The 54,487-nt window shown below is 65.9% G+C and carries 42 protein-coding genes, 3 tRNA genes and 1 riboswitch (1 of these 46 cut by a window edge); of the genes, 15 read left to right on the top strand and 30 right to left on the bottom strand.

The window, feature by feature from the left end; genetic code table 11:
• The 4 genes from RUGAMON1_RS30990 to RUGAMON1_RS30975 form a co-directional block, all read right to left on the bottom strand.
• Window positions 1–354: GTP-binding protein (locus RUGAMON1_RS30990; RefSeq protein WP_445233959.1), on the bottom strand; the 354-nt coding region annotated here is incomplete at its 3' end.
• Window positions 355–462: 108 nt separating this feature from the next.
• Window positions 463–537 (bottom strand) — tRNA-Thr (locus RUGAMON1_RS30985).
• Between the two features lie 30 nt (window positions 538–567).
• Window positions 568–641: transfer RNA gene (locus RUGAMON1_RS30980), tRNA-Gly, on the bottom strand.
• Between the two features lie 69 nt (window positions 642–710).
• Window positions 711–794: transfer RNA gene (locus RUGAMON1_RS30975), tRNA-Tyr, on the bottom strand.
• 206 nt (window positions 795–1,000) lie between these two features.
• Here RUGAMON1_RS30975 and RUGAMON1_RS30970 point away from each other — a divergent pair.
• Entirely contained in the window at window positions 1,001–4,273 is a 3,273-nt protein-coding gene (locus RUGAMON1_RS30970; protein ID WP_445234117.1) for an EAL domain-containing protein, read from the top strand.
• Here RUGAMON1_RS30970 and RUGAMON1_RS30965 read toward each other — a convergent pair.
• Both RUGAMON1_RS30965 and RUGAMON1_RS30960 read right to left on the bottom strand, forming a co-directional pair.
• Window positions 4,260–5,789 (bottom strand): HDOD domain-containing protein, encoded by a 1,530-nt coding sequence (locus tag RUGAMON1_RS30965; protein WP_445234116.1) that lies wholly within the window; start codon window positions 5,787–5,789, stop codon window positions 4,260–4,262. The two genes, RUGAMON1_RS30970 and RUGAMON1_RS30965, sit on opposite strands and share 14 nt — an antisense overlap.
• 53 nt (window positions 5,790–5,842) lie before the next feature.
• Window positions 5,843–7,426: a DUF3369 domain-containing protein gene (locus tag RUGAMON1_RS30960; protein WP_445234115.1), complete on the bottom strand. Its 1,584-nt coding sequence runs from the start codon at window positions 7,424–7,426 to the stop codon at window positions 5,843–5,845.
• Window positions 7,427–7,665: 239 nt separating this feature from the next.
• Here RUGAMON1_RS30960 and RUGAMON1_RS30955 point away from each other — a divergent pair, with 239 nt between their 5' ends.
• Window positions 7,666–8,145, top strand: a complete 480-nt coding sequence (locus tag RUGAMON1_RS30955) for a chemotaxis protein CheW (RefSeq protein WP_445234114.1) — start codon at window positions 7,666–7,668, stop codon at window positions 8,143–8,145.
• 22 nt (window positions 8,146–8,167) lie between these two features.
• A complete protein-coding gene (locus RUGAMON1_RS30950; RefSeq protein WP_445234113.1) occupies window positions 8,168–9,910 on the top strand; it encodes a methyl-accepting chemotaxis protein in 1,743 nt (580 codons plus the stop codon).
• 6 nt (window positions 9,911–9,916) lie between these two features.
• On the opposite strand, the gene RUGAMON1_RS30945 is transcribed toward RUGAMON1_RS30950, so the two are convergent.
• On the bottom strand, window positions 9,917–10,936 hold the full coding sequence (locus RUGAMON1_RS30945; RefSeq protein ID WP_445234112.1) for a J domain-containing protein: 1,020 nt from the start codon (window positions 10,934–10,936) through the stop codon (window positions 9,917–9,919).
• Window positions 10,937–11,059: 123 nt separating this feature from the next.
• Entirely contained in the window at window positions 11,060–12,211 is a 1,152-nt protein-coding gene (locus RUGAMON1_RS30940; protein WP_445234111.1) for a class I SAM-dependent methyltransferase, read from the bottom strand.
• 112 nt (window positions 12,212–12,323) lie between these two features.
• Between RUGAMON1_RS30940 and RUGAMON1_RS30935 the strand changes: the two genes are divergently transcribed.
• From RUGAMON1_RS30935 to RUGAMON1_RS30915, 5 genes are read left to right on the top strand one after another with little or no spacing between them, the layout of a single operon-like run.
• Window positions 12,324–13,130: an SDR family oxidoreductase gene (locus RUGAMON1_RS30935; protein ID WP_445234110.1), complete on the top strand. Its 807-nt coding sequence runs from the start codon at window positions 12,324–12,326 to the stop codon at window positions 13,128–13,130.
• 44 nt (window positions 13,131–13,174) lie between these two features.
• A complete protein-coding gene (locus RUGAMON1_RS30930; RefSeq protein WP_445234109.1) occupies window positions 13,175–13,573 on the top strand; it encodes a dihydroneopterin aldolase in 399 nt (132 codons plus the stop codon).
• Window positions 13,570–14,496 (top strand): tRNA 2-thiocytidine(32) synthetase TtcA, encoded by a 927-nt coding sequence (ttcA, locus tag RUGAMON1_RS30925; protein ID WP_445234108.1) that lies wholly within the window; start codon window positions 13,570–13,572, stop codon window positions 14,494–14,496. Before RUGAMON1_RS30930 ends, ttcA begins: the two co-directional genes overlap by 4 nt.
• A 10-nt stretch (window positions 14,497–14,506) precedes the next feature.
• Entirely contained in the window at window positions 14,507–15,586 is a 1,080-nt protein-coding gene (locus RUGAMON1_RS30920) for a sensor histidine kinase (RefSeq protein WP_445234107.1), read from the top strand.
• On the top strand, window positions 15,574–16,290 hold the full coding sequence (locus tag RUGAMON1_RS30915) for a LytR/AlgR family response regulator transcription factor (protein ID WP_445234106.1): 717 nt from the start codon (window positions 15,574–15,576) through the stop codon (window positions 16,288–16,290). Before RUGAMON1_RS30920 ends, RUGAMON1_RS30915 begins: the two co-directional genes overlap by 13 nt.
• Here RUGAMON1_RS30915 and RUGAMON1_RS30910 read toward each other — a convergent pair.
• The 4 genes from RUGAMON1_RS30910 to RUGAMON1_RS30895 form a co-directional block, all read right to left on the bottom strand.
• Window positions 16,277–19,906 (bottom strand): M1 family aminopeptidase, encoded by a 3,630-nt coding sequence (locus RUGAMON1_RS30910; RefSeq protein WP_445234105.1) that lies wholly within the window; start codon window positions 19,904–19,906, stop codon window positions 16,277–16,279. The genes RUGAMON1_RS30915 and RUGAMON1_RS30910 overlap by 14 nt on opposite strands.
• Before the next feature lie 10 nt (window positions 19,907–19,916).
• On the bottom strand, window positions 19,917–20,783 hold the full coding sequence (locus RUGAMON1_RS30905) for an ABC transporter ATP-binding protein (protein WP_445234104.1): 867 nt from the start codon (window positions 20,781–20,783) through the stop codon (window positions 19,917–19,919).
• Window positions 20,784–20,993: 210 nt separating this feature from the next.
• The gene (locus RUGAMON1_RS30900) at window positions 20,994–22,763 is read right to left on the bottom strand and encodes a M14 family metallopeptidase (RefSeq protein WP_445234103.1); all 1,770 of its coding nucleotides are present in this window, start codon (window positions 22,761–22,763) and stop codon (window positions 20,994–20,996) included.
• A 137-nt stretch (window positions 22,764–22,900) separates the two neighbouring features.
• Window positions 22,901–23,812 (bottom strand): LysR family transcriptional regulator, encoded by a 912-nt coding sequence (locus RUGAMON1_RS30895; RefSeq protein WP_445234102.1) that lies wholly within the window; start codon window positions 23,810–23,812, stop codon window positions 22,901–22,903.
• Between the two features lie 103 nt (window positions 23,813–23,915).
• On the opposite strand from RUGAMON1_RS30895, the gene RUGAMON1_RS30890 reads away from it, so the two are divergent.
• The gene (locus RUGAMON1_RS30890; protein WP_445234101.1) at window positions 23,916–25,142 is read left to right on the top strand and encodes an MFS transporter; all 1,227 of its coding nucleotides are present in this window, start codon (window positions 23,916–23,918) and stop codon (window positions 25,140–25,142) included.
• Between the two features lie 30 nt (window positions 25,143–25,172).
• Here RUGAMON1_RS30890 and RUGAMON1_RS30885 read toward each other — a convergent pair whose 3' ends face one another.
• On the bottom strand, window positions 25,173–27,875 hold the full coding sequence (locus RUGAMON1_RS30885; RefSeq protein ID WP_445234100.1) for a TonB-dependent receptor plug domain-containing protein: 2,703 nt from the start codon (window positions 27,873–27,875) through the stop codon (window positions 25,173–25,175).
• Window positions 27,876–28,029: 154 nt separating this feature from the next.
• On the opposite strand from RUGAMON1_RS30885, the gene RUGAMON1_RS30880 reads away from it, so the two are divergent.
• Both RUGAMON1_RS30880 and RUGAMON1_RS30875 read left to right on the top strand, forming a co-directional pair.
• On the top strand, window positions 28,030–28,740 hold the full coding sequence (locus RUGAMON1_RS30880) for a 4Fe-4S dicluster domain-containing protein (RefSeq protein ID WP_445234099.1): 711 nt from the start codon (window positions 28,030–28,032) through the stop codon (window positions 28,738–28,740).
• Window positions 28,741–28,742: 2 nt separating this feature from the next.
• The gene (locus tag RUGAMON1_RS30875; protein WP_445234098.1) at window positions 28,743–31,376 is read left to right on the top strand and encodes a molybdopterin-containing oxidoreductase family protein; all 2,634 of its coding nucleotides are present in this window, start codon (window positions 28,743–28,745) and stop codon (window positions 31,374–31,376) included.
• 48 nt (window positions 31,377–31,424) lie between these two features.
• On the opposite strand, the gene RUGAMON1_RS30870 is transcribed toward RUGAMON1_RS30875, so the two are convergent.
• Window positions 31,425–34,988, bottom strand: a complete 3,564-nt coding sequence (locus RUGAMON1_RS30870) for an indolepyruvate ferredoxin oxidoreductase family protein (RefSeq protein ID WP_445234097.1) — start codon at window positions 34,986–34,988, stop codon at window positions 31,425–31,427.
• A gap of 171 nt (window positions 34,989–35,159) precedes the next feature.
• Window positions 35,160–36,272 carry a 4-hydroxyphenylpyruvate dioxygenase gene (gene hppD, locus RUGAMON1_RS30865; protein ID WP_445234096.1) on the bottom strand — a complete coding sequence of 371 codons (1,113 nt, stop codon included), beginning with the start codon at window positions 36,270–36,272 and terminating at the stop codon, window positions 35,160–35,162.
• Window positions 36,273–36,398: 126 nt separating this feature from the next.
• On the opposite strand from hppD, the gene RUGAMON1_RS30860 reads away from it, so the two are divergent.
• The gene (locus tag RUGAMON1_RS30860; RefSeq protein WP_008444048.1) at window positions 36,399–36,920 is read left to right on the top strand and encodes an Lrp/AsnC family transcriptional regulator; all 522 of its coding nucleotides are present in this window, start codon (window positions 36,399–36,401) and stop codon (window positions 36,918–36,920) included.
• A gap of 11 nt (window positions 36,921–36,931) precedes the next feature.
• Here the strand turns inward: RUGAMON1_RS30860 and dsbD are convergent, their stop codons facing one another.
• The 11 genes from dsbD to RUGAMON1_RS30805 form a co-directional block, all read right to left on the bottom strand.
• Window positions 36,932–38,767 carry a protein-disulfide reductase DsbD gene (gene dsbD, locus RUGAMON1_RS30855; protein ID WP_445234095.1) on the bottom strand — a complete coding sequence of 612 codons (1,836 nt, stop codon included), beginning with the start codon at window positions 38,765–38,767 and terminating at the stop codon, window positions 36,932–36,934.
• A gap of 11 nt (window positions 38,768–38,778) precedes the next feature.
• Complete coding sequence (locus RUGAMON1_RS30850; protein WP_445234094.1) at window positions 38,779–39,675, bottom strand: FAD:protein FMN transferase; 897 nt, start codon at window positions 39,673–39,675, stop codon at window positions 38,779–38,781.
• A gap of 7 nt (window positions 39,676–39,682) precedes the next feature.
• The gene (locus RUGAMON1_RS30845) at window positions 39,683–40,825 is read right to left on the bottom strand and encodes a DUF3570 domain-containing protein (RefSeq protein WP_445234093.1); all 1,143 of its coding nucleotides are present in this window, start codon (window positions 40,823–40,825) and stop codon (window positions 39,683–39,685) included.
• An 8-nt stretch (window positions 40,826–40,833) separates the two neighbouring features.
• Window positions 40,834–41,058 carry a DUF4266 domain-containing protein gene (locus RUGAMON1_RS30840; protein WP_445234092.1) on the bottom strand — a complete coding sequence of 75 codons (225 nt, stop codon included), beginning with the start codon at window positions 41,056–41,058 and terminating at the stop codon, window positions 40,834–40,836.
• Window positions 41,055–41,546, bottom strand: coding sequence for a TlpA family protein disulfide reductase (locus tag RUGAMON1_RS30835; protein WP_445234091.1), 492 nt, complete (start codon window positions 41,544–41,546; stop codon window positions 41,055–41,057). Before RUGAMON1_RS30835 ends, RUGAMON1_RS30840 begins: the two co-directional genes overlap by 4 nt.
• Before the next feature lies 1 nt (window position 41,547).
• Complete coding sequence (locus RUGAMON1_RS30830; RefSeq protein WP_445234090.1) at window positions 41,548–43,689, bottom strand: choice-of-anchor D domain-containing protein; 2,142 nt, start codon at window positions 43,687–43,689, stop codon at window positions 41,548–41,550.
• Between the two features lie 21 nt (window positions 43,690–43,710).
• Window positions 43,711–44,055 (bottom strand): JDVT-CTERM system glutamic-type intramembrane protease MrtJ, encoded by a 345-nt coding sequence (gene mrtJ / locus RUGAMON1_RS30825; RefSeq protein ID WP_445234089.1) that lies wholly within the window; start codon window positions 44,053–44,055, stop codon window positions 43,711–43,713.
• 87 nt (window positions 44,056–44,142) lie between these two features.
• Window positions 44,143–44,820, bottom strand: a complete 678-nt coding sequence (locus RUGAMON1_RS30820; protein WP_445234088.1) for a GNAT family N-acetyltransferase — start codon at window positions 44,818–44,820, stop codon at window positions 44,143–44,145.
• Window positions 44,817–46,076, bottom strand: a complete 1,260-nt coding sequence (locus RUGAMON1_RS30815) for a multifunctional CCA addition/repair protein (protein WP_445234119.1) — start codon at window positions 46,074–46,076, stop codon at window positions 44,817–44,819. The genes RUGAMON1_RS30820 and RUGAMON1_RS30815 overlap by 4 nt, the downstream gene beginning before the upstream one ends.
• 5 nt (window positions 46,077–46,081) lie before the next feature.
• Window positions 46,082–46,798, bottom strand: a complete 717-nt coding sequence (locus RUGAMON1_RS30810) for a glutathione S-transferase family protein (RefSeq protein WP_445234087.1) — start codon at window positions 46,796–46,798, stop codon at window positions 46,082–46,084.
• A 38-nt stretch (window positions 46,799–46,836) separates the two neighbouring features.
• Window positions 46,837–48,762 carry a lytic transglycosylase domain-containing protein gene (locus RUGAMON1_RS30805; RefSeq protein WP_445234086.1) on the bottom strand — a complete coding sequence of 642 codons (1,926 nt, stop codon included), beginning with the start codon at window positions 48,760–48,762 and terminating at the stop codon, window positions 46,837–46,839.
• 89 nt (window positions 48,763–48,851) lie between these two features.
• Between RUGAMON1_RS30805 and RUGAMON1_RS30800 the strand changes: the two genes are divergently transcribed.
• Window positions 48,852–49,454: a 5-formyltetrahydrofolate cyclo-ligase gene (locus tag RUGAMON1_RS30800; protein WP_445234085.1), complete on the top strand. Its 603-nt coding sequence runs from the start codon at window positions 48,852–48,854 to the stop codon at window positions 49,452–49,454.
• A 66-nt stretch (window positions 49,455–49,520) separates the two neighbouring features.
• On the opposite strand, the gene metF is transcribed toward RUGAMON1_RS30800, so the two are convergent.
• The 3 genes from metF to ahcY all read right to left on the bottom strand — a co-directional run bounded on the left by metF (window position 49,521) and on the right by ahcY (window position 52,196).
• Window positions 49,521–50,348, bottom strand: coding sequence for a methylenetetrahydrofolate reductase [NAD(P)H] (gene metF / locus RUGAMON1_RS30795; RefSeq protein ID WP_445234084.1), 828 nt, complete (start codon window positions 50,346–50,348; stop codon window positions 49,521–49,523).
• Window positions 50,341–50,691 (bottom strand): phage holin family protein, encoded by a 351-nt coding sequence (locus tag RUGAMON1_RS30790; protein ID WP_026334838.1) that lies wholly within the window; start codon window positions 50,689–50,691, stop codon window positions 50,341–50,343. The genes metF and RUGAMON1_RS30790 overlap by 8 nt, the downstream gene beginning before the upstream one ends.
• A gap of 77 nt (window positions 50,692–50,768) precedes the next feature.
• The gene (gene ahcY / locus RUGAMON1_RS30785) at window positions 50,769–52,196 is read right to left on the bottom strand and encodes an adenosylhomocysteinase (RefSeq protein ID WP_445234083.1); all 1,428 of its coding nucleotides are present in this window, start codon (window positions 52,194–52,196) and stop codon (window positions 50,769–50,771) included.
• 28 nt (window positions 52,197–52,224) lie between these two features.
• Window positions 52,225–52,291, bottom strand: a riboswitch (S-adenosyl-L-homocysteine riboswitch).
• 122 nt (window positions 52,292–52,413) lie between these two features.
• Between ahcY and RUGAMON1_RS30780 the strand changes: the two genes are divergently transcribed.
• Window positions 52,414–52,929: a hypothetical protein gene (locus tag RUGAMON1_RS30780; protein ID WP_445234082.1), complete on the top strand. Its 516-nt coding sequence runs from the start codon at window positions 52,414–52,416 to the stop codon at window positions 52,927–52,929.
• Window positions 52,930–53,083: 154 nt separating this feature from the next.
• Here the strand turns inward: RUGAMON1_RS30780 and metK are convergent, their stop codons facing one another.
• Window positions 53,084–54,250, bottom strand: a complete 1,167-nt coding sequence (gene metK, locus RUGAMON1_RS30775) for a methionine adenosyltransferase (protein WP_116993739.1) — start codon at window positions 54,248–54,250, stop codon at window positions 53,084–53,086.
• Between the two features lie 195 nt (window positions 54,251–54,445).
• Here metK and RUGAMON1_RS30770 point away from each other — a divergent pair, with 195 nt between their 5' ends.
• Window positions 54,446–54,487, top strand: partial view of a lysophospholipid acyltransferase family protein gene (locus RUGAMON1_RS30770; protein ID WP_445234081.1) — the 5' end (the start) only. The gene runs 822 nt beyond the window's last position; 42 of the gene's 864 nt are visible here — the first part of the coding sequence; the start codon lies at window positions 54,446–54,448; its stop codon lies off the right edge, out of view.

Raw genomic sequence — 54,487 nt, 5'->3', positions numbered from 1 at the left:
CTCGCGGGTCTGTGGCATTGGGCCGTCGGCTGCGGAGCAAACCAGGATCGCGCCGTCCATCTGCGCAGCACCGGTAATCATGTTTTTGATGTAGTCGGCGTGGCCTGGGCAATCAACGTGAGCATAGTGGCGGGTAGCGGTTTCGTACTCGACGTGCGCGGTGTTGATGGTAATGCCGCGTGCTTTTTCTTCTGGAGCAGCATCGATCTGGTCGTATGCTTTAGCTTCGCCGCCGAATTTCTTCGACAGAACAGTAGCGATCGCAGCGGTCAGGGTGGTCTTGCCGTGGTCGACGTGGCCGATGGTACCGACGTTAACGTGCGGCTTGGTCCGCTCGAATTTCTCTTTTGCCATTTTAGACTCCTAACGATTTGGTGTGATTGCCTGGGCTCGTGCCCGACTGTCTTTGATAGTGCTGCGTATGTATTTATATGCTGCGGTGCTGCGGGATACTGCGAATTCTGGTGCCCTTTACGTGGATTGAACACGTGGCCTCTCCCTTACCAAGGGAGTGCTCTACCACTGAGCTAAAAGGGCTTATGGGGTACTACTGCATTGCAACAATACTGGAGCGGGTGAAGGGAATCGAACCCTCGTCGTAAGCTTGGAAGGCTTCTGCTCTACCATTGAGCTACACCCGCGAGGATTGTTCAATTCTTACTTCATCTACTTGCGCATCTACTTGCATAACCAGTCTTTTTGCAAAAACTTGGTGGAGGGGGCTGGATTCGAACCAGCGTACTCGAAAGAACAGATTTACAGTCTGTCGCCTTTAACCACTCGGCCACCCCTCCGCGAGGAACCGCAGAGTATGAAGCAACTTCTTTGACCTGTCAACCCCGCACCGCGTTTTTTACTTACTCATTCGCGCCGTGAAGATGAACCGTCTGCTTCGGGGCGAGATTTTAACTGCACCAACTGCAAATGTGCAAGTGTTGTTTTTACGTTCAACGAATTCCTATACAATCGGCCCACGATACTGAGACCTGGAGCCCCGCAGTTGAACAACCGTAGCGGTAGTTTGCGCAGCCTGGTGCTGGCCAATCTGGGCCTGATGGCCTGTTACTTCGTCGCCGGCCGTCTCGGCCTGCTGCTGGCGCTGCCGCCCGGCTACGCCTCGCCGATCTTCCTGCCGGCCGGCCTGGCGCTGGCCTGCTGCGTGCTCGGCGGCGCCCGCCTGCTGCCGGCCGTGGCGCTGGGCTCGCTGACGGTCAACCTGATCTATCCCTTCCTCAGCCCCGGCGGCATCGGCGCCACCGCGCTGGCCGGCGCCTGCTTCCCGGCGCTGGGCGCCTCGCTGCAAGCCTGGGCCGGCAGCACCCTGTTCCGCCGCTATATCGACCCCGCCATCGGCTCCGGCCGCGACGTGGTGCGCTTCATCCTGCTGGCGGCCGGCGTCACCGTCATCAGCAGCACCGTCTCGCTGACCGGCATGGCCCTGCTCGGCATCCTGCGCTGGGACACCCTCATCCTCGACTGGCTGGCCTGGTGGATGGGCGACACCATCGGCATCCTGCTGGCGGCGCCGCTGACCTGGATCGTCATCGGCCGCCCGCGCGCGCTGTGGTCGCGCCGGCGCCTGCTGGTCGGCCTGCCGCTGCTGCTGTCGGCGGCGGCCTTCATCGCCATCTACCTGCAGGCGGACCGCTGGGAGAACAACCAGCAGCTGCAGGCGTTCCGCCTCAAGGCGCAGCAGACCGGCGACCTGCTGCAGGCGCAGTTCAGCGAACACGAGCGCTTCATCTACGCCATGGCCAAGGCCCTCAACGACCCGCGCCGCACGCTCAGCGCCGAGGACTTCGGCAACCTGGCGCACGGCTACCTGGACCAGCGCCCCGAGCTGCTGTCGATGGCCTGGCTGACGCCGGTGGCCGGCGACGAGCGCGCCGCCTTCGAAACCTGGGGCCGCGCCCAGATCGCGCCGGGCTTCGAAATCCGCCAGCGCGACGCCGCCGGCGCCCTGGTCGCCGCCGCGCCGCGCCAGCGCTACTTCGTCGCCACCTACATCGAGCCGGCCGAAAGCCGCGTCTACCAGGGCCTGGACTTCCTGGCCGATGCGCAGCGCCGCACCGCGCTCGAGCGCGCCATCCAGTCCGGCCAGCCGACCGCCACCGCGCCGCTGCAACTGATACGCGAGCAGGCCAGCTCCGGCTTGCTATTGCTGCAAACTGTCTACCCCAACAACAACCGCCACCAGGCCATCGGCTCGCTGCTGATCTCGATGCAGTTCGACGCCTACCTGGACCAGGCGCTCAAGCGTTCCGAGTTCGGCCACTTCCTGATCCGCTTCGAGGACATGGACGACGACGGCCCGCGCCACCTGGTGCGCGACAGCCTGCAACGGGCGCCGGAGCCGGGCGACTTCCAGCGCCAGCTGCACTTCGGCGGCCGCATCTACGAGCTGACGCTGGCGCCGACCCCGGCCTACCTGCAGCAGCAGCGCGGCTGGCAAAGCTGGACCGTGCTGACCTGCGGCCTGCTGCTGACCGGCCTGTTGGGCACGCTGATGATGCTGATCAGCGGCGAACGCGCGCGCATCCAGGCCCAGGTCAAGGACAGCACCGCGCGCCTGCGCGAACGCGAAGCGCGTCTGCAGGCCATCCTCAACAAGGCGGCCGACGCCATCCTCACCATCGACGGCGACGGCCTGCTGATGTCGGCCAACGCCGCCGCCGGCCGCCTGTTCGGCTACGCGCCGGAAAACATGACCAAGCTGCCGCTGGACCGCCTGATCCCGGTCGGCGTCGGCGACGCCGCCGGACTGGACGCGGCCGGCCTGCTGCGCATGATCGCCTGCGGCGTCACCCACGAATACGAGCTGACCGGCTGGCGCAGCGACGGCAACGAATTCCCGCTGGCGATGTCGGTCAGCGAAGTGGAGCTGCCCGACGAGCACCTGTTCGTCGCCATCCTGCACGACCTGACCGCGCAGCAGCTGGCGCAGGAACGCATCCACCGCCTGGCCCACCACGACACCCTGACCGGCCTCGACAATCGCCTGTCGCTGAACCTGCGGCTGGACCAGCTGCTGGCCCAGACCCGCCGCGGCGGCGGCACGGCGGCGGTGCTGTTCATCGACCTCGACCACTTCAAGAAGATCAACGACACCCACGGCCACCAGACCGGCGACCTGCTGCTGGTCGCCGTGGCCCAGCGCCTGCAGGAGCTGCTGCGCGAGGTCGACACCATCGCCCGCCTCGGCGGCGACGAATTCATCGTCGTCACCTCCGGCAGCGTGACGCCGGACGAGGCGTCCAACATCGCGGTGCGCATCGTCGAATCGCTGGGCGCGCCCTACCACCTGCAGGGCAAGACGGTGCACAGCGGCGCCAGCGTCGGCGTCGCCATGTTCCCGTCCGACGGCGAGGACGGCAGCACCCTGCTGCGCCACGCCGACACCGCCATGTACGCGGCCAAGAGCCAGGGCCGCGGCAACTTCCAGTTCTTCTCGGCCGAGATGAACAGCGCCACCCACGAGCGCCTGATGCTGGAGAACCGCCTGTGGCAGGCGCTCGAGCAAAACGAATTCGAGCTGTACCTGCAACCGCAGGTCGAGCTGGCGTCCGGCCGCATCATCGGCGCCGAGGCGCTGCTGCGCTGGCACCATCCGGAGCTGGGCATGGTGGGGCCGGACCGCTTCATCCCGATCGCCGAGGAGTCGGGCCTGATCCTGCCCCTGGGCGACTGGGTGCTGCAACGGGCCAGCCACCTGCTGGCCTCATGGCGCGCGCCGGGGCTGGCGCACCTGCGGCTGGCGGTCAACCTGTCGGCGCGCCAGTGCCACGGCGCCGGCCTGCTGCCGCACCTGGACCGGCTGGTCGACGCCCACGGCATCGACCCGGCCTTGCTGGAGCTGGAGATCACCGAATCGGCGGCGATGCAGGATCCGGAGCGCAGCCGCGCGCTGCTGATCGAGTTGCGCTCGCGCGGCTTCAAGGTGGCGATCGACGATTTCGGCACCGGCTATTCCTCGCTGAGCTACCTGAAGCTGTTCGAGATCGACCGCATCAAGATCGACCGCGGCTTCGTCAAGGATATCGAGAGCGATCCGAACGACGCCGTGATCGTCGCCGCCACCATCGCGCTGGCCCACTCGCTGGGGCTGGGCGTGGTGGCCGAGGGCGTCGAGACGCAGGCCCAGCGCGACTTCCTCAGCGCCAAGCAGTGCGACGAGGCGCAGGGCTATCTGTTCGCGCGGCCGATGCCGGTGGCGCAGTTCGAGGCCATGGTGCGCAGTGTCAGCATGGCGCCGGCCGACGTCATGCCGGCGTGAGCGCCACCAGCACCTGCCCCTTGAGGGCGCGGATCAGCGAGGTCTCGTCGGGCGGCACGCCCTCCGGCGCCGGCAGCGCGCGATCCGCGTAGAACAGGCCCAGCTGGATTGAATTGACCACCAGCGGCAGCACGATGAAGCTGCGGGCGTCGGGCAGCAGGCGGCGGTGCCAGTCCGGCAGCAGCGCGCGGATCTTCGGCGCGCTGGCGTCGGCGATCATCAGGTCGGCGTTGTTCTGCATCGCCAGGTGGAACAGGTCGTCGCCGGCGGCGCTGGGGAAGACGAAGCCGGCCTGGCGCTCCGCGTACAGCTCGCCGAACGCCACCCGCGCCCGGTACTGGCCGGTGCGCACATCCTTCAGGCACACCGTGGCGAAGCGGAAGCCCATGCCGCGGTACAGCGTCTCCAGCACCGCCTGGATGATGTCGTTGACCTTGCCGTGGCCGCCGGCGCGCATCTGCGTCACCTCCTGCACCCCGGCCAGCAACTGCTCGCGGGCGTTGTACGGCTTGCCGCTCAGATGGTTGCCCTGCGGCGCCTCGTCCGCGCCCATGGTCGCCTGCGCCAGCACGCTGGGCAGGCCGGGCGCGCCGTCGTCGGGATCGGCCTGCGCGCCCATTTGCAGGCTCTCCAGCAGGCTGTCCATGTCGCGCGACACGGTGGCGAACAGCTGCGTCAAGCGCTCGCGGTCCAGATTGAGCGCGGCGCCGTAGCGCTGCTCCAGCGCCCTGCCCTCGGCGCTGTCGGCGCCCAGGCGGCGCGCCAGCAGCCGCGCCGTCTCCATGCTGAACGCCACCACCTGCCGCATCCACTCCTGGCGGCTGGCGGCCGGCTTGCAGGCGCCCGGCGGCAGCGGCGCCAGCGAGCGCACGATCACGTCCGGGATCTTCCATTCGTTGAGGATGGCGGCCGACAGGCTGTCGTAGCTGCAGCCCAGCACCTGCAGCGCGGCCTGCGCCTCGGTCAGCTTGCCGGCCGACGTCAGCAGGCCGATCTCGCGGAACAGCCCGTGCTCGTGCGAGGCCACCACCAGCGCGCCGATGTTCTTGAACAGCGCGCCGATGGCCGCCTCCTCGGCGCCCTGGTAGATGCTCAGGCGCGCCATCTCGCGCCCCACCAGGCTGGCGCACAGCGCCGCCTCCAGCTCGATGCGCACGCTGTGCGCGTGGCGGCTGTTGGCCAGCGTGTCGACCAGCAGCATGGCCATCGCCGTGGTCTTGACGTTGTCGAAGCCGAGCAGGGATATCGCCCGCGAGATGGTGGTGACGGCGGTGCCGCCGGCGGCGCGGTAGGTCGGCGTGTTGGCCAGCCGCAGCACCTTCTGCGTCAGCGCCACGTCCGACAGCACGTAGTAGGCCAGGTTTTGCGTGCCCTGGTCGTCGGAATCGGCCATCTGCACCACCCGCGCCACCGACGCGCCCAGCGCGAACATGCCCTCGTCGCCGCTGAGCTTTTTCAGCAGCGCGCCGCGCACGGGGCGCAGTTCGCTGTCGGACGGGAGCGGGGTCGATGGCATGGCATGTCCTGGCGTGGTGCTGGGCGGCTGGGTGCGCCCGCGGCGGGCGCAGCCTAGTCCGGCGTGTGGCCGATGGTCGGATCGCGCTCGATCAGGTCCAGCAGCGCGGCCACGACCTCGGGGTCGAACTGCTTGCCGGCGCGGTCGGTGATATAGGTCATCACCTCGGTGTGCGGCCACGGGTCCTTGTACGGACGCTCGTGCAGCAGCGAGTCGAACACGTCGACCACGGCGACGATGCGGGCCGACACCGGAATGTCGCGGCCCACCAGCTGGTTCGGATAGCCGTTGCCGTCGTAGTGCTCGTGGTGGCCGCCGGCGATCTCGGCGCCGTAGGTCAGGTAGCTGACGCCGTCGACCATGTTGGCGGCGCGTTCCAGGATGGTGCGGCCGACCGCGGCGTGGGTCTGCATCTCGGCCCGCTCCTCCGGCGTGTGGATGCCCGGCTTGAGCAGGATGTGGTCCGGCGTGGCGACCTTGCCGACATCGTGCAGGATGCTGGCCAGGCCTATCATGTCGAGCAGCTGCGGCGTCAGTTCGTCGGCGTAGACGCCGCGCCCGGCCAGCCGCTGGGCCAGCGACGACGACAGCATCTGCACCCGCCGCACGTGGCCGCCGGTGCCGCTGTCGCGGAACTCGGCCAGGTCGGCCAGCGCCACCACGGTGGCCTCCTGCGCCTTGCGCAGCTGGCCGAACATATACAGGTTGTCGAACGCGGCGGCGATGCGCTGGCAGAACACTTCCAGCAGGTCGCGCTGGATCTGCGCCAGCGGCCATGGCGGCGTGACCGAGATCGCCACCTCGCGGTTTTCCTGCGTGTGGATGAACAACACATTGGCCGGGTGGTCGAACTGGCTTTTCTTTTCGGCGAAGGCCTTGGCGATGGTCGGCCACAGCGGATGGGCGGTCGGCATCAGCTCCGATTCGCTCAGCGCGGCATAGCTGCCGGTGGCCGCCACCACGCTGGTGACGCCGGTGTCGCCCTGCATCAGGCACAGCACGCCGTCGGCGCCGACGTCGAGGATGGCGCTGACCTGGTTCAGCACGCCGGAGGCGAATTCGCGCAGCGAGTGGATCTGGTACAGATTGGTGGCGCCGGCCAGGATCTTGCCCAGGCCGATGCGGCTGCGCTCGAGCATGTTCAGGCTTTCATACGCGCGCAGCGCCGAGATCACGGTGGTGAACAGCTTCTGCGTGGTCAGCTCGGTCTTGGCCTTGTAGTCGTTGATGTCGTATTCGATGATCACGCGCTGCTCGGGCGCCTGGCCCGGCTGGCCGGTGCGCAGCACCACCCGCACGATGGCGTTGTGCAGCTCCTCGCGGATGCGGCGCGCCAGCAGCAGGCCGGCGTCGTCGGTTTCCATCACCACATCCAGCAGCACCAGCGCGATGTCCGGCGTGTCGCGCAAAAAGTCGTAGGCTTCGCGGCCGCTGTAGGCCGAGAACAGTTCCAGCTCGCGGCCCTTGAAGGAGACGTTGCGCAGCGCCAGCCGCGTGACCGCGTGGACGTCGACGTCGTCGTCGACGATCAGCACCCGCCACAAGCGCTGGTCCGGCGACCCCGTGCCGTCAACCGGTGCTGGTTCCTCGTCCTCCTGGATCAGCCAGTTGTCGTCTGCGGCGGTGGAATCTGTCATCACATCTCCTGGGGCTGGGCCCGTGGCTGTCTTGGTCCTAGCATAATCAGATTCCCCCCCTGTGACAACCCCCTTCGAAATTGATAGCAACAGGCGTGCGTTTTTCGCCCATGCGCGGCCGTTCCGCGCTCGTCAGCGCGGCCCGACTCTGATACGCTAGCGCCGTCATTGTAAGGATTGCGGCGCGCTCGCCGACCAAGGCGTATCGCGGTCAGATCAATATTTCAAGGACCATAATCATGCAAGAAAACGCATCGGACATCGCCGGCAGGGAGTTCCTCGCCTTCACCCTGGGCGCCGAGGAATACGGCATCGACATCCTCAAGGTGCAGGAGATCCGCGGCTACGAGGTGGTCACCCGCATCGCCAACGCGCCGGAGTTCATCAAGGGGGTGATCAACCTGCGCGGCATCATCATCCCGGTGGTGGACATGCGCATCAAGTTCAAGCTGGGCGAGCCGGTGTACGACCAGTTCACCGTGGTCATCATCCTCAACATCGGCGGGCGCGTGGTCGGCATGGTGGTCGATTCGGTCTCGGACGTCACCACCCTCACGCCCGACCAGCTCAAGCCGGCGCCGGAGATGGGCACCGCCTTCAATTCCGACTACATCATCGGCCTGGGCACCATCGAAGAGCGCATGCTGATCCTGGTCGATATCGACAAGCTGATGTCGAGCGCCGAGATGGGCCTGACCGACGTCGCCGCCGCCAACTGACCCTTTCAAAACGGAACCTCCAATGAACCTGACCGACTATAAAATCAAGACCCGCCTCGGCGCCGGTTTTGGCCTGCTGCTGCTGCTGATGCTGATCATGATCGTGACCGCCATCGGCCGCTTCGGCGCGGTCGGCCAGAGCGCCAAGGGCATCGTCGAGCGCGACTGGCCGAGCGCCTCGGCCGCCGCCACCATCGACGCCGCCGCGCGCGAGGATGCGCGCCGCGTGCTGGCCCTGTTCGTCATCAGCGACAAGGCGCAGCGCGCCAAGAGCTACGAGCGGATCGACCAGGACAAGAAAGTCATCGACGCCGCGCTGGCCACGCTGGGCCAGCTGACCGAGACGCCCGACGAGAAGGCGCTGCTGGCCCGGATCCAGGCGGCGCGCGCCAGCTACAACACCTCCTTCCTGAAGGTGGCCGACCTGGTCGAGGCGGACGAGCGCGACAAGGCGGCCGAACTGATGAACCGCGAAACCTTCCCCTTGCTCGACACGCTGGAAGAGCTGACCGGCTCCATGGTCAAGCAGCAGAAGAGCGACATCGAGGACGGCGGCAAGGTCGCCACCGGCCACATCGACTTCTCGCGCACCATGATGATCGTGCTGGGGGTGGTGGCGCTGATCGTCTCGGGCGCGCTGGCGGTGTGGATCACGGCCTCGATCACCGGCCCGCTGGAAGAAGCGGTGGCGATCGCCAAGTCGGTGGCCGCCGGCGACCTGAGCACCAGCATCGACGTGCGCGCCAGCGACGAAACCGGCGAGCTGCTGGCCGCGCTGCAGCACATGAACACCAGCCTGGCGCGCACCGTGCACGAAGTACGGCGCAGCACCGCCACCATCAACCAGGCCTCGGGCGAAATCGCCACCGGCAATATGGACCTGTCGGGGCGCACCGAATCGCAGGCCAGCTCGCTGGAGGAGACCGCCAGCACCATGGAGGAGCTGACCTCCACCGTCAAGCAGAACGCCGACAACGCCCGCCAGGCCAACCAGCTGGTGATCTCGGCGTCGTCGGTGGCCACGCGCGGCGGCCAGTTGGTGGCCCAGGTGGTCGACACCATGGGCTCGATCAAGGCCAGCTCCAGCAAGATCGTCGACATCATCGGCGTCATTGATGGGATCGCGTTCCAGACCAACATCCTGGCGCTGAACGCGGCGGTGGAAGCGGCGCGCGCCGGCGAACAGGGACGCGGCTTCGCCGTGGTCGCCAGCGAGGTGCGCAGCCTGGCGCAGCGCTCGGCCACGGCGGCCAAGGAAATCAAGGTGCTGATCGACGACTCGGTGGAAAAGGTCGACGGCGGCAGCGCCGTGGTCGACGAGGCCGGCCAGACCATGGGCCTGATCGTCACCTCGGTGCAGCAGGTGGCCGACATCATGGCCGAGATCACCTCGGCCAGCCAGGAACAGAGCATGGGCATCGAGCAGGTCAACGAAGCCATTTCGCAGATGGACGAGATGACGCAGCAGAACGCCGCGCTGGTCGAACAGGCCGCCGCCGCCGCACAAAGCATGCAGGACGAGGCGGCCACGCTGTCGGCCTCGGTCAGCGTGTTCAAGCTCGATGACAGTTACGCTGCGGCGGCGCCGGCCGTGGCGGCCCGACGAGCCGTCGCCAGGGCGCCGGCTGCCGCGCCGCGCCTGACGCCCACCCAGGCCGCAGCCAAGCCGGCCGCCAAGCCCGCAGCGACGCCGGCCGCAAAGCCTGCCGCAAAAGCGGCGGCCAAGCCCAAGGCCGAGATGAATTCGGAGTGGGAAGAGTTTTAGCGCGGATTAATTGCTGACCGGCGGCGCGGCCGGCGCCGTGCTGGCCGCCGCCGTGCGGCTGGCCGCCGCGCAGCCGCTCTGGTTGGCGCCCACATCCAGGTTCTGGTAGCGGATCTCGTACTTGCCGTTGGAGAGCTTGTCGACCACCAGCTTGTCGTGCGCCTGCACGTAGGCGTAGCGCACGTTCGAGCGGCGCTCGGTATCGTAGATCTTGATGAACACCGCCGAGGCGTTGCCCGCATTGTCGAGCATCAGCTGCATGTCGTCGCCGCGGTTACCGACCGGGAAGCCGGTCATGTAGCCGGACTGCGTCGGCCAGGGCTCACCGTTGGGCGCCACCAGGGTCTGGGTCTCGCTGTCGCAATCGGCGGCCGCATTCGGCAGCACCACCTGCGACAGCGCCTGCACCTTGATCAGCGTCGGCCGGCTGCTGTTCGCCTCCGGATAATAAGGCTGGGTACCGGCCCAGGCCTCGCGCATCTCGGCCTTGGGATCGCGCGCGACCACGCGGGCCTGCGCGCGCGCGCCGCCGTTGTCGGTCTTGCCGCCCCAGGCCGCCGCCAGCGCGGACGACAGCAGCTGCGGTTCGGACACCATGGTCACGCCGCCCACCCAGCCCAGCACCAGGCTGGCCGCCAGCCCGCCCCACCATTTCCAGGCGGCGGGACGGCGAGGCCGCGGCGCGTCGTCGACCGCCTCGGGGCTCCAGGCCCGCTCCGGCCCGTCGTGGCGATGCTTGTCGCCGCGAGCGTGGCCATGGCCGTCCTCGTGGCGGGTGCTCTCGAGCCACTCGATTTCCCACTCCTCGGCCGCGATCCATTCGTCGTGCTCCTTGCGGCGCTGGGGGTCGGACAAGGTGTCGTAGGCGCTGTTGAGGATGGCCATGATGCGCGCAGCCTTCTCCTCCCCCGGATTTTTGTCCGGGTGGTATTTTTGACTGAGCGCCTTGTAGGCGGCACGTATGACTTCCTGAGGCGCCATGCGCGACACTTTCAGGTTGTCATAGTGAGTGTGTATCTTTGCCATCGTTCCAATAATTGTCCGGCGAGCGCGCGTCATTCATCATAGCCGATCTGGCGCGCGGCGACTCAGCGGCTCGGCGATCAGGCAAGGTTTAGCCTTGCTGTTTTAATCACTGTAACATTTAATCTACAGGCGGTGGCTGCGGTCCTGGGCGGCAATGGCGTCCGGCAAGATGACGTTCTTGCCGATCACCAGCACTTTGAACAATTCCCCCATCTCCGCCGGCGACAACAGCTTTTGCAAGGCCTTGGCCTGCGGCAAATAGCGCAGCGCGTCGGACGGATCGGTGCGCAGCAGCAAGTCGCCGGCGCCGGCGCCGATCAGGAAGCCGGCCTGGTTCAGGTAGGCCAGCACCTCGGCGCCGGCCTCCTGCGCCGCCAGCGCCATCGCCGTGAAGTCGACGTGGGCCGTGATGTCCTGCAGGCCCGGATAGTAGAACGGGTCCGGGTGCGAGTGATGGCGGTAGTGGCACATCAGCGTGCCGGTGGCGCGCTGGCCCAGGTAATACTCGTGCGCCGGGAAGCCGTAGTCGAACAGGAAGGCGGCGTTGGCGCGGCCGTTGCGCAGCATGCGCGCCAGCGTCGCCATGAAGCCGCAGGCCACGCCGTGCACCTCGGTCACGTAGCCGACCGGCAGGCTGTCGTGCTGCTGGATCTGCAGCTCGATCTGCGCCTGCAGTTCGGCGCCGGCCGGGGTTTCGAGATAATCGAAGCGGCCGTCGCGCACCGTCACCTGCAACTCCTGCCAGCCTTGCGGGTGCTTGGTGACCAGGTGGACCGGCATCGCGTCGAGCACCTCGTTGCCGACCACCACGCCGTCGAAGGCGTCGGGGAATTCATCGAGCCACCGCACGTTGGGGAAGTCGCGCAGCTTTTCCTGCTGGCGCGCGCGCAGTTCGCCGGACAGCTCGACGATGAAATAACGCTCGATCGCCACCCCGGCCACGGCCATCTCGGTCAGGATGTCGAACGCCAGCTTGCCGGTGCCGGCGCCGAATTCGAGGATCTGCGGCGCGCTTTGGGCGATAATAGCGGCGGCGGCCTGCGCCACCGCCGCGCCGAACAGCGGCGTGAGTTCGGGCGCGGTTGTAAAATCGCCATCTTTGCCCAGTTTGGCGGAGCCGCCGCTGTAGTAGCCCAGATCGGGGGCGTACAGCGCCAGTTCCATATAGCGGGCGAAGGAGATGGCGCCGTCGTTGCGCGCGATTTCGGCGGCGATCAGGTGCGACAGGGCGTGGGACGCGGCCAGCGCGTCACTGGAAGGTACAGGTAGGGACATAACCGGCATTGTAGCGAATCGGCGCGCCGGGCCGCCAGAAACGAATACACCGTCATTCCCGCGCAGGCGGGAATCCATACTCAGCATGGGTTCCCGCCTGCGCGGGAACGACATGCAAACTAAATTGACCATGACGACAAAGCACCATCCATCCACCGCTCCAGTGGCGCTCGTAACCGGCGCGGGCCGCCGCATCGGCCGCGCCATCGCGCTCGGCCTGGCGCGCGCCGGCTGGGACGTGGCGGTGCACTACCGCGCGTCCGCGGCCGAGGCGCGCGAGGTGGTGGCCGCCATCGAGGCGCTGGGCCGGCGCGCCGTCGCCCTGCCCTGCGACCTGGCCGACGAAGCGGCCGTGCGCGCGCTGCTGCCGCAGGCGGCGGCCGCGCTGGGCGCGCTGCGCTGCGTGGTCAACAACGCCTCGCTGTTCGAGTACGACAACGCCGCCGACTTCACCGCCGGCCGGCTGGACGCCCACATGCGCGCCAACGTCGCCGCGCCGGTGATCCTGGCGCAGGCGCTGCACGCGGCCCTGGAAGCGGCTGGTGCCGATGCGCCAGGGGTCGTCATCAACCTGCTCGACCAAAAACTGTACAATCTCAATCCTGATTTTTTGTCGTACACCCTGTCCAAGGCGGCGCTGCATGCCGCCACCACCATGCTGGCGCAGCAACTGGCGCCGGCGGTGCGGGTGGTCGGCATCGCGCCCGGCATCACCATGGTGTCCGGCGACCAGACCGAGGCCGGCTTCGCCCACGCGCACCGGCAAACCCCGCTGGGCCGCTCCAGCACCCCGGAAGATATCGCCGACAGCGTGGTCTACGCTGCCACGGCGCGCGCGCTGACCGGCACCACCCTGCTGGTCGACGGCGGCCAGCACCTGATGCCGCTGCCGCGCGACGTGATGTTTTTGGCGAAATAAGCTGGCCAAATGAATACTGAATACAATCGAGAAAAGGTAATCCTATGCTGTCCGCCCTGATCCACCCGCAACTGAACGACTGCCGCCGCCTGTTCCTGCGCAATTACGAAGTGCTGATCAACATCGGCGTCTATGAGTTCGAGAAAAAGGGCGAGCAGCGCTTGCTGATCAACGTCGACCTGTACATCCCGCTGGCCGTCTCGACCCCGGTCAAGGACCAGCTGGAAGAAGTGGTGGACTACGACTTCATGCGCGACTCCATCGCCAAGCTGATGGCGCGCGGCCACGTCCACCTGCAAGAGAGCCTGTGCGACGACATCGTCGCCGCCATGCTGGAACACCCGCGCGTGCGCGCGGCCCGCGTATCGACCATGAAGCCGGACGTCTATCCGGACTGCGAAGGCGTGGGCGTGGAAGTATTCAAGATCAAGGAAACCGTATGAACGCAGTACTCGACAACGTAGCGGACGCGCCGAGCGGCAAGTCCGCCGAAAAGATCGCGCTGGAAAACAACAAGCTGCACAAGCGCCTGTGCCGCCTGGTCGGCCAGGCCATCGGCGACTTCAACATGATCGAAGAAGGCGACAAGGTCATGGTCTGCCTGTCCGGCGGCAAGGACAGCTACGCGCTGCTGGACATCCTGATGACGCTGCGCGAACGCGCGCCGATCAACTTCGAGATCATCGCCGTCAACCTGGACCAGAAGCAGCCCAACTTCCCCGACCACATCCTGCCGGCCTACCTGAAGCAGCTGGGCATCCCGTTCCACATCGAGAACCAGGACACCTACAGCATCGTCAAGCGCCTGATCCCGGAAGGCAAGACCACCTGCTCGCTGTGCTCGCGCCTGCGCCGCGGCATCCTGTACCGCGTGGCCGATGAACTGGGCTGCAACAAGATCGCGCTGGGCCACCACCGCGACGACATCCTCGAGACCTTCTTCCTGAATATGTTCTTCGGCGGGAAACTCAAAGGCATGCCGGCCAAGCTGGTGTCGGACGACGGCAAGCACATGGTGATCCGCCCGATGGCGTATGTGAAGGAAGAAGACAGCGAGCGCTATGCCGCGGTCAAAGGCTTCCCCATCATCCCGTGCGACCTGTGCGGCTCGCAGGAAAACCTGCAGCGCAAGCAGATCAAGGGCCTGATGCGCGAATGGGAAAAGAAATTCCCCGGCCGCGTGGAGAGCATCTTCTCGTCGCTGTCGACGGTGGTGCCGTCGCACCTGATGGACCGCGACCTGTTCGGCTTCAAGGACATCAAGGCCGACGGCCAGGCCAATCCGCTGGGCGACATCGCCTTCGACGAAGAGCCATGCTCGACGCCGGCCACCGTACCCGGCATCATCCCGCTGCAACAGGGCTGACCGCCACCGCATGCAGCCCGACACCCTGACCGGCAGCCGCCGCGACTACTGGCTTGCGCAATGCGCGGGCTGGGGCACGCTGGCGGCGCTGGGCGTCTACTCCTCGTGGGGCAAGGGCTTTACGGTCTACGTGCTGTGGTTCTCGGTCGCCAAGATCTTCTGCGCGCTGACCGGGCTCGCGCTGTCGCACGGCTGGCGTGCCTGGCTGCGCCGCACCCGCTGGCTGGCGCAGCCACGCGGGCTGCCGCTGGCACGCATCGCCGCCGGCCTGGCGCTGCTCGGCGTGGCGCAGACGGCGTCGGTGGTGCTGGCCGAAATCCTGTTCCGCAACGGCGCCATCCTCAAGGACAACGACGAGCTGGCGGCCACGCTGGCCATCCTCGCCGTTCTGTGGTTCCTGGTATTCGCGCTGTGGACCCTGCTCTACACGCTGGCCTTGTCGCGGCGTCGCGCCACGCAGCTGGAAATCGAAAAGCTGCAACTGGAAATCCACGTCAAGGACGCCGAGCTGCGCGCCCTGCAGGCGCAGGTCAATCCCCATTTTTTCTTCAACAGCATGAACAGCATCCGCGCGCTGATGTTCCAGGACGTGCCGGCCGCCGCGCGCGCGATGGGCCAGTTGTCCGGCATGATGCGGCACAATCTGCAGGCCGGCATGGCGGACACCGTGCGGCTCGACGAGGAGCTGGCGGCGCTGCAAGCCTATTTGGGCATGGAGAAGCTGCGCTTTGAAGAGCGCCTGCAACTGGCGCAGGACATCGCCCCGGGCCTGGAGGGCGTGATGCTGCCGCCCATGCTGCTGCAAACGCTGGTGGAGAACGCCATCAAGCACGGCGTGGAGCGCAGCGTCGCCCCCTGCCAGGTGCGCATTGCCGCACAGCGCGAGGCCGGCGGCGGCGCGGTGGTGCTGCGCGTCGCCAACCAGGGCCGGCTGGCGGCGGACAGCAGCTCCACGCGGCTTGGCCTGGCCAATGCCGCCAAGCGGCTGGTGCTGTTGTTCGGCCCCGGCGCCGGCTGCCTGCTGGCCGAGGAAGACGGCTGGGTCGTCGCCACCGTGACACTGCCCAGGGAGAGCGCATGCGCGCCCTGATCATCGACGACGAACGGCTGGCCCGCGACGAGTTGCGGCGCCTGCTGCTGGAGCATCCGCAGGTGGACATCGTCGGCGAGGCCGCCGGCGTGCAGGAAGGCCTGCAGCAGATCGCGCGACTGTCGCCGGAGCTGATTTTCCTCGACGTACAAATGCCCGACGGCAGCGGCTTCGACCTGCTGATGGCGCTGGACCAGCCGCCCGCAGTGATCTTCACCACCGCCTACGACCGTTACGCGATCCGCGCCTTCGACGTCAGCGCGCTCGATTACCTGCTCAAGCCCGTCGATCCGCCACGGCTGGCGCAGGCGCTGCAAAAGCGCTTGCCGGCACCGGCAATGGCGCCGGCTACAGCCGCTGCAAGCGTGCCGCCGCAGGACGGCAAGGTGTTCATCAAGGATGGAGAGCGCTGCTGGTTCGTCGCGCTGGACGACATCGTGCTGTTCGAGTCCGAGGGCAATTACACCCGCGTGTATTTCGACCACCACCGTCCTTTGCTGCTGCGTTCATTGTCGCAAATGGAGGCGCGGCTCGACGCCGCAAAATTCATGCGCATCAGCCGCAGCCAGATCGTCAATCTTGCCCGCGTCACCGGCATCGCGCCGGCGCCGGCCGGCGGCATGGCGCTGACGCTACAGGGCGACCTGAGGGTCGGCATGTCGCGCCGCCGCGCCATCCTGTTCAAGCAGCTCAATCGGCTCTGATCTGCACCGGCTTGCGGTTGTCGGCCAGATTGCGATCGATCAGCAGCTGGCGGGGATCGACCTCCGCTTCGGCCGGCAATTGGTCGACCGTCACCGTCACCGTGACGTCGCCCGCCCGCAGCTGATGCTTGCCGCGATACAGCTCGCGCCGCGTTGAAACGCCGCCGTACACCGCCACCTCGACCGGCTCGTCATAGGCGCGCTGCGTCTCGCGGCCCTTGCCGTCCGCTTCCAGCTTGGCCAGGCGCAGCTTCAGCGTCACATCCCAGCGGCCATCCGCGCGGCGGCGCGCATCGGCTTCTGTCATGCGATTGTCGTACAGGACGATGCGTTCGAACAGATCGGTGACCAGCTGCTGCTTGCTTGCCGGCGTTTCGGCGCGGATGAAGGCCAGCAGATCGCGGCTGGTCGCATACGGCGTGCTGCGGTAGCGGTGCCGGTCCAGGAAGGCCTTCAGCGCGCGGTTCAGCGCCGCCTCGCCTATCTCGTCGCGCAGGCGGTAGAACACCAGGCTGCCCTTGCGGTATTCGATGTAGGCCTGGTTCTCGCTGCGGTACAGCGGCCGTTCCTCGCCCAGCTCCTTGCCGCGGCCACTGAGGTAGGCGTCCAGGTCGAAGCGCAGGATATGCCGCACCTTGTCCGCGCCGAACTGCCGCTCCATCACCATCAGCGCCGAATACTCGGCCAGCGATTCGGTCAGCATGCCGCTGCCCTGCACATTGGCGGCGATCACCTGGTCGCCCCACCACTGGTGCGCCACTTCATGCGCGGTGACGTAGAACACATGGTCCACGCCTTCCGGGTCGCGCAGGTCGCTGATGAAGCCCAGCGATTCCGAGAACGGCACCAGGCCGGGGAAACTGCGCGCGTACTGCTGGTACAGCGGGAACTCGACGATGCGCAGCTGCCGGTCAGGATAGGGACCGAACTGCGCCGCGTAGTACTGCAAGGACTGGCGCGCGCCGGCGCTCATGCTGTCGATGTTCCAGGCGTGCCGGGCGTCGTAGTCCACCTCGATCGACACGCCGTTCGCCTGCTCCTTGCGCACCTGCCAGCGGCCGGACTGGAAGGAGAAGAACGGCAGCACCGGACGCTCCATCCGGTAGTGGAAATAACGGCGGCCATTCTGTTCCCAGCTGCGCTGCAGCGTGCCCGGTGCGATCGCCGTCTGGTCGGCGCTGGTGGACACGGTGGCGTCGAAGTCGACAAAGTCGGCGTCGATGCCCCATTGCTTCCAGTAGTTGCTGTAGCGCGCGCGCGGGTCGTCCAGGCCGGGCATGCCGTGCGGCTCGCCCAGGCCGCGCCGGCGCCGTTCGCCACGGTCCTCGATTTCCAGCGACGGGTTGTAGCCCAGGCGCGGGAAGTAGTTCTCAATGGTGAAGCAGGTGCCGTTCAGGTTCAGACCATCGGGCTTGCCGCTGTTGGTGAAGCCGTCGTGGCGCACGTCGACGACGAAATCGAGATCCAGCGTGGCGCCCGGCGCCAGCGCCGTTTTCAACTTGATCGCTTTCACTCCGAAACGCTGATCGTCGACGATCGCGCCATACGGCGGCAGATGCGGGAAGCTCGTGCTGGCGGCGGTGTCGGTCTGCAGACGCAGCATGTCGATCGGTGTCGTGCCGCGATTGGTCAGGCGGTAGCTGCCGCGTATCGCCAGCCTGCGTTGCGCCGGATAGATCGCGACATCGGCCTTGATCGCCGTGATGCCGGGCTGCGGCACGCCCTGATACTGGCGATACAGCTTCTCGTAGCCGGCGCGTTCGTCGAGCAGCTCGGCGCTGGACTGGTAGCGGTTCAGCACATTGGTGTTGTAGTAGATCCAGCCCCCGGCGACGGCGAAGCCGGCGAGGCTGGCGGCCAGCGCCCAGCCGCCCACGCCGCGCAAGCGGCCCGCCGCACGCGACCAGCGCAGGCGCCAGCCGGCGGCGCGGGCGGGCTGCTGGAAGGCCTGCGCCACGATCAGCAGCGCAGCCGCGAACAGCGCCCAATACAGCGCGAACCAGAGCCAGCCCGCGACGAAGCCGCCGTAGCCGTTCAGGTCGGAGTACACCAGCTGCGGCAACGCGGCGTAGCGGTACAGGCGGTGCTCCAGTCCCAGTGCGCCCAGCAGCGGATCGAGCCAGACCAGCAGGATCGACAGGGCATAGCCGATGAACTTGTGATTGACCAGCACCTGTATCGCCAGCAAGGCCATCGCCAGCAGCACGAAGTAGCCGGCGTTGAGCAGCGTCCCTTGCAGATACAGCAGCGGTTCCCATGGCGCGCCGCCCTTGACGACCTGCATCGCGATGGCGGCCAGCACGCCGGCGCCCAGGAAGGCGGCGATCACGGCGACCAGCGCACCGCACTTGGACAACAACGGCAACCAGCCGGGCACCGGCAGCGCCTCGCTCAGATCCGCGACCCCGGCCTGGCGGTCCTTGAAGACCAGCTCTCCGCTGTAGAACAGCAGCACGATGGACAGCACGAAGTTGATGCCATCGCCCAGTTCATCAAGCATCAGGCGCGTGAGCGGATACGGCACGCTGTCGAAGCGCATGCCGCCGACGCTGACGTTGACGACGAAGTTGGCCAGCGCCAGCAACAGCATCACCAGGAAAGGCACGCTTCTGAGCACACCGGCCGCGTCGAGCCGCAGCAGCGCCCAGAACTGCCGCCACGCGACGGCGGCGCCCGAGCGCGGCGCCACGGGACGCCACTGCGCGCGCGCCGCCGGCGCCGACTCAGATGCGGCGGATGCGGCGGATGCGGCCGGAGCCTGCGGCGCAAGCCGGCGGGCCATGCGCGCAACCCTTCCATTCCAGCGCGGGGCGGTACCGGCACGCTGCGGCTTGAACAGCCGGATAGTGGCCGCCAACAGGGTCAGGGCAAGCGCCGACCATAGCAGGCGGTTAATCAGCAGCAGGCCGCTCATCGCGGGCAGCCTGGTATTCATCTCGGCGCCGCTGTAGTAGCGCGTGGCCTGCGACAGCGCCCGCACGCCGAAGGGATCGAGCAGCGCCGCCATGGCGGCGCCCGCAGGCCGGCTGGCCAGCAAACCGGCCATCGCCCACAGCACGAAAAACCCCAGCACGCCGACATACACCATCAGCATCGACCGCGCGGCCACCGCCAGCAACATCAGCAACGCCGCCACGAACAGCAGGTTGGGCACGATGAAGACCGCGAAACTCCACAGGTAGGGCGCGGCCGAAACAGGGCCCAGCCGCTCTGGATCGGCGCCGGAGGTGGCGGAGCCCAGCACCATCGCCAGCAGCACCAGCACGAACACCAGCAGGCAGGCCGCGTAGCCCGCCAGGAAACGGCCGCCAAGGTAGTCGCGCTTGCGCATCGGCGTGGCGTACAGCAGGTCGGCGATGCCGGCGTCGCTGTCGCGCAGCACGGCGCCGGCGATGAACACGGCCACCAGGAACATGGCGATCATGCTCAACACCCCCAGCTGGTTGGCTATCACCACCGGCGCGTTCAAGTGGACGTTGCCGATGCCGCCGCCCAGCCGGAAGCTGCTGCTGCCGGCGGTCAGGAAGGCTGCCGCCATCAGCGGCAAGGTCAATACCCACAACACCGGCTGGCGCAGCTGGTAGCGCAGATCGAAACGGAAAAATTCCTGCCACATCGCGTTCTCCTCAGGCGGCCCGCAGTTGCAGGAAGTAGACGTCTTCCAGGTCCGGCTCCACGCGGCGGAAGCCTTCGTCAGGCTGGCTGTCGGCGTACACATTGATCTGCGGCCGGCCGCCCACCAGGCGGCTCGACAGCACCGTGCAGCGCTGCTGGTACTCGGCCAGCTCGCCGTCGCTGACGCTGCGGCGCCAGACGCGGTCCCGCAGCGTGGCGATGGCCGCCTGCGGCGCGCCTTCAATCAGCACCCTGCCCTTGGCGATCATCGCCATGCGCGGGCACAGGTCGGTCACGTCCTCCACGATATGGGTCGACAGGATCACCACCACGTGCTCGCCGATGCGCGCCAGCAGGTTGAGGAAGCGGTTGCGTTCATCGGGATCGAGGCCGGCGGTCGGCTCGTCGACGATCACCAGCTTGGGCGCCCCCAGCAAGGCCTGCGCGATGCCGAAGCGCTGCCGCATGCCGCCTGAGTAGCTGGCGACGGCGCGCTTGCGCGCCTCCCACAGATTGGTCAGCTGCAGCAACGCCTCCACCGCCTCCTTGCGCTCGCCGCGATGGGTCAGGCCTTTCAATACGGCGAAGTGGTTCAGCAGTTCCAGCGCGCTAACCTTGGGATAGACGCCGAAGTCCTGCGGCAGGTAGCCGAGCTGGCGACGCAGCGCCGCCTTGTCGGCGACGACGTCGACGCCGTTGAAGTGGATGCTGCCGCTATCGGCATCCTGCAGCGTGGCGATGGTGCGCATCAGCGAGGACTTGCCGGCGCCGTTGGGACCCAGCAGGCCAAACAGGCCGGTGGGAATCTCAAGGCTGATATGGTCGATGGCGTGGACGCCGTTGTCGTAGGTTTTGTTCAGCTGTTTCAGCGATAGCATGGCTGGCACTCCGATGAGAGAATGAGCCAGCGTAGCGCCGCCCTCCACTCTTCGCCACCGCAGCCACACGAACGGCGCAAGGCGCTGGCCGAACGGTCGAAAACCGTGATGGACGGCGCCGACTTCAAGGCGGCGCCGGCTGAACGCGATCCTGAAGCAGAAGATGGAAGAAGCCACCGCCAAAACCAACGGCGGTGGCACGCCCGCGGTTTAGTACTTCAGCGCCGTGCGCATCACCGGATAGAGGTTGTAGCGCTCGTCCCACGATGCGTGGCGGCGCGCGAAGAACTCCAGCCGCTTGGCCTGGCTCTTGTTGAACTCCGCGTCGCTGTCGAGCTTTTTCTGGAACTCCGCGCGCAACGCCGGATCGGCTTCCAGCTGGCCGCGCGCCACGTCTTCCGCCACATACTCCTCCATGTACTCCTTGCGCTCGAAGGCGTTGTTGAATTCGCCCCAGGCCAGCAGCGAATCGGCGCCGCGCGGCTCCAGCATCGTCATCACCAGGCGCGCCTTCGGCTGCGCGATCGGCACGAACAGCGCGCCCTTCGCCACGGAGCGGCGCTCGCGTCCCCAGTCGCCTTCCACCGCCAGCGATTGACGGCCCTCGAACGACTGCGCGCCGAATTTGGTCTTGGTCGCGCGGAAGGTCTCCACCTCGGCCGACATCAGGTCCGACGCCACCACCTTGAAGGCGATGCCGTGCTGTTTCAGCTTGGCGCCGATGCGGGCCGCGTCGGCCAGCGGCACCAGGTAGCCGCCCTTGGGCGCGGCGATCTTCAGGTCCGGCACCACTTCGTCGCGCAGCGGCAGGGTCCACATCTGCGGCTTGGTCTCGTCGTAGTGCGTCATCAGGCCGCCCGACACTTCCGAATAGCTGCGCGTGTACTCGTAGCCGGGGAACTCGATGGTCTTGGCGTTGAAGGTGGTGCGGTAGCTGATCGGGAAATCGGCGCCGGCCAGGGCGGCGGCGCGCACGTCGGCATCCTGCGTCATTTTCTGCCACTCCTTGCCGTGGGCGGCGACCTGCGACAGCAGCGAGACGATGGTGTTGCGGGTGATGCGCACGCGGGTCGGATAGTCCTTCCACGAATGGGTTTCGACCAGCATGGCGAAACGGTTGCGCATCGGGAAGTAGCCGGTCGAGAAGCGCGCCGTCGACATGCTGTCGACGAAGCCGGAGGTCGGGTCGTCGTCGGTGGCGAACGAAATGTAGTACGGCTTGGGATCGGAGCCCTGCGCCTTCAGGTCGGCGATCACCGCCGTCTGCAGCGCCAGGCCGGCCCGCTTCAGTTCCTCGTCGCCGCCGTGCACCGGCTCGACCTGGATCGACACGTCGGGCTGGAACTTGGCGCCGTCGGTGACGTGCAGGTCGACGTAGGCCAGCGGATCCCAGGCGTTCACCAGCGCCAGCATGGCCTGCATTTCCGGCGCGTCGGCTTTGACGTAGTCGCGGTTCAGGTTGTAGTTCTGCGCCGTGGTGCGCCAGCCCATTTCCACCGGGCCGCGCTGGTTCGGACGGTTCCATTTGCCGAAGCGCTCATGGCCGTCGACGTTGAACACCGGGACGAACAACAGCACCTGCTGGTCCAGCGCGCCCGGCGCGGCCTTGTTCTCCAGCGCCTCGCGCAGCGCCAGGAAGCCGGCGTCCTTGCCGTCGATTTCGCCGGCGTGGATGCCGCCCTGCACCAGCAGCACCGGCACGCCGCGCTTCTTCGCCTGTTCGGCGGTCAGCGCGCCGGTGCGCGAGACGGCCAGCGCCAGCATCGGACGGCCTTCCGGCGTGCGGCCGAATTCAAAGCAGCGCACCTGTTTCGGATACGCCTTCTGGAAGCGCCCGCACAGGTCGACGACCTCGTCGTAGCGGCCGGTGTTCTGGAAACCGGAGCGTTCGGCGACGGTGCTCAGTGGCGCGGAGGCTGGAGCGGCGGCGGCAAGGGTGGAAGTAGCGACAAAGGCAAGCAATATGGCGGAACGTATCATGGACAGGCTTCCAGCAAGGGTTGAATGGCCGGTGCCCGGCGGGACCTACCCGCCGGCATCGGATCGCCGGAAATTATAGTCGGCTTTGCGCCCCGGCGATCATCGACCGGCATTTCCCTGGCCGCCGGCCGCCACGCTCACGCTTGCAGGTCGGGATCGGCGCGGAACACGCCGGCGATCCACTCGGCGAACACGCCCAGCCGCGGCGACGCCATGCGGCCCTGCGGGTACAGCAGCGAGATCGGCATCGGCGTCGGCGGCGTCGCCGCCAGCACTTCGACCAGCGCGCCGCTGGCCAGGTGCTGCCTCACCTGGTAGCGCGCCGCCTGGATCACGCCCATGCCCTGCAAGGCGCAGATGATGTAGGCGTCCGGATCGTTGACGGCGATCGCGCTGGGCACCTCCACCGTCACCACGCCGCCGTCGACCATGTAGTCCCAGTCGAAGGGGCGGCCGGTGCGGCCGGAAAAATGCGTCACGCCGCGATGCGCGCGCAAATCGGCCGGCGCGCGCGGCACGCCGTGCGCGGCCAGGTAGGACGGCGCGGCGCAAGTCAGGAAAGCCATGCTGCCCAGGCGCCGGCCGATCATCGCCGAATCCTGCAGCTCGCCCACCCGCAGCGAGCAGTCCAGGCCTTCCTGCGTCAGGTCGGTGAGGCGCTCGTTCAGGCTGACGACCAGGTCGAGCTCCGGGTACTCGCGGCAAAAGGCGGGGATGTGCGGCATCACCACATTGCGGCCGACGGCGCCCGGCAGCTCCACCCGCAGCCTGCCCTGCGGCTTGCTGCGGCCGTGGCCGCGAAACGCGCCCTCGGCGTCCTCCACCGCCTGCAGGATCTCCAGGCATTTCTTGAAATAGTCGGCGCCGTCCGGCGTCAGCGACAGGCGGCGCGTGGTCCGCTGCAGCAGCTGGGTGCCGAGGAAGGCTTCCAGTTTCTGGATGGTGGCCGTCAGCGCGGCGCGCGGCAGGTCCAGCGTTTCGGCGGCGCGCGTGTAGCTGTTGGCCTCGACGATGCGCACAAAGGTCTGCATGGCCTTCAGTCTGTCCATGATTGTTCATATAAAGTGAAAAGTATGGGAGCATTATGCCCTGATTATCTTTGCCCGGCTTTTGTCTAGACTCTGTCCATCCCCACTTCCCCATGGAGTCAACATGAGCAACCCCGCACAAGACGACATCAGCCCCGGCATGGTGCTGCTGCTGGCCGCCGCGACCGGCCTGATCGTCGCCAACCTGTACTACGCGCAAACCCTGGTCGGCCCGATCAGCGCCGCCACCGGGCTGTCGCCGCAGGCGGCCGGCCTGATCGTCACGCTGACGCAGATCGGCTACACCCTCGGCCTGCTGTTCGTGGTGCCGCTGGGCGACCTGCTGGAGAACCGCCGCCTGATCGTCACCGGCCTGCTGTTCACCTCCGCCATGCTGGTGCTGGCCGCGTTCAGCACCAGCGCCTGGATGTTCCTGACCGCCGCGCTGGGCATCGGCCTGGGCTCGGTGGCGGCGCAGATCATCGTGCCGTTCGCCGCGCATCTGTCGAAAGAGGAAACCCGCGGCCACACGGTCGGCAAGGTGGTCAGCGGCCTGCTGCTGGGGATCATGCTGGCCCGTCCCGCCGCCAGCCTGATCGCCGACGCCAGCAACTGGCACGTGGTGTTCGGCGGCGCCGCCGTGGTGGTGCTGGCGGTGGCGCTGGTGCTGCGCGCCAAACTGCCGCTGCGCGCGCCGGCCGCGAAGATCGGCTATCCGGCGCTGATGGCGTCGTTGTGGCACCTGTTCCTGCGCACGCCGCTGCTGCGCCGGCGCGCCGCCTATCACGCCGGCCTGTTTGGTTCCTTCAGCCTGTTCTGGACCGTCACCCCGCTGATGCTGGCCGGCCCGCAGTTCCACCTGTCGCAGACCGGCATCGCGGTGTTCGCGCTGGTGGGCATGGCGGGCGCCGTGGCCTCGCCGGTCGCCGGTCGCCTGGCCGACGCCGGCCACACGCTGATGGCGACCGCCGCCGCGCTGGCGCTGGGCGTGATCGGCTTCGCGCTGCCGATGCTGGCGCCGCAGGTTCCGGAACTGCGCAACGTGGCGCTGGCGATCCTGGTGATCGCATCGATCGTGCTGGACATGGGCGTGGCTGCCAACCTGGTGCTGGGCCAGCGCGCCATCTTCACGCTGGGCGCGGAAGTGCGCAGCCGCCTGAACGGCGTGTACTTCGCGCTGTTCTTCGCCGGCGGCGCGCTCGGCTCGGCGCTGGGCGGCTGGATGTTCGCCACCCACGGCTGGCACGCCGCGCTGTTGACCGGCATGGCCTTCCCCGGCCTGGCGCTGCTGTACTGGCTGACCGAGTATGCCGGCCATACCGCGGCGCTCAAGGCCGCGGTAAAGGCCTGAGGCAGCGCCCGCGCCGAAGCGCGGGCCGGCTTAGGAACCGAAGTGGTAATTCAGCTCGACCCAGCCCTGGCGGCCGGTCGGGCTGTAGTTACCCACCGTGTAGTACGGCCAGCCGCCGCTGGTGTCAGACTTGACCTTGTTGAACAGGTTGTTGACCGCCACCGACAGCGTGGTGCGCTGATTCAGCTGATACACGACGCTGGCGTTGACCAAGGTGGTCGGCGACAGGAACGCCGTGCCGGCCGCGTTGGGCACCTTGCCGTAACGCTGCAGGAACAAGGTGTTCGACCAGTCGCCCTGGTTCCACGTCAGGCTGGCGTTGAGCTTGTCGCGCCAGTCGGAGTTGCCCAGGTCATCCAGGTCGTTTTTCAGCTCGTCGCCGGAGAACTGGCGCGATTTGGCGCTCAGCGTCTTCGAATAGTTGACCTTTGAAATCCACACACCGTAAGCCTGCGTACGCAACGCGTACTTGGCGCTGACGTCAATGCCGCTGACGCTGGTCGATGCCGCGTTGATCGGATTGACGTGGATTTCCTTGATCTCGCCCGGCTTGTTCAACGCTGTCAATGGATTGCGCACGATGCGGGCGATGGCGTCGGCGCAGGTCGGCGAAGTCAGGTCGCCGGTCACGCGGCAATTCGATTCGTCGCGCAGCAGCTTGTCGGCGCTCAGATTGGTGACCAGATCGTCGATCTTGATGTTCCAGTAGTCCAGCGACACATCGAAGTTGGTGCTCGGCGACCACACCGCGCCCAGGCCCGAAGAGCGGCCTTTTTCCGAACGCAGGTCCCGGCTGCCAGTCTGCACGTAGTCCGCGCCCGGCGACACGTTGGCGTAGTCACAGGTGTCCAGCGGCTGGCCGGCCTTGGCGCAGCGGTAGTAATCGGTGCTCGACGAGTAGTAGCCGGTGCCGCGCGCCTTGTAGATGTAGTTCATGTCCGGCGCGCGGAAACTGGTGGAGTGATTGGCGCGCAGCAGCAGCGATGTGACCGGGCGCCATTCCAGGCCGGCGTTGTAGGTCAGCTTGCCGTCGCTGCGGCCGGCGAAGCTGTAGCGGTCGTAGCGGGTGGCCACGGTGGCGTCCAGCTTCTCGACCAGCGGCACGCTCGCCTCCAGGCCCAGTGCATAGCGCTTGCGGGTGCCGGCCGTCACGTCCGATGGCGCGACGGTATTGAAATAGCCCTGGTTGATGCGCGGGTCGGGCGTGTTGGAGAAGCCCTGCTTGCCCAGCTCCGCCACCGTCGCCAGCTTGACCGGGCCGGCCGGCAAGTTGAACGCTTCGCCGTTGGCGCTCACGCTCAGCGTGTTGGTCCACGACTTGTCGTTGCTGACCGAGGTGCCGGTGATGCTGTCGAATTCGGCCGGCGTCAGGCGCGTGTTCAGGCGCGCCGGATCGGGCGAATAGATCGCCACGCCGTCCGCGTCCCGGCCCAGTTTCGGCCCCAGGAAGAAGCTGTCGATATTGGCCAGCGCGCGCGGCGTGTGGCTCTCGCTCTTGTACAGCGACGCCGAGTAGGCAGCCTCGTACTGCCAGCCGGTGCCGGGGATCGTGCCCTTGGCGCCGAACGAAAGTGAACTGGCCTGGTCATCCCAGCTGCGATTGTAACGCTGCGCGCCGCCGATTTCCTCCGGCGAGATATAGCGGCTCCATGCCTCGTAGGCCTTGCTGTTCTGGTTCCAGAAGTAGCCGTCGGCGGTCGACGCCGAGGTCCACGACGGGCCGCGGGTATTGTTGGCGCTGCGGTTCTGGCCCAGCAGCGTCTCGGCGAACAGCGTGGTGGACGGCGACAGCTCGTAGTTGGCGCTGCCGAACAGATTCTGGCTGCTGTTTTTAGTCTGGGTGGTCCAGTAGGTCGGCCCCACTTTCGGGCTGGCGCAATAGCTGCCCGACTTGCCGGTGTACTTGACGGTGCTGCCTTCGTACAGGTCCGTCAGGCTCGCGCAGGCATCGCCCGGATCGACGTATTTTCCGGTGCTGATGTTCTTGCGGCCGCGCACGGAGGACGGCGCCACGCCGACCTTGGAGCTCATGAATTCGCGGTCGCGGCTCCACAGCGGATCGCGCTCCAGGAATTCGGCGCTGAACAGCGCATTGAGCTTGCCGTAGCTGTCGCCGCCGGTCAGCTGCAGGCGCTGGTCGTCGCCGCCGCCGCGCGAGGTGCCGCCGGCCTTGAGATTGACGTCCAGGCCAGTGGCCTTTTTCTTCAGGATGATGTTGACCACGCCCGCGATCGCGTCCGAGCCGTAGACGGCGGAAGCGCCGCCGCTGAGGATCTCGATGCGCTCCACCACGCCCGACGGAATGTTGGCCAGGTTGGTGAAGTTGACCGTGCCTTCGTAGGCGATCGGGAAGTCCGCCAGGCGGCGGCCGTTGAGCAGCACCAGCGTGTGATTGGGGCCGAGGCCGCGCAGGCTGATGGCGTTGGCCGACGGCGTGAAGGTGTTGCCGTAATCCGCGCCTTGGGTGAAGCCGCTGTTCTGGGTCAGGTTGCTGAGCGCATCGAAGACGTTTTTGTAGCCTTGCTTGGTGATGTCCTCGCCGGTGATGACGGTGACGGCGGACGGTCCTTCCAGGCTGGCGCGCGGAATGCGCGAGCCGGTGACGACGACGGCAGGCGGCGCAGCGGTGACCGCGCCCGCCTCCTGCGCTTGCGCCAGCGCAGGGCCGGCAGCGCCGCACAGCAGGGCGATAGCGCCCGCCGCCAGCGGCTTCAATTCAAATTTTGTTTTCATTGAGGTGATCCGGGGTGAGAAAGGGATGCCACCTTATCAAGCCGGGGATCAAACCAGAACGAATGAATTCGCGATTGCATATGCATTATTTTGTGGTCTAATCAGCAGACGCGCCGCGCGGGCGCGGCGTTTTTCATCTAGCGGGGAGAGTCTCATGAGCACATCCACCAGCGCCGGCCCCAAATGGGGCATGGCCATCGACCTGGAACGCTGTATCGGCTGCCATGCCTGTTCGGTTGCCTGCAAGGTCGAGAATTCCGTCTCGCTCGGCCACTTCCGCACCAAGGTGTACTACTACGATTTCGCCGCGATCAACCCGTACAACCAGCAGCCGACGACCAAGCGCGCCTTCCTGCCGACGCTGTGCATGCAATGCGAGGATGCGCCCTGCCTGGACGCCTGTCCGAACGACGCGATCGTGCGCGGCAGCGACGGCATCATCCATATCGACGATACCGCTTGCGATCGCAGCCGCGACTGCATCAAGGCCTGCCCCTACGGCGCTATCCACATCGACCCGGTGGCGGAAGTGGCCGACAAATGCGACTTCTGCTCGCACCGGCTGGCGGCCGACATGGCGCCGGCCTGCGTGGAGGTGTGTCCGGCCGACGTGTTCGCGTTCGGTGACCTGAACGATCCGGCCAGCCCGGTCAGCCGCTTCCATGAAAAGCACCGCCAGCAGGTGGCGCCGCTCAAGCCGGAGGAAAAGACCAAGCCGCTGGTGCAGTACCGGGGCCTGGGTGGCGTGGTGCCGCGCGCGATGGCGCACAAGGTACCCAAGGGCCGCAGCCATGATCCGTTCTCCTACGAGATCGACACCTGGGACCAGTTGAAATCGGCGTTCTCGAAACCGAAGGGAGCATGACCATGGACCGTCGGAGATTCATCAAGAGCGGCATCGGCTCGATGGCCGGACTGGGTCTGGGCGAGACCATCCTGCTGACGCCCAACTCCGCGCAGGCGCTGAACTACCGGCCGCTGGCCGATGGCGCGCAGCGCAAGGTCAAGAACGATTACCGCAACGCCCAGCGCATCACCAGCGTATGCCTGAACTGCTCGACCGTGTGCGGCATCGAAGCCTTCGTCCAGGATGGCAAGGTGATCAAGATACGCGGCAATCCGCTCGATCCCAACATGGGCAGCTACATGACCTGCGCCAAGGGTCAGTCCGGGCCGACCATCAACGATTACCCGGAACGGCTGCTGTACCCGCTCAAACGGGTCGGCGCGCGCGGCTCAGGTTTATGGCAGCGCATCAGCTGGGACGAGGCCTACGCCGAGGTGGCGCAACGCATCAAGGCCAGCATCGACAGCGGCCATCCGGAGCGGGTCGCGCTGCACCAGGGCCGCTCCCGCATCGACGCCGAAATCAACCGCTTCCTGAGCGCGATCGGCACGCCGGTGCAGTTGAACCACCGCGCGCTGTGTTCCTCCAACAAGCGCGCCGCCAATTACGTTTCGCTCGGCGAGACCGACTGGGAATCGATCGACGCCGAACGCTGCAAGTACTTCCTCAACTTCGGCGCCAATTTCTACGAGGCGCACCAGGGCGGCCTGCATCTGGTGAGCCGCGTGGTCAAGGCGCGCTTCGACCACGGCGCCAAGCTGGTGACGTTCGACGTGCGCCTGTCCAACACGGCCGGCCGCAGCGACGAATGGCACCAGCCGTTCCCCGGCACCGACGGCGCGGTGGCGCTGGCGATGGCGCACGTGATCGTCCGTGAAAACGAGATCGACCGCGACTTCATCGAGAAGTTCGTCCAGCCCGGCCTTGAAACGATACGCGGCTGGCTGGCCCCGTGCACGCCGGCGTGGGCCGCCAAGCTGTCCGGCATCGCCGCGCAGGACATCGAGCGACTGGCGCTGGAGTTCGCGCGCAAGCGGCCCGCAGTCGCGGCCTTCACCAACCGCGGCGCCGGCGCCCACTACAACGGTTTCAACGCCGAGCGCGCGGTGATCATGCTCAACGCGCTGGTGGGCTCGATCGCGCGGCCGGGCGGCTACTGCTACGGACTGGAAGAGAAGCTGTCGATCAGCCGTTATCCGCAGCCGCAGCCCCAGCCTCCCTCGCCCAAGATCCGCACCGACCTGGAAGACCCGCCGGACTGGCCGCTGGCCAACCGCTGGCAGAAGATGAAGGTCGGCCAGATCGTCTACGACTATCTGCGCCAGGGCCGCGCGACGCTGGACGTCTACCTGAGCTACACCATCGCCTCGCCGATGACGTGGCCGGAGGGACGCAGCACCACGGTCGAAGTGCTGATGGACGAGAAGCTGATACCCTTCCACGCCTGCTCGGACATCGTCTACTCGGAGATGGCCCATTATGCGGACCTGATCCTGCCCGATGCGACCTACCTCGAACGCTGGGGCCTGGACATCCGCAACAACCTGGAGCTGACGCACTTCGTCACGCTGCGCCAGCCGTTGACGCCGCCGCCGGGCGAGGCGCGCAGCTTCGCCGACGTGCTGTTCGACATCGGCCGCCGCCTCGGACCGGAGCAGGCGAAGTACTTCCAGTTCGGCAGTCACGAGGATTTCGTGCGCATCCAGTGCTCGAAGCTGCCGGCCGTCGGGCCGGACGGCAAGCAGTTCAAGGACGGCTTCGAATACATGAAGCACTATGGCGTCTACGTCGACACCTCCCAGCCGAAACCGTACGAGGTGTTCCAGAAACCGTTGAGCGGCAAGCAGCTTGACGGCAGCCGGGTGGACGCCGCCAGCGGCGTGGTCTACCGGCCCAACGACAAGGGCAAGGACAGCGCGGTCGGCCTGATGGCGGGCGGCGCGGCGGTACGCGGTTTCGCCACACCGTCGCGCAAGTTCGAAATCCACGCGCCGGAGGTGACGCTGGTGGCCAAGACGCGCGGTTTCGCCGACGACGGCATGCCCACCTTCGTGCAGATCCCGTCGCACCGCAAGCTGCCGGCGGACCGCTTCATCCTCAGCACCTTCAAGTGGAATGTGCACACGCAGGGCCGTACCGCGTCGCAAAAATACCTGGTCGAGATCGTGCACGACAACCCGATGTGGATCAACGTTGCGACGGCAAAGAAACTGGGCCTGAAGAGCGGCGACATGGTCGAGCTGACCACCTACCGGCCGCAATCAGGCCCGGCCGACCAGCCGGCCCTGCAGGCCTATCGCGGCACCGGCGAGAAAATGGGCTCGGCGCGGATGCGGGTGTTCGTCACGCGCGGCATCCATCCGCGCGTGGTGGCGGTGTCGAACTCGCTGGGATGGATCAGCGGCGGCCGGGCCGCAGAAGGCCGCAGCGGACGCCGGGTCGAGGTGGCGGCGCAAGGGATAGGCCCCGAGGCGGCCAAGGCCTTCGGGCCGGCGCCGGCGCTGGATGACCTGAACGCCGGAGTGTGGTGGGACAAAAAGAACGGCGGGCGAGGCAACGGCGTCAACATCAACGCGCTGCTGCCGATTAATCCTCAGCCGCTGGTCGGCATGCAGGCGTGGTTCGATACGGTCTGCTCGCTGCGCAAGGTGTGAATCGGGCGGACAGGCGAAAAAAAACGGCCCCGCGAGGGGCCGTTTTTTTTATGCAGCGTTGGTGTGGCTGTCAACCGGCTTGCCGAAGGAAGCCAGCAATGCCGCCTCCTTCTGCTTGGCCGCCTTGAAGTGACGCTCCTTCACGTGGCCGTAGCCGCGGATGTCTTCAGGGATGCTGGCGATGGCCACCGCTTGCGACAGATTCTCGGCCGTCAGTTTCGGCAGCAGCGAGGTCACGGTGGCGCGGTACTCGCCGATCAGCGCGCGTTCCATCTTGCGCTCCGCCGTGTAGCCGAAGATGTCCAGCTTCGAACCGCGCAGGCCCTTGAACTTGGCCAGCAGGCCAAACGCCTTCATCATCCACGGACCGAATTCCTGCTTGATCAGGTGGCCTTCGGCATCGTGCTTGGCCAGCAACGGCGGCGCCAGGTGGAACTTCAGCTTGATGTCACCTTCGAACATGCCGGCGATCTTCTGCTGGAATGCACCGTCGGTGTACAGGCGGGCGACTTCATACTCGTCCTTGTACGCCATCAGCTTGTAGTAGTAGCGCGCCACGGCTTCGCTCAGGCGGGTGGTCTTGCCCAGCTTGGCCTCTTGCGCGCGGACCTGGTCGACAAACGATTTATACTGTTTAGCATAATCCGCGTCCTGGTAAGCCGTCAGCAGCTCGACGCGGCGGGCGACGATGTCGTCCAGCGTCTGGATGCGTTTGAACTCGATCACCTTGGCCGGCGTGGTCAGCTTGGTCACGGACGCCAGATCGTGGGCGGCGGTGCGGCCCCAGTTGAAGGCCGACTTGTTGAAGCCCACCGACACGCCATTGAGCTCGATCGCCTTGATCAGCGATGCTTCGCTCAGCGGCACATGGCCCTTCTGGAAGGCGTAACCCAGCATGAACATATTGGTGGCGATCGAGTCGCCCATCAGCGCGGTGGCGATCTGGCCGGCGTCGACGAAGTCCACCAGCTCGTTGCCGCAGGCCTTGACGATTTCGCCGCGCGAGGAAGCATCCGGGAACTGCCAGTCCGGATTCTTCACAAACGCAGCCGTCGACGAGCCGGTCGAGTTGATCATCGCGTGCGTGCGGCCTTCGCCCATGCGCGACAGGGCGTCGCGCGAGGCGGTGACGATCAGGTCGCAGCCCACCACCAGGTCGGCGCTGCCGGTGCCGACGCGGGTCGAGTGTAGGTCGGACTGCTTGTCCGCCAGGCGCACGTGCGACATCACCGGGCCACCCTTCTGGGCCAGTCCGCTCATGTCCAGCACGATAGCGCCCTTGCCTTCGACGTGCGCCGCCACGGCCAGGATCTGGCCGACCGTCACCACGCCGGTGCCGCCGATACCGGTGATCAGGATGCCGTACGGCGTTTCCGTCGACGGCAGCACAGGCGTAGGCAGCACCACTTGCGGCCCCTCACCCACCGCCGCCTTCTTCGGCTTCTTCAGCGCCCCGCCTTCCACCGTCACAAAGCTCGGGCAGAAACCGGTGGTGCAGGAAAAGTCCTTGTTGCAGGACGACTGGTTGATCTGGCGCTTGCGGCCCAGGTCCGTCTCCAGCGGCTCCACCGACAGGCAGTTGGACTGCACGGAGCAGTCGCCGCAGCCTTCGCAGACGGCTTCGTTGATGACGGCGCGCTTGGCCGGATCCGGGTACTCGTTACGCTTCCGGCGGCGACGCTTCTCGGAGGCGCAGGTCTGGTCGTAGATCATGGCCGACACGCCCGGCTTGTCGCGCAGTTCGCGCTGCACGTCCATCAATTCGCTGCGATGACGCACGGTGACGCCTTCCGCCCATTTGTAATCGGCCGGGTATTTTTCCGGCTCGTCGGTGACGACGATGATCGGCGTGACGCCCTCGGCGGCGATCTGGCGCGAGATCATGCCCGGATCGAGCGGACCGTCGAACTGCTGCCCGCCGGTCATGGCGACGGCGTCGTTGAACAGGATCTTGTAGGTGATGTTGACCTTGGCCGCCACCGCCGCGCGGATCGCCAGGATCCCGGAGTGGAAGTAGGTGCCGTCGCCCAGGTTGGTGAAGACGTGCTTCTCGTTGGTGAACGGCGCCTGGCCTACCCAGGTCACGCCCTCCGCGCCCATGTGGGTGAAGGTCGAGGTTTCGCGGTCCATCCACAACACCATGTAGTGGCAACCGATGCCGGCCAGCGCGCGCGAACCTTCCGGCACCTTGGTCGACGTGTTGTGCGGGCAGCCGGAGCAGAAGAACGGCGTGCGGTCGGTCTGCGGATTCGGCTTGACCGACAGCGTTTTCAGCGCCAGTTCCTTCGCTTCCAGGAAGGCCACGCGTTCCTGCACGCGCTGCGCCACCGGATGGCCGGCGCAGTAGTGGGCGATGCGCGAGGCGATGGCGCGCGCGATCTGCGCCGGGTTCAGCTCATAGGTGGCCGGCAGCAGCCAGTCGCCGTGGCCGGTCTTGCCCTTGTTGCTCCATTCGCCGGTGTCGTCGAATTTGCCGACCACGCGCGGACGTTCGCCGTCCGGCAGGTTGTACAGCTCTTCTTTCAGCGCGTATTCGAGGATCTGGCGCTTTTCTTCGACCACCAGGATCTCGTCCAGGCCCTTGGCGAATTCGTGCACACCGTCCGCTTCCAGCGGCCAGGTCATGCCGATCTTGTACAGGCGGATGCCGATGTCGGCAGCGGCCTGCTCGTCGATGCCCAGGTCGGCCAGCGCCTGGCGCGTGTCCAGGTAGGATTTGCCGGCGGTGATGATGCCGATCTTCGGCTTCGGCGAATCCCAGATGATCTTGTTCAGTTTATTGGCGCGGCAGTAGGCCAGTGCGGCGTACCACTTGTAGCTGTTCATCCGCACTTCCATATCGAGCACGGTGTCCGGCCAGCGGATATTCAGGCCGCCTTCCGGCAGTTCGAAGTCGGTCGGCAGCTGGATCTGCACGCGGTCCGGATCGAAGTCCACCACGGCGCCGGATTCGATGATGTCGGTGACGCACTTCATCGATACCCACAGGCCGGTGTAGCGGCTCATGGCCCAGGCGTGCAGGCCGTAGTCGATGTATTCCTGCACCGACGACGGGTACAACACCGGGATGCCGCAGGCGTTGAGGATGTGGTCCGACTGGTGGGCGGTGGACGAGGATTTGGCCGCGTGGTCGTCGCCGGCCAGCACCAGCACGCCGCCGTTCTTGGCGGAGCCGGCGTTGTTGGCGTGCTTGAAGACGTCGCCGCAGCGGTCGACGCCGGGGCCTTTGCCGTACCACATGGAGAAGACGCCGTCGTATTTGGCGTCCTGGAAAAGATTGGTTTGCTGCGTGCCCCAGACCGCGGTGGCGGCCAGGTCTTCGTTCATCCCGGGATGGAACTTGACGTGGTGGGCGTCCAGGTACTTCTTGGCCTTCATCGCCGTCATGTCGACGCTGGTGACCGGGGAACCGCGATAGCCGGTGATGTAGCCGGCGGTGTTCAGGCCTGCCTTCAGGTCGCGTTCGCGCTGCATCATCGGTAGACGGATCAGGGCCTGGGTGCCGGTCATGAAGGCCCGGCCGCGTTCCAGCGTCCACTTGTCGTCTAGTGAAATTTCGTTGTCCGAGTGCGTGCCCGGCTCCAGTTGCGAGCCCTTGTGAGGTGCGTTCATTGTGTCTCCATTATTCTTTAAGCCATGCGCTACAGGGCCGGATTGGGCCCTGTAGCGCGCGATCCGCCGGCTCTTGTGGAGGCGGCGAAGCGGAAAAATGTGGTTTTTTATAGGGTACCACAGGCCTGTGCCCCGTTCTGTGCGGGGCTGCCGGCTTTACCCCCTTGTTCCTTATGCGGCCGTAGGGTCTTTCAGCACGCCGCGCTTGATCTGATCGAGCTCGATCGATTCGAACAGCGCGCGGAAGTTACCTTCGCCGAAGCCCTGGTCGCCCTTGCGCTGGATGATCTCGAAGAAGATCGGACCGATGACGTTCTGGCTGAAGATCTGCAGCAGCAGTTCGCGTTCGGTGTCGTTGCTATGGCCGTCGATCAGGATGCGCAGGCGGCGCAGGTCTTCCAGACGCTCGCCGTGGTTCGGCAGGCGGCGGTTGACCAGCTCATAGTAGGTCTCGATCGTGTCCTGGAAGGCGATGCCGGTTTTCTTCATGCCTTCGACGGACGAGTAGATGTCGTCGGTGCCCAGCGCGATGTGCTGGATGCCTTCGCCGTGGTACTCGTCCAGGTATTCGGCGATCTGCGACTTGTCGTCCGACGATTCGTTGATCGGGATGCGCACTTTGCCGCATGGCGAGGTCATGGCCTTCGACTTCAGGCCGGTCAGCTTGCCTTCGATGTCGAAGTAGCGCACTTCGCGGAAGTTGAACATCTTCTCGTAGAAGTCCGCCCATTCCTTCATGCGGCCGCGATGGACGTTGTTGGTCAGGTGGTCGATATAGGTCAGGCCATGGCCGACCGGATTGGCGACCGCGCCAGGGATGGCGACGAAGTCGACGTCGTAGATGCTGATGTCGCCGATCGAGCCTTGCTCGCCGCCGTTCTTGCCGCGCCAGCGGTCGACCAGGTAGATCAGCGAATCGCCCACGCCCTTGATGGCGGGGATGTTCAGCTCCATCGGGCCGGTCTTGTTGTCGAAGCCCCAGGCGCCCTGCTCCAGCGCGCGCTTGTAGGCGAACGCGGAATCCTGCACGCGGATCGCGATGGCGCACACGGACGGGCCGTGGTGGCGGGCGAAGCGCTGGGCGAAGGAGTCCTGCTCGGCGTTGATCAGGAAGTTGATGTCGCCCTGGCGATACAGGGTCACATCCTTATGGCGGTGACGGGCGATAGCGGTAAAACCCATGCTCTCGAACAGTGCGCCCAGGGCTTTTGGATCGGGTGCGGCGTATTCGACAAACTCAAAACCATCGGTACCCATCGGGTTGTCCCAAGGCGTAAATTTCATGCGAGTCTCCTTCTTTGAATAGCGCACAGTATAGACCCGCTTCACCAGCATTAAATTGCAAACAATTCCCACGGATCGCTGTTCTGCGCAATAATATTGCCTGAACCATGAATTTTTGAGGTATTTATGACCAAAATTGCGCTGGACAAAACCGACCGTAAAATTTTGTCAATTTTGCAGGCCGACGGCCGGCTGTCGAACCAGGATGTGGCGGAGCTGGTGGCCTTGTCGCCGTCGCCCTGCCTGCGCCGCATCAAGCGGCTGGAAGAGGCGGGCGTGATCCGCCAGTACGTGGCGCTGCTGGACCCGGACAAGATCGGCCTGGGCCTGCTGGCCTACGTCAACGTGCGGCTGGAGAAGCACAGCGAGGCGGCGGCGCACAGCAACGCCCGCGCGCTGGGCGCGCCGAACGCGCCGGTGTCGCCGCGCGCGGATTTCGCGGTGTCGGTGGAGCAGTGGCCGGAGGTGGTGGCCTGCTACGCGATGACGGGCGAGATGGACTACCTGCTGCGGGTGCACGTGGAAGACATGGACCACTTCTCGCGCTTCATGATGGCGACGCTGCTGCGCCACCCGGCGGTGCTGGACGTGAAATCCTCGTTCGCCCTGCAGCGCATCAAGGACACCACCGCGCTGCCGCTGGTATAAAGCCGGGCGGCTCAGGAGGTGAGGTGGCGGCTCAGGTGCTGGACGAACGGTTCCGGCGCCAGGAAGCCGATCACGCGGCTGTTCGGGATCTCCTTGCCACCGTTGAACAGGATGATCCCCGGCGGCCCGAACAGGCCGAAGCGCTTCATCAAGGCCTTGTCGTCGGCGCTGTTGGCGGTGACGTCCACCTGTATCAAACGCACCTGCTTCAACTTGCCGCTGACGGCCGGCTTGGAAAAGGTGAAGCGCTCCATCTCCTTGCAGGACACGCACCAGTCGGCGTAGAAGTCCAGCATCACCGGCGTCGTGCTCGACGCCAGCACCTGATCCAGTTCGGCCACGGTCTTGATGCGGCTGAAGCGGACTTCGTCTCCGGCCGGCGCCGCGCCTTCGGTACGGGCGATGCTCAGGTGGCCCAGCGGTTGCAGCACGTCGCGCCCGGCGCTGGCGGCGCCCGCCAGTTCGAGCAAACCGCCGACCAGGAACGCCAGTCCCAGCGTCTTGCCGACATAAGCGCCCAGGCCCGCCTTGGCGCTGGCCGGCAGCGGCTCCAGCACATGCAGGAACACGGCGCACAGCAGCGCGAACATCCCCCACAAAACCATCATCACCGTCACCGGGAACACCGGCGTGATCATCCAGATCGCCACCGCGATCAGCAGCAGGCCGAAGATTTTCTTCACACCGTTCATCCAGGCGCCGGCGCGCGGCAACAGGCTGCCGGCCGAGATCCCGGTCAGCAGCAGCGGCACGCTCATGCCGACCGCCATCGAGAACAAGGCCCAGCCGCCGGTCCAGACGTTGCGCGTCTGGCTGATGTAGAGCAGTGCGCCGGCCAGCGGACCGGCCACGCACGGGCCGACGATCAGGGCCGACAAGGCGCCCATGACGAACACGCCGGCGAAGCGGCCGCCGCCCATATTGCCGCTGGTCGCGCTCAAGCGGCTTTGCAGGGCGCTCGGCAGCTGCAACTGGTAGACGTCGAACATCGACAGCGCCAGGCCGACCAGCAGCGCGCCGAAGGTCAGCAGCACCCACGGCTTTTGCAGCGCGCCGGCCAGCCCTTCGCCAGCCAGGCCGGCGGCCACGCCGAGCGAGGTGTAGACCAGCGCCATGCCCAGGCAATACGCCAGCGCCAGCGTGAAGCCACGGCCGCGCGACACCGCGCCCTCGCCCACGATGATCGAGGACAGGATAGGCACCATCGGCAGCACGCAGGGCGTAAACGACAGCAGCAGGCCGAAGGCGAGGAAGGCCAGGCCGATGCGCCACGCGCTGCCGCTTTGCAGCGTGCGCTGGGCGAGCGAGCTGTCGTCTTCATGGGCCGGCGCGGTGGCCGATGCGGACGATGCGGCCGGTGCCGCGGTGGCAGCCGTGGCCGCCGCGCTGGCCGGCGGCGCATCAACCGCCACCAGCTTGCCCGGAGCCGCAGGATCGACGCGATAGTTCTGCGTCGCCGGGGAGTAGCACAGGCCGGCATCCGCGCAGCCCTGATAGCCTACTTGCAGCGTGAACGCGGCGGCAGCCGTCACTGGCAGATTGACCACCAGGCTGCTCTGGTAAGTCTCCATCTCCTTGTTGAAGTTGGTGTCGAACTTGCGCAGCCCTGCCGGCAGCTCCGGTGCTTCCAACTGCGCGCCGTCCGCTTTGAAACTCAAACGGTCGCGATACAAGTGATAGCCCGGCGCGATCGCCCACGACAACCTCAGCGTGTGCGCATCGACCAACTCACCCTTCAGCTGGAACGCCTGGTCCGGCTCCAGGAAATCATCCGCTCGCGCACCGGTGGCCAGCGCTATCACCGCCACCAGCAGCGCCATCAGGCGCGTCATCCAATTGTTCATCATTTCCATCCTATTCAAACATCCCTGAACAGCATCTGCCCCTGATCGTTCACGGCCAGATACCCCATGTCCGACGCATTCAAAAAATTCAAGCCATCCTGCTGCTTCAGCATCGCGATGGTCGAGCAGCTGCCGGCGGCGATCGCCATCGGCGCCAGCACGCTGACCGAACGCCAGTACCGCACCGGCATGCCGTCGCGCGGATCGAGGATGTGGCAGTAGCGCTGCCCATCGAGCTCGAAGTAACGCTCATAGTCGCCGCTGGTGGCCAGCGCCCCCGTGCTGACCGGTATGCTGGCGATCACGCTGTCCGGATCGCGCGGATCCTGGATACCGATGCTCCACGGCCGCCCGTTCAGGCGCGGTCCGATGAAGCGCATGTCGCCGCCCAGGTTCACATAACCATGCTTGACGCCCGCGTCGGCCAGCAGCGCGGCCGCGCGGTCCGCCGCATACTCTTTGCCGAAGCCGCCGAAATCGATCTCCATCCCGGCCTGCCGCAACGCCACATCCTCCGCACCGCAATCCACCTTGTCCCAGCCCACCAGCGCCAGCAAGGGCTCCAGCATTTCCTTGCGCGGCACCTTGGGCTGTCGAAAATCCCAGGCCCTCCGCAGCACGCCGGAGGTGATGTCGAACAACCCCTCGCTGGCGCCGTGCAGCGCCGCCGCGTAACCCATCAACGACATGGTCTCGCTGTCGCAGTGCACCGCCTCCTTGCCCGCTGCCGCATTGATGCGCGAGACAATGCTGTCCGGCCGGTAGCGCGAATACTTGGTTTCGATACGCAGCACCTCGTCCATGGCGCGCTGCGCCAATAGCGCCGCCGATTGCGCGTCCGGCGCGGCGAACCGCAACTCGCAGCGGCTCGCCATGGCCTGGAACGTGGTGCGATGGATTGCGTCTACCATTTCGCCTCTACCATTGCCGGTTGATCGCTATCTGTATCGTCTGCGCCCGCAACGGGTCCAGGCCCGGACTGCCTTCGTGGAACAGGCGCCAGCTGCCGCGCTGCTGGTACACCGCCGCCTTCACGTCGATGGACCACAGCTTGTCCAGCTGCTTGCTGACCTTCAGGCCCAGCGTCACCGCGCCGAAGCCGGACAGGCGCTGGTCGGCCGACATGTAGCCGTTGCCGTTGTACCCCGGCGGGAACGGCGCGCCGAGCTTCGCGTCGTAGAGCGGATCGTAGTAGAAGCTTGCCGCGCTCTGCGAATACAGCCGCACCTCCGGCGTCACGGTCCAGCCCTGCGACAGCGGCTGCACATATTCGGCGCCCAGCGTATGCCCACGCACGCCGAAGCTGTCGCGGTAGTAGCGGTAGGACAGCCGGCTGGTGCCGCCGGTCGACGCCAGGTGGTGATTCCAGCGCGCCAGCAGCGTGCTTTCGCTGCGGCTGCGCGGACGGTTGTCCAGCGCCTTGTACGGATCGGAGAAATAGCCCTCGCCTTCGCTGTGCGTCAGCGTCAGCTGGGCGATATCGCTGGCCGTCAGCACCTGCGTCACTCCCAGCAGCAGACTGCTGGTGCGCTTCTTCTCGTTAGTGACGATCTTGTTGACGGGATCGATGCGATCGTCCGAGTGGCCAAGGCCGACGGTCCACGTGGTGTTCTTGTTCTCGCTCTCCAGGCTACCTTGCAGCGACAGCGCACGCGACACGTAATCGTGCTCGGTCGAATACGCCGCGCCGACCGTTACGCTGCCTCTTTCGAAGTAGCGCGTGGCCGAAGCGTCGCCCGCCGTGCGGTGGTCCTGCATGTGCGAGGCGCCGGAGATCGCCGTGTGGTAGCGCGGCGAAGCGCCCGACACATCGTCCGACACCAGCGAGGCGCCGACGCTCCACACGCCGGCCACCGGCGCCATGATAGCCACCGACGGCGAGTGCACCGTGATGCGGTCCAGGCCGGACTGGCTGTCCTTGTAGTTCAAATAGCCCAGCGTGATGTTGCCGTTGGCGGGCGGCGTTTCCGCATGCGCCTGCACGCCGGGCAGCATCAACGCCGCCGTCATGATGGAGGCGGCCAGGCCGCGCCCGGATGCTTGGTCTTCTTTACTCGTCATGGTGATCCTCAATTGCAGCCGCAACCGCCGCCACCCACACCGGCGCCGCCGGACGAAGCCTCGCGGCTGGTGTAGATATGGTCGTCGAAGCGTGTGAACATATGGCCATCGCCAAAGGTCATCTCGGTGCGCGCCAGCGTGCCCTTTTCCCAGGGCTGCACATTGCCCAGCGTAGTACAGCCGGACAAGCCGGACAGCCCGGCCACCAGCGCGATCAACAGTAGCGATTTCATTTGACGGCTCCCAATGCGTTCTGGATTTTGGCTTCCAACTCGGCGCGGTCGGTGTCGCGGAAACCGGAATGCTCCAGCAGCACCTTGCCGTCCGGCCCAATCAGCACGCTGCTCGGCATGCCCTTGATGCCGTAGCTGCGCGGCGTGGCGCCTTGCGGATCGAAGCCAATCGCGAAGCGCGCCGGAGTCGTCGTCAGGAACTGGCGCGCGTCGGCGCTGTTGGCATCGACGTTGACGCCGATGATCTGCAGGCCTTTGGCGCCATACTTGGCCTGCATCTCATTCATCCACGGGAAGGACTGGCGGCACGGGCCGCACCAGGAGGCCCAGAAGTCCACGTACACCACCTTGCCCTGCAGCTTGGCCAGCTTCACCGCGCCGTCCAACCCTTGCAGGTCGAACTGCGGCGCGGCCACGCCCTTCTCCAAGGCCCAGGCAGGAGCTGCGCTCAGCGCGGCGGCGAGCAGCATGATCGATATAGGTTTCATGTCAGCCTCCGATGTGTTTCGATTGACGACGGCGCCAGCCGATGGCGATGACCGCCGCGATGATCAGGAATACCATCATCGGGTCGTTGACATCGTCCGAAGCCGAGCAACCGCCGCCGCCTTTATTGGCCGGCGCGGCATTGCTTGCCGCCGCCGTACCCTGGCCGCTCAGCGCGATGGTCCAGCTGCTGCCGGCGACGCTGGCCTGTATCACCACGCTGCCGCTGCTGCTGCCCGCGTTGACCGGCGTGTAGCCCACCACCAGGTCGCACGAGGCGCCCGGCGCCAGCGTGACCGGGAAGGCCGCGCAGCCGGTGCTGTCCGCCACGGCGGCGAACGGGCCGGTATAGGCGGCGCTGGCCAGCGTGACGGCGGCGGCGCCGCTATTGGTCAACGTGAAGCGGCGCGTCGGCGCGGCGCTGCCGATGACCACGGCGCCGAAGTCGAAACTCTGCGGCGCTATCGTCAGCGATGGCGTGGTGATGACGACGGCGACACCGTTGCCCTTCAACGCTAGATGGAATTGCGCACCGCCGTCCGTGACCAGCAGCAGATCGGCACTGCGGGCGCCGGCGGAGACAGGCTTGAACGCGGTGGTCAGCGTGCAGCTGGCGCCGGGAGCTACCGTGGCGTTGGCGGCGCAGCTGCCGCCGAGGACAAAGTCGCCCGGCTGGTTGCCGCCCAGCGTCAGCGTGGCGATGGTCAGCGAGGCGTTGCCGCTGTTGGACAGCGTGGTCGTATGAACCGCCGCGCTGCTGCCGACTTGCGTGTCTGCGAATACAACCGGACCGGCTTCGGACAGCAGCGGCGTCGCCGTGGCCTGTTTGGTGCCGGTACCGGTGATGCCCACTTGCAGCGCCGCCGCATTCGAACTCACCGCCAGCGTCGCCGCGACCGCGCCTTCCGCCGTCGGTGCAAAGCGCACCGGCACGGCGCAGCTGGCGCCCACCGCCAGGCTGGCGCCGCAATCGCTGCCGCCCAGCCTGAAGCTGGCCGCACCCGTGCCGGTCAAGCCGATGTTATTCAAACTGAGGACGACATTGCCGGTGTTGGCCAGCGTCACCGTCTGCGCCACTGCGGCGGCGCCGATGGTCTGCGTGCCGAAGGCGATGGCCGACGGCGTGGCGGTCAATGCCGGAGCAGGCGTGGCGGCGCTGCCGGACAGGCCGACCGTGGCGTTGCCGTTGGATGCGTTGGAGGCCAGCGTCAGGCTGGCGGAGAAGGCGCCGGCTGCAACCGGCAGCGCTTGCAGCGTTACCGTGCAGCTGCCGGCCGCAGGCACCGGCGTGGCGACCGCGCAGCTGCCACCCAGCGTGAAGATGCCGGCATTGGCGCCGCCGAGCGCAATGGAGCTGAAGGTCAGCGCGGCCTGGCCGCTGTTACTGACGGTGATGGTTGATGCGGCGGAGGGAGATCCCGTCAGCAGCGTGCCGAAATTGATGCTGGCCGCAGACAAGGCGATGGTGGCCTGCGGCGTGGCGTTGCCAGTGCCGCTGAGCGCGACGCTGCTGCTGCCGCCGGTGGCGTTGTGCGTGATGGTCAGCGAGGCCGCTCGCGCGCCCGCCGCAGTCGGCTTGAAGCTGGCCTGCACGGTGCAGCTGGCGCCCGCCGCGACGGCGCCGCCGTTGGCGCAGCTGCCGCCGGCGACACTGAAGTCGCCCGCCGCCGCGCCGACGATGGAGATGGTGCCGATATTGAGGGTGGCGTTGCCGGTATTGCTCAAGGTGGCGGCCAGCGGGCCGGCCGTCTGGCCGATGCTGGTGCCGCTGAAGGTCAGGCTAGCCGGTGCCAGCGAGGCGGCCGGTGCGGCCACCACGTTCGGATTGCCGATGAAGGCCGCCAGGTCAGCCAGTTCCACCGCGCTGAATTTGCCGTTGTACAGGCTACCCATGCCGCCCTTGTTGGTGGCGATGGCGTTCTGGATCACCGACGGCTGGTTGGCAGCGGCCAGGATGCCGTTGACGTTATTCGCCGGCGTGGAGCTATGGCAGGTGGCGCACGAAGCGCCGCCGGACACCGGCCCGTTCAGATACAGGCTCTTGCCGTTCAAGGCATCTGCCGCATTGGCGCCCTGCCCCATCACACCGACCAGCAGGACCGCAGTCCACCGCAGCCGGAATACCTTTGCTAACAAGCCTGTCATGACACTCTCCTGAAGTTTGATTTATAAGCCACAGACAGAGATCGCAAAGCCATTCATGGCGCCGTGCGCCAGGGCGCACCAGGTCCAGCTTCGGCTGCGCTGGTAGAGCAGCGCCAGCGCCAGTCCCGGCGCCAGCACCGCCAGCGCGTGCTGCCATCCGGCGCCTATATGCAGCAAGCCGAAAACCGCCGTCGACACCAGCACAGGCCCCGACCGCGCCAACGGTTGCTGGCGCGTCATCCACTCCTGCAGCCCGGCCCTGACCACGCATTCCTCCAGCGCGGGCGAGAGCAGCAGCAGGCGAAGGCAGACGGCGAGGTCCGGCGCCTGCAACTGCGTGCTGCAAAAATGAGTAATCGACGACACGGAATATGGGTGGTTTTGTTGCCGGTTGCGTATCTTGTCCGACCGTTGATACCCGGCCGATCAGCAAAGGTTCTAACGGGGGGAGATTTATTTTCGGCCGAGCAGGCGGTCGAACCACTTCACGGCGATGCGCTTGTTGGCTTTGAGGGTGTAGTCCAGCGTGGCGAATTGCTCGTCCAGCGCTTCTTGCAGCATGCTGGCCGGATTGGCCGGCAGCAGTTTCAGGTAGGCGTCCGCTTCGCCGTAGTCGCGATGGATTTCCATGCCGGCTTTTTTCGCGATGTGCATCATGGTCTTGTTGGACGACAGGCAGTGCATGTAGAGCGTGTCGACGTCGTTGTTGCGGCAGTGGATGGCGGCCCGTTCGAACAACTTGGTGCCCATGCCCATGCCGCGCGCCGAGCGGCTGACCGACACGCCGAATTCGGCCACCCGCTCCTTGTCGGTGACGGCGCTCTTCGATTCGTCGCGCGGCGCGAACGCCAGATGGCCCACCGCCACCAGCTTGAACACCCGGTTGTACACGCCGAACACCATGTCGCGCGAGAAGTCGATGCGGTTGACGTAGTTCGCCACCTGCTCGTCCGGCAGCACGGTGCCGAAGCGCAGCAGGCGGTCGCTGTCTTCAAGGCCGAGGAAGTGCTTGACCATGCGCCGCCGATCGCGTTCGCGCAGCTCCTTGACCAGAACCGTCGGACGGCGTTTGCCGTCTTTATGCTTGCCCCAGCGGCGCAGCGGATTCTGGAAAAGGTCGATCGAGCTCATATTTCCGCGGCATCCTCGTCATCGTCGCCGGCGTTCAGCGCCACCTTCACCGCCGTCACGCGCGCACGGTGTACCAGTTCCGGGATGCGTTGCGGATAGTCGGCACAGCCCTGCGCGATTTCGCCGGCGTTGACGCCGCGCGCGGCGGCCAGCGCCGTCTCCAGGTGCGCCCGTTGCGGGAACGGCGCATCGCGGTAGCTGGCGTTGGGACCGATGCGGCCGCGCGAATCGCATTCGGTCGCCAGCAGCATCTGCGAGAAGCGCGCCGGCTTGCGGAAGGCGTCGCAGCGCTCCAGCAGCGTGACGATGGTGTTGGGCCGCAGCTGCAGGGCGCGGCCGACGTTGCCGTGTTCGCGCGCCGTCATCACGGCCAGGTCGCGGCACTCGGTCGGCACCTTGAGGCGTTTGCACACCTGCTCCACCAGCTTGACGCCGAGGCCTTCGTGGCCGTGGTGCGCGGGCCAGTTTTCCGGCGGCGTGGCACCCTTGCCCAGGTCGTGCATCAGGCAGGCGAAGCGCGTGGCCAGTTCGTGGCCGGATTCAGCCGCGCAGTCGATCACTTGCAGCATATGGATGCCGGTGTCGATCTCCGGATGCCATTTCTCCGGCTGCGGCACGCCCCACAACACGTCCAGCTCCGGCAGGATGCGCGCCAGCGCGCCGCAATCGCGCAGCACTTCCAGCATGCGCGATGGCTTGTCTTCCATCAGGCCGCGCGACAGCTCCTGCCACACGCGCTCCGGCACCAGCGCATCGACCTCGCCCTGCTCCACCATCTGCCGCATCAGCGCATTGGTTTCCGGCGCCACGCGGAAGTCGCTGAAGCGCGCGGCGAAGCGGGCCACGCGCAGGATGCGCACCGGGTCTTCGGCAAACGCTTCGGATACGTGGCGGAAGATGCGCTGCTCCAGGTCGCGTCGGCCGCCGTATGGGTCGGTCAGCGTACCGTCGTCGGCGCGGGCGATGGCGTTGATGGTCAGGTCGCGGCGTACCAGGTCGTCTTCCAGCGTGACGTCCGGCGAGGTGTGAAACACGAAGCCCTTGTAGCCGGGCGCGGTCTTGCGTTCGGTGCGGGCCAGCGCATATTCTTCCTGCGTCTTCGGGTGCAGGAACACCGGGAAGTCCTTGCCGACCGGGCGGTAACCCTTGGCCAGCATATCGTCCGGCGTGGCGCCGACGACGACGTGATCGTGGTCCTTGACCGGCAGGCCTAGCAGTTCATCGCGCACGGCGCCGCCGACTACATAAATCCGCATCATCGTCAGTCCGGCATTTCGGCGTCGTGCTTGGGCGCCGTTTCGGTTTCGGCCATCGCCTCCTCGACCCAGCGGGCCACGGCGGGATGGGCCAGCACGCGCTGGCAGTAGGCGTCCAGCGCCGGCGCCAGCGACACGCCGTAGGTGCGGAAACGCATCACCACCGGCGCGTAGTAGGCGTCGGCGATCGAGAAATCACCGAACAGGAACTGGTGGTGGCCGAAGCGCGACAGGCACTCTTCCCATATCTCGCTGATGCGGCCGATGTCGGCCTGGGTGCCGTTGGTGCGGCCCTTGCCCGGGTAGCTGGCGCGGATGTTCATCGACATCGAGGTGCGCAGGTCGGCAAAGCCGGCGTGCATCTCGGCGCAGACCGAACGCGCCATCGCGCGCGCGGCCACGTCCTGCGGCCACAGGTGCAGTTCCTGGAACTGCTCGGCGAGGTATTCGCAGATCGCCAGGCTGTCCCAGATCGTCATCTCGCCGGCCAGCAGCACCGGCACGCGACCGCTGGCCGAGTAGCTGCAAATGCGGTTGGCGGTGTCGTCCTGGTCCAGCAGCACGCGCACTTCCTGGAACGGGATGCCGAAGGCGGTCATCGCCACCCACGGACGCATCGACCACGACGAATAATTCTTGTTGCCGATGATGAGCGTCAGGCCCGGCTCGCGCGCGGCGGCCAGGGATTGCGACAGGCTGGGATCAAGTTGAGTGGTCTGCATGATGCGTCCAAGGTTGTTGTAGTGTTTAGCGTGAACCTTCAGCGCGAGCCGAAGCTCGATTCCTGCTGTTCCTGTTCGGTGTAGCCTCTCGGCGCGACGGTGCCCAGGCGCGCCTTCAACGATTGCGGGCGGCCTTCAAACAGCGCCGCGTAATAGGTGGTGTTCGACATCACGTTCTTGACATAGGTGCGGGTTTCGACGAACGGGATCGATTCGATGAAGACCGCGCTGTCCATCGGTTTGGTCAAGGCCGAACGCCACGAGCGCAGGCGGCCCGGCCCGGCGTTGTAGGCGGCGGTGGCCAGCACCTGCGAGCCGTCCATATTCCCCAGCACCATGTTCAGGTAGTTCGCGCCCAGCAGGATGTTGGTGCGCACGTCGCTCAGCATCTCCTGCGCGAAGTCGCTCAGGCCGATCTTCTTGGCCACCCAGCGGCCGGTGGACGGCATCACCTGCATCAGGCCCGAGGCGCCGACGTGCGATTGCGCGTCCATGATGAAGCGCGACTCTTGGCGTATCAGGCCGTACACCCAGGCCTTGTCCAGGCCCAGCGTCTGCGTGGTCGGGTGCATGATGTCGATGTGCGGCGCCGGGAAGCGCTGCGTATAGTCGACCTGGATGCGGGTGCGGTCCGAGGTGTTGACCATGCGGTCGAGGATATTGTTCTGGCGCGCGAATTCGGCGGCGGCCAGGTGTTCGCGTTCGCTCAAGCCGCGCAGGCCCCAGTTCCATTCGCGCGTGCCTTCGAAACGCAGGCGCATGCTGAAGAACTTGATGGCGCGCTGGAAGTTCGGATTGGCCGCGATCGGCGCGATTTCGGCCTGGCCGATCGGCAGGCCCGGTAGCGGAATGGTCACCAGCTTGCCGGTTTCCTCCAGCGCCAGCTGGCCGTAGAAGTTGGACTGGTCCGAGATGCTGCGGAACAGCTGCATCGCTTCGCCGGTGGCCTGGATGGAGCCCGCCTGCACCATCAGCGCGCGGCCCAGCCAGTAGACCCAGGCCGGATCGGCGCGCAGCGCGGACGGCATGGCGCGGATGTTCTTCTCCACCTGCTTCCAGTCGCCGTTGCGCAGCGCGATGCGGGTCTTCCATTGAATCTGGTCGATCGACAGCGCGGCGCCGTTCGATTTCTGCCAGTACTCGGTGGTCTCCTGCGACAGCGAATACGACGATTGCAGCGCCACCGCGGCCCACGCTTCCTGCTGTTCCTGCGGGCTCAGTTTGGACGCGGCCTTGTTCAGCGCCAGCACCGCCAGCTTGGTGCTGGTCTTGGCCATGCGGCCGATGGCGACGATGTAGATTTCGTGTTCGACGCGGCCGCTGCCCACACCCTTGGCCAGCGCGATGGCCGGCAGGTCGACCGCCTGCACCGCCTTCTTCTCGTTCCCGTCCAGCAGCGCGACGATGCGGCGCGCCTGGCCGGTGGCGTTGTACTCGCCGGACAGGCGCAGCTGCGCGTACAGGTCGTCGAGGTTGAACTGGCCGGCCTGGTACAGCGTGGCGATCAGGCCCGCGCAGGCTTCGCCGTAGCCGTTCGGCGCGGTGAGCAGCTCGCGCGCTTCGCTCGCCACCTTCTGGCCCTTGAGTGCGCGCGATTGCAGCGCGTAGCATTTGACCTGGGTGTCGTCGTTCAGCACGAACAGCGGCAGCTGCTCGTCGAAGGTGGCCCAGTCGCGCTTGCGGCCCAGCTCCAGCAGCCAGTCGTTGCGCAGGCGGTCGACGATGGCCTGGCCTTCGTAGCGTTTCATGAAATCGCGGATTTCCGCTTGCGAAGCATCCTTCAGGCGCGGTTTCAGCCGATAATAATCGACGTAAGACGGAATGGAATAATCGCCCAGGCGGGCGGCGTAGAAATCGGCCTTGGATGCATCGTCCTGGCGCACGGCGTCGCGCAGCAGCAGGAAGGAATCGTCCGCCCTGCGGCCGTCATCGCCAAGGTCGTCGGCGTGGGCCAGGGAGCTCATGGCCACGGCAGCAAAGGCGGCGGCGCCGGCAATCCATTTTAAAGCGGAAATCAATGTGCAACTCTCTAAAGTCTTGAAAATCTGAACCTATGACCAGCGACCCTAGAATACCACGCGCCACGACCGCACCACCAGCCCCGCCAGCCCCGCAAAAGGCCGATTTACGCAAGCAATTGTTGACTGCGCGGCGCGCTTTGGACGCCGCCACCCGCGCCGCGTGGGACCATGCGATCGGCGCGCAGGTCGTTGACTGGTGGAAGGCGGCGCAGCCGGCGGCGTTGGGCGTGTACTGGCCGCTGCGCGACGAGCCGGATCTGCAGGCGGCCTACGCTGAACTGGCGCGCCTGGGGGCGCGGTTGCTGCTGCCGGTGGTGGTGGAAAAACATGCGGCGCTGGAGTTTGCCGAATGGCGCATCGGCGAGGCGATGGTCAAGGATGCGATGGGGGTGGCGGTGCCGGCCGAGCTGCGCTTGCAGCAGGCGTATCCGCCGGCGTTGCTGGTGCCGTGCCTGGGATTCAATCCGCAGGGCTACCGGCTGGGATATGGCGGCGGCTTCTACGACCGCACGCTGGCGCGCTCACCGCGTCCGCAGACACTGGGGATAGCCTACCAGTGCCTGCAGATACGGTTCGACAGCGACGGTCACGATGTGGCGCTGGACCGCATCATCACCGAAGCCAGTGCCGTCTAACCCGCACTGCGGCCACAGGGGTCGGACCCCGTACGGGGTCCGACCCCACAGCTGCGGTTTGCGGGGTTAAACCAAACGCTGCCACAGCGCGGTGGTGGCCGCGGCCTGGTTCATGCTGTAGAAGTGCAGGCCGGGCGCGCCGCCCGCCAGCAGGCGTTCGCACAGCGCCGTCACCACGTCCAGGCCGAAGGCCTTGATCGAGGCGCTGTCGTCGCCGAAGCTGGCCAGCTTCAATCGCACCCAGCGCGGGATCTCGGCGCCGCACATGTCCGAGAAGCGCATCAGCTGCGTGTAGTTCGTGATCGGCATGATGCCGGCCACGATGGGCACGTCGATGCCGATCTTGCGGGTCTGGTCGACGAACTGGAAGTAGGCGTCGGCGTTGTAGAAGTACTGGGTGATGGCGGCATTGGCGCCGGCCTTCACCTTGCGCTCGAACGCCAGCAGGTCGTCCTGCGGCGACTTGGCCTGCGGGTGCACTTCCGGATAGGCCGCTACTTCGATGTGGAACCATTCGCCGGTCTCCTGGCGGATGAACTCCACCAGCTCGTTCGCGTAGCGGAACTCGCCGGCCGCGCCGTAGCCGCTCGGCAGATCGCCGCGCAGCGCGACGATGCGCTTGATGTTGTGGGCCTTGAACTCCGTGAGGATCTCGCGGATCGATTCGCGCGTGCCGCCGACGCAGGACAGGTGCGGCGCGGCGTCTTCACCGGCGGCGAGGATTTCCACCACGGTGTCGAGCGTGCCGCGCTGCGTGCTGCCGCCGGCGCCGAAGGTCACGGAAAAATATTTGGGCTTGAGCTCGGACAGCTTGGCGCGCGTGACGCGCAGCTTTTCCGCCCCCTCCGCCGTCTTGGGCGGAAAGAATTCGATACTGAAATTATGATTAGCCATCTGACTTCTTCAAAAGTAAGGTAGACAGGGCCCAGGAAATCACGCTGTACAACAGTGCGCCACCGATCGCCGACGCGAAGCTATCGACGTGGAAGCCGTCCACCCATTGGGCGACCAGCCAGAACATGAAGCCGTTGATGATGAAGATGAACAGGCCCAGCGACACCACGGTCACGGGCAGCGTCAGCAACAACAGCACGGGGCGTATCAGCGTATTGACCAGGCCCAGTACAAGAGCCGCGACGAGGGCTGCGCCTATGCTTGTGACATCGACGGAATGCATCAGGTAGGGAACTGCCAGCAAGGCAATTGCATTGATTAACCAGGTAAGGACCAAACGCATAAAATGAACTCGCTGCAAAAAAGGACTGGATAAAAACGGGGCCGGCTAACATGCCGGCCCCGTTTCATACCGGCAGATTAATAACGGTAGTGGTCTGGCTTGTACGGGCCGGCTTGCGACACGCCGATGTAGGCCGCTTGCTCTTCGGTCAGCACGGTCAGTTGCGCGTTCAGTTTCTTCAACTGCAGGCGCGCCACTTTCTCGTCCAGGTGCTTAGGCAGCACGTACACGCCGACTGGATACTTGTCGGTGTTGGCGAACAGCTCGATCTGGGCGATGGTCTGGTTGGCGAACGACGACGACATCACGTACGACGGATGGCCGGTGCCGCAACCCAGGTTGACCAGGCGGCCTTCGGCCAGCAGGATGATGCGCTTGCCCGACGGGAAGATCACGTGGTCGACCTGCGGCTTGATGTTGTCCCAGGTGTACTTCTTCAGCGCGGCGACATCGATCTCGTTGTCGAAGTGGCCGATGTTGCAGACGATGGCCTGGTCCTTCATGGCCAGCATGTGCTTCTCGGTCAGGATGTGATAGTTGCCGGTGCAGGTGACGAAGATGTCGCCGTGTTCGGCGGCGTAGTCCATCGTCACAACGCGGTAGCCTTCCATCGCGGCCTGCAGTGCGCAGATCGGATCGATTTCGGTGACCCACACTTGCGCCGACAGTGCGCGCATGGCTTGCGCCGAGCCCTTGCCGACGTCACCGTAACCGGCGATCACGGCGACCTTACCGGCGATCATCACGTCGGTGGCGCGCTTGATGCCGTCGACCAGCGATTCGCGGCAACCGTACAGGTTGTCGAATTTGGACTTGGTGACGGAGTCGTTGACGTTGATCGCAGGGAAGGCCAGCTTGCCTTCCTTGTGCATCTGGTACAGGCGGTGCACGCCGGTGGTGGTTTCCTCGGTCACGCCCAGGATCTGCGGCAGGCGCTTGGAGTACCACAGCGGGTCGATCGCCAGGTGGGCCTTGATGGCGTTGAACAGGCAGATCTCTTCTTCCGAACCGGGAGCGGCCAGCACCGAGATGTCTTTTTCAGCGCGCGCGCCCAGGTGCAGCAGCAGCGTGGCGTCGCCGCCGTCGTCGAGGATCATGTTCGAGTAGACCGCGTTGCCGGCGGCGTCGGCCGGCCATTCGAAGATGCGGTGGGTGTAGTCCCAGTATTCGTCCAGGGTTTCGCCCTTGATGGCGAACACCGGGGTGCCGGCGGCGGCGATGGCGGCGGCGGCGTGGTCCTGGGTCGAGTAGATGTTGCACGATGCCCAACGGACCTTGGCGCCCAGCGCTTCCAGCGTCTGGATCAGCACGGCGGTCTGGATGGTCATGTGCAGCGAACCGGTGATGCGCGCGCCCTTGAGCGGTTGCGACGCGGCGAATTCCTCACGGATGGCCATCAGGCCAGGCATTTCGGTTTCGGCAATCTTGATTTCTTTGTCGCCCCAGGCGGCCAGGGAAATGTCGGCGACCAGGAAGTCTTGTGCGGATTTGAGTACGGCGTTCATCACGCCCTCCTTTCATGTGTTGAAAAAAGTAACGTGAGCGCGGTTTGGGACTCCGAGCCTGGCGAATTGTGATTCGTCGCAACGCTCCTCGGAAGCCGCATTTTAGCACCGTTGGGCCGGAATGGTGAACTGCGCCGCCAATAAAGTCCCACTTGTGGTGGATCAAATCAAGCGCCGCAACACCGGCTACGCTGGATTTTTCAGACGGTGCGCCATCATGACTATCGATTCACGCGATGCGATCTGGAATGAAGCCCAGGATCTGCTGTACCGCTCCAGCTATGCCGGCGAACTCAAGACGGCCTTGCTGGCGCGCTGGGTATGGCTGGACAGCATCACCAAGATCGCCGTGGCGATCTCCTCGGGCGGCGCGGCGCTGGCCGGCCTCGTATTCTGGAAAAATAGCGACTATACTTTTTTATGGCCGATGTTCACCTCGGCCAGCGCCCTGCTCGCCATCGTGTCGCGGCAATTGTCGGTGGCCGAGAAGGTGCAGGCGCACGCCACATCCGCCGTCAGCCTCGGCGCGCTGGTCATCGATATCGGTTCGCTGATCGTGCGGATGAAGGTCAACCCGAACTTTTCCGTTGTGGAGTTCGAGAAGAAACTGCTGGCTTTCAGGACCAAGTACGGCACCGAAGTCGGCAAATTCCCGTACGACCTGCTGCTGACGCAACCGCTGCGCGTCAAGACGCAAGCCGCCGTCAATCACGCACTGGGCCGACAAGAGTAGGAGGAACCATGATACTGAAAGACACCCCCCGCCGCCGCTACGAACCGCCCAATCCGATACCGCCGCCGCCGAAGCGGCCGACATAAGCGCTCCGGATGCGACCAGATGCGACAACGCCCCGGCATGCGGGGCGTTGTCGTTCAGTGCGGCGAGATTACTTCAGGCCGGCTGCGGCGCGCAGGATCGCGGCCTTGTCGGTGCGTTCCCACGTGAATTCCGGCTCTTCGCGGCCGAAGTGGCCGTAGGCGGCGGTCTTGGCGTAGATCGGACGCAGCAGGTCCAGCATCTGCACGATGCCTTTCGGACGCAGGTCGAAATGCTCCATCACCAGCGCGGCGATCTTGTCGTCCGGGATCACGCCCGTGCCTTCGGTGTAGACCGTGATGTTGATCGGACGCGCCACGCCGATGGCGTAGCTGACCTGCACCTGGCACTGGCGCGCCAGACCCGCGGCCACCACGTTCTTGGCCACGTAGCGGGCGGCGTAGGCGGCCGAACGGTCCACTTTCGTAGGATCCTTGCCGGAGAAGGCGCCGCCGCCGTGCGGGCTGGCGCCGCCGTAGGTGTCGACGATGATCTTGCGGCCAGTCAGGCCGCAATCACCCTGAGGACCGCCGATGACGAAGCGGCCGGTCGGGTTGACCAGGTATTTGGTGTCGACCAGCCACTCGCGCGGCAACACCTGCTTGATGATCTCTTCGATCACCGCTTCTTCGATCTGCTTGTGCTGCATTTCCGGCGCGTGCTGGGTCGACAGCACGACGGTGTCGACCGAGACCGGACGGCCGTTGACGTAACGCAGCGTGACTTGCGATTTGGCATCCGGACGCAGCCACGGCAGGCGGCCGTCCTTGCGCAGCTGCGACTGGCGCTCGACCAGGCGGTGCGCGTAGTGGATCGCCGCCGGCATCAGTTCCGCCGTTTCGTCGCAGGCGTAGCCGAACATCAGGCCCTGGTCGCCGGCGCCTTGATCCAGGTCAATCCCCGCGCCTTCGTCCACGCCCTGGGCGATGTCCGGCGACTGCTTGTCGTAGGCCACCAGCACGGCGCAACCCTTGTAGTCGATGCCGTAGTCGGTGTTGTCGTAGCCGATGCGTTTGATGGTTTCGCGCGCAACTTGAATATAATCAACGTTGGCGAAGGTGGTGATCTCACCGGCCAGCACCACCAGGCCGGTGTTGCACAGGGTTTCTGCGGCAACGCGGGCTTTCGGGTCCTGGGCCAGGATGGCGTCCAGAATCGCGTCGGAAATTTGGTCGGCAACCTTGTCCGGGTGGCCTTCCGAAACGGATTCGGAAGTGAAAAGATAATCGTTTGACATCGCAAGCTCCTGATACTGGTTGAGAATGTTTTGTCGCTCACCAATACGGCTTGCGACGCTTTAGCGATATTTATATTCCGCTTCGCAAGTTGTCTGTTAACTCAGCGGATACTCCATACGTGTTATTTTACGCTTCTTAAAAAATTTTGGCAGAGCAACAGAAGCCAAAATACCCTTCTATTAGACGAATTACTCATGCTTGTACCAATTTTTCGATTTCTCTCAATCTTCCCGTTG

Source organism: Duganella rhizosphaerae, from assembly GCF_040364205.1.
Taxonomy (GTDB): Bacteria; Pseudomonadota; Gammaproteobacteria; order Burkholderiales; family Burkholderiaceae_D; genus Rugamonas; species Rugamonas rhizosphaerae.
Note: the sequence above shows the minus strand (reverse complement) of the source record. Positions and strands in the feature narration are given on the sequence as shown.

Excerpts from the sequence above, each read along its gene's own strand:
- RUGAMON1_RS30965 (WP_445234116.1), bottom strand. The coding sequence starts at position 5,789 with ATGCCATCGACCCCGCTCCCGTCCGACAGCGAACTGCGCCCCGTGCGC.
- RUGAMON1_RS30960 (WP_445234115.1), bottom strand. The coding sequence starts at position 7,426 with ATGACAGATTCCACCGCCGCAGACGACAACTGGCTGATCCAGGAGGAC.
- RUGAMON1_RS30955 (WP_445234114.1), top strand. The coding sequence starts at position 7,666 with ATGCAAGAAAACGCATCGGACATCGCCGGCAGGGAGTTCCTCGCCTTC.
- RUGAMON1_RS30950 (WP_445234113.1), top strand. The coding sequence starts at position 8,168 with ATGAACCTGACCGACTATAAAATCAAGACCCGCCTCGGCGCCGGTTTT.
- RUGAMON1_RS30945 (WP_445234112.1), bottom strand. The coding sequence starts at position 10,936 with ATGGCAAAGATACACACTCACTATGACAACCTGAAAGTGTCGCGCATG.
- RUGAMON1_RS30940 (WP_445234111.1), bottom strand. The coding sequence starts at position 12,211 with ATGTCCCTACCTGTACCTTCCAGTGACGCGCTGGCCGCGTCCCACGCC.
- RUGAMON1_RS30935 (WP_445234110.1), top strand. The coding sequence starts at position 12,324 with ATGCAAACTAAATTGACCATGACGACAAAGCACCATCCATCCACCGCT.
- RUGAMON1_RS30930 (WP_445234109.1), top strand. The coding sequence starts at position 13,175 with ATGCTGTCCGCCCTGATCCACCCGCAACTGAACGACTGCCGCCGCCTG.
- ttcA (WP_445234108.1), top strand. The coding sequence starts at position 13,570 with ATGAACGCAGTACTCGACAACGTAGCGGACGCGCCGAGCGGCAAGTCC.
- RUGAMON1_RS30920 (WP_445234107.1), top strand. The coding sequence starts at position 14,507 with ATGCAGCCCGACACCCTGACCGGCAGCCGCCGCGACTACTGGCTTGCG.
- RUGAMON1_RS30915 (WP_445234106.1), top strand. The coding sequence starts at position 15,574 with ATGCGCGCCCTGATCATCGACGACGAACGGCTGGCCCGCGACGAGTTG.
- RUGAMON1_RS30910 (WP_445234105.1), bottom strand. The coding sequence starts at position 19,906 with ATGTGGCAGGAATTTTTCCGTTTCGATCTGCGCTACCAGCTGCGCCAG.
- RUGAMON1_RS30905 (WP_445234104.1), bottom strand. The coding sequence starts at position 20,783 with ATGCTATCGCTGAAACAGCTGAACAAAACCTACGACAACGGCGTCCAC.
- RUGAMON1_RS30900 (WP_445234103.1), bottom strand. The coding sequence starts at position 22,763 with ATGATACGTTCCGCCATATTGCTTGCCTTTGTCGCTACTTCCACCCTT.
- RUGAMON1_RS30895 (WP_445234102.1), bottom strand. The coding sequence starts at position 23,812 with ATGGACAGACTGAAGGCCATGCAGACCTTTGTGCGCATCGTCGAGGCC.
- RUGAMON1_RS30890 (WP_445234101.1), top strand. The coding sequence starts at position 23,916 with ATGAGCAACCCCGCACAAGACGACATCAGCCCCGGCATGGTGCTGCTG.
- RUGAMON1_RS30885 (WP_445234100.1), bottom strand. The coding sequence starts at position 27,875 with ATGAAAACAAAATTTGAATTGAAGCCGCTGGCGGCGGGCGCTATCGCC.
- RUGAMON1_RS30880 (WP_445234099.1), top strand. The coding sequence starts at position 28,030 with ATGAGCACATCCACCAGCGCCGGCCCCAAATGGGGCATGGCCATCGAC.
- RUGAMON1_RS30875 (WP_445234098.1), top strand. The coding sequence starts at position 28,743 with ATGGACCGTCGGAGATTCATCAAGAGCGGCATCGGCTCGATGGCCGGA.
- RUGAMON1_RS30870 (WP_445234097.1), bottom strand. The coding sequence starts at position 34,988 with ATGAACGCACCTCACAAGGGCTCGCAACTGGAGCCGGGCACGCACTCG.
- hppD (WP_445234096.1), bottom strand. The coding sequence starts at position 36,272 with ATGAAATTTACGCCTTGGGACAACCCGATGGGTACCGATGGTTTTGAG.
- RUGAMON1_RS30860 (WP_008444048.1), top strand. The coding sequence starts at position 36,399 with ATGACCAAAATTGCGCTGGACAAAACCGACCGTAAAATTTTGTCAATT.
- dsbD (WP_445234095.1), bottom strand. The coding sequence starts at position 38,767 with ATGATGAACAATTGGATGACGCGCCTGATGGCGCTGCTGGTGGCGGTG.
- RUGAMON1_RS30850 (WP_445234094.1), bottom strand. The coding sequence starts at position 39,675 with ATGGTAGACGCAATCCATCGCACCACGTTCCAGGCCATGGCGAGCCGC.
- RUGAMON1_RS30845 (WP_445234093.1), bottom strand. The coding sequence starts at position 40,825 with ATGACGAGTAAAGAAGACCAAGCATCCGGGCGCGGCCTGGCCGCCTCC.
- RUGAMON1_RS30840 (WP_445234092.1), bottom strand. The coding sequence starts at position 41,058 with ATGAAATCGCTACTGTTGATCGCGCTGGTGGCCGGGCTGTCCGGCTTG.
- RUGAMON1_RS30835 (WP_445234091.1), bottom strand. The coding sequence starts at position 41,546 with ATGAAACCTATATCGATCATGCTGCTCGCCGCCGCGCTGAGCGCAGCT.
- RUGAMON1_RS30830 (WP_445234090.1), bottom strand. The coding sequence starts at position 43,689 with ATGACAGGCTTGTTAGCAAAGGTATTCCGGCTGCGGTGGACTGCGGTC.
- RUGAMON1_RS30820 (WP_445234088.1), bottom strand. The coding sequence starts at position 44,820 with ATGAGCTCGATCGACCTTTTCCAGAATCCGCTGCGCCGCTGGGGCAAG.
- RUGAMON1_RS30815 (WP_445234119.1), bottom strand. The coding sequence starts at position 46,076 with ATGCGGATTTATGTAGTCGGCGGCGCCGTGCGCGATGAACTGCTAGGC.
- RUGAMON1_RS30810 (WP_445234087.1), bottom strand. The coding sequence starts at position 46,798 with ATGCAGACCACTCAACTTGATCCCAGCCTGTCGCAATCCCTGGCCGCC.
- RUGAMON1_RS30805 (WP_445234086.1), bottom strand. The coding sequence starts at position 48,762 with ATGAGCTCCCTGGCCCACGCCGACGACCTTGGCGATGACGGCCGCAGG.
- RUGAMON1_RS30800 (WP_445234085.1), top strand. The coding sequence starts at position 48,852 with ATGACCAGCGACCCTAGAATACCACGCGCCACGACCGCACCACCAGCC.
- metF (WP_445234084.1), bottom strand. The coding sequence starts at position 50,348 with ATGGCTAATCATAATTTCAGTATCGAATTCTTTCCGCCCAAGACGGCG.
- RUGAMON1_RS30790 (WP_026334838.1), bottom strand. The coding sequence starts at position 50,691 with ATGCGTTTGGTCCTTACCTGGTTAATCAATGCAATTGCCTTGCTGGCA.
- ahcY (WP_445234083.1), bottom strand. The coding sequence starts at position 52,196 with ATGAACGCCGTACTCAAATCCGCACAAGACTTCCTGGTCGCCGACATT.
- RUGAMON1_RS30780 (WP_445234082.1), top strand. The coding sequence starts at position 52,414 with ATGACTATCGATTCACGCGATGCGATCTGGAATGAAGCCCAGGATCTG.
- metK (WP_116993739.1), bottom strand. The coding sequence starts at position 54,250 with ATGTCAAACGATTATCTTTTCACTTCCGAATCCGTTTCGGAAGGCCAC.